Origin of the sequence: Streptomyces sp. NPDC088810 (assembly GCF_044750305.1) — a bacterium.
Lineage (GTDB): Bacteria > Actinomycetota > Actinomycetes > Streptomycetales > Streptomycetaceae > Streptomyces.
In genome coordinates this window covers 56591-111356 of the sequence record NZ_JBIVJQ010000007.1, presented here as the reverse complement: position 1 = coordinate 111356, position 54766 = coordinate 56591, and the positions used below count along the sequence as shown (strand labels likewise).

Here is a 54766-nt window from a genome sequence, read left to right as displayed (position 1 = left end):
GTCGTGCGCCCGGCCCAGGGTGATCGTCTGGCCCTGCAGCGCGACGGTGGTGCCGGTCAGTGTGCCCTCGGTCACGACCAGCTTGGAGGGGGTGTTGCGGCCCCGGCGGCCGCCGCCCTGCTGGCCGCGCTGCGGCGGCGGAGTGGCCTGCTGCCGGGTCTGCTGCCGGCCGGACTGCTGCGGCCGGGCCGCCTCCCTACGCGATCCGCGCTGGGTGACGCGCGTACCGAACAGGTCGCTCCGGATGACCTGCACGGCCACGATCACGAACAGCCACAGTACGGCCAGGAAACCCAGCCGCATGACCGTGAGGGTCAGCTCTGACATTGCCCCCGCTTCACCCTTCGGCTTGCCTATAGATAACGGTGGTGCTGCCCACGACGATCCGCGAGCCGTCGCGGAGCGTAGCGCGGGTGGTGTGCTGCCCGTCCACCACGATGCCGTTGGTGGAACCGAGATCCTGGATCGTCGAGGGCGTTCCGGTCCGGATCTCGCAGTGCCGGCGGGAGACGCCGGGGTCGTCGATCCGCACGTCGGCGTCGGTGCTGCGGCCCAGCACCAGCGTCGGGCGGGAGATCTGGTGGCGGGTGCCGTTGATCTCGATCCAGTAGCGGGTGCGCGCGCCGCTCATCGGTGCCGCGGCGGGCCGCTGGGTGGCGGGCTGCGGGTAGCCGTACCCGCCGGGGCGGGCGCCGGGCGGCGGCGCGGCCGGCATCGGGGGCACGCCCGCGGGGGCGGCCGGCGGGTAGCCGTAACCGCCCGGGGCGCTCTGCGCGGGGCGTCCGGCGGGCGGCTGCGGCGCCGCCTGCTGACTGCTGGAGGAGGCGAGGGTGCGCGAGCGCACCCGGTACAGGCCGGTGTCCAGGTCCTCGGCCTTCTCCAGGTTGACCTTGATCGGACCCATGAAGGTGTAGCGCTGCTGCTTGGCGTAGTCGCGCACCATGCCGGCCAGCTCGTCGCCGAGCTGCCCGGAGTAGGGGCTGAGGCGCTCGTAGTCCGGCGCGCTCAGCTCCACGATGAAGTCGTTGGGTACGACGGTCCGGTCACGGTTCCAGATGGTGGCGTTGTTGTCGCACTCCCGCTGGAGCGCTCCGGCGATCTCCACGGGCTGGACCTCGGACTTGAAGACCTTGGCGAAGGTGCCGTTCACCAGACCTTCGAGACGCTGCTCGAACTTCTTCAGGACTCCCATGGGGCACCTCCTCCGTCCCTGCCGTCGTCTTGCCTGCTCTGTGCCGCTGCCTTGCCGGGTACTGCCGGTACTGCTTACTGATCGTATCTACGCGCCCGCCAATCAGCCGGTTCCCCCAGCGGCTCCCCTTGGAACTCCTGGCGCGTGTCCTGCTGTCATGGATCGTAGAGGCGGGCCGCAACCAGTGTCCCGCACCCGGCTGTGGACCCGGTCCGCCTCCGGGGGAGATGACCGGGACCGGTACGAGGTTGATACGAGAAGCGCGTCTCCCTGATACGCACGCCCGTCCGAGCGCCGTCCCGCGCGCGCCCTGGTGGCGGGGAAGGTACGGGCGGGAAGCGATGTGAATCCACCCCGTACGGCGTGCTAATGTTCTGCGTGTCGGAAGGGGCCGGCCCGAAAGGGCAGGAGCCGGAAGACACACCCAATGCGCGGGTGGCGGAATAGGCAGACGCGCTGGATTCAGGTTCCAGTGCCCGCAAGGGCGTGGGGGTTCAACTCCCCCCTCGCGCACAGAGAAACCGATGAAACGGGTCTCTGCCGGTGACGGAAGTCACCGCAGGGGCCCGTTTCTCGTTGTGTTCCGAGGTGTGAGGGATGGCACAGCCGGGCGCTGTTGGTCTCGTTGGTGAGCTATCTCACGGGCTGGGTCGCGCTGTTGCCGCCGTGCCCGGGAGCGACATCCGGGTCAGAGCGTCATGTTCATGCTGTTAGCCTCCTCGCACGCGCGTGGGGGGAGCGGCCGGGGGGGCCGGAGGGGCGCAGCGTTGCCGTACCTCCGCCCATGCCTCCCCTGCTCTCTGGAGGAACGGTGGCCCGACTCGGCTCACACCGGCACAGACCCCGGCCCGGATCACGCCCGGTACGACGGACCGCGGCCGTCCTCGCGGCGGCGCTCGGCCTCGGCCTGCCCCTCGCGCCCACGCCCGCGGCGGCGGTGCCGGCCGCGCCCACGGTCTCCGCGGGGGAGCTGGTGCTGCCCGCCGCCGCGCGGGCCGTCCCCCGGTTCACCTGCATCCTCAACGCCGGGACCAGCGGCTTCCTGTGGGTGCAGGAGGGCGACGACCGGTACCTGTGGACGGACTACGCCACCGGCACCACCACCGCGCTGGAACAGCGCCTGCCGGTCCCGCTGCAGTACGACATCGACAACGGCACCTACCTCGGGGACGTCTCCTTCGCACCCGGCCACTACGGGGACGGGTCGGACACCGTCGCCCTCTACTCGGAGGAGGACGCCCAGGTCACCCTCGTCCGGGGCGCGGGAACCTCCGGTGGCACCACCGTGGTGCCGGTGCCCGAGGGCCACACGTACGAGGGCACCTTCGGGGACACCGTCCTCACCGGCACGAGCAACCCGGGCGCCTTTCAGCTCGTACGGGCCGACGACGGCGAGGTCCGCGGGACGCCGGTGACGGGGCTGCCCGGCGGCGCCCACGACATCCGCGTCGAGGACGGCGACGCACGGTCCGTCATCCTGCGCTACCAGACCGAGGACGGCAGCCACTGGAGCATCGTCGACCTCGCCACCGGCGCGGCGGAGGCGCTGCCCGACCGGCCCAGCCCGCAGGAGGGCTGGGAGGTGACCGGCTTCCGGCTGAGCCCCGGCTCGGTGCTGCGGCTGCGCACCGGACGCGGCAAGGCGGACCTGTTCGACCGGGCCGACCCGGCCGCGGCGCCCCGCACCCTGGAGACGAGTGCGCTGTCGTACCAGGCCGCCTACGGCGTCGTCGGCTCGGCACTGCTGGGCGTCGAGCCGATGTCGCCGGGCGACGACAAGTATCGGGGCCAGCCCCTGTTCGCCCTCGGCTCCGACGGCTCGGACACGGCCCTGACCAAGGTCATGGACCCGGCCGCCCGTCAGCTCGTCCAGGCTCCGGACGGCTCCGTCCTGGTGGCGGGCGCCGCGCAGTACGTCGACCGGGGCGACCTCGACTGGGGCGTGTACCGGGTCGCCCAGGGCGCCGACGGCTCGGTCACCCGCAGCCGGCTGACCGCCGTACAGCCGATGCCCGCGCAGGTCCACGGACTCTCCCTCGGCAGCGGCATCCTCACCACCGCCGACGACAGCACGCTCTACGAGCCGCACACGGTCATCGGTGCCTACCGCAGCACCTGGCTCACCACGAGCGGCACCCCGAGCCCTTCGCGGACCACCGTGGACGGGCTGGTCAGCGGCTGGGACGGGCCCTGCGACGAGACCACGCCCCGCTGCATCCGGATGTTCGCCGACGGCACCGGCCACCACGGCCGCCGTGACCCCACCGAGTCCGGCCTGACCATGCTCCGCTCCAACGGCGCCGCCGACTGGGGCCCGACCCTCGACACAGGCGACGACTCCCCGCAGCTCGCGGACCTCTCCGGGCGGTACGCCGTCGTGGACGGCGCCTCCTCCGGCAAGCAGTACATCGGTGAGTTCGCCACCGCCGGGTCCGGCAAGGTCCTGCTCAAGCGCGACCGGGCCGCCGCGGCCGTGTGGGGCTCCACCCTGTGGAGCGGCGCGGCGAGCGGCGGCAAGGTCACGGCCACCCGGCTGCCCGCGGGGACCGCCGTCGAGTCCTTCACCACGCGCAACGGCTGCACCCCGTCCGACCTCCAGGCCGTGGACCGCTTCGTGTACTGGTGTGCCGGGACACCTGGGGCGACGCACACGGCGCCGGCCTGTACGACCGTACGACCAAGCGCACTTCCACCGCCCCGGACGGCCGGGTCCTGCTCGGGGACGGATACCTGGTCGAGCGGGTTCCCGGCACCCAGTCGGACAGCGGGCTGAGGCTGCTCGACCTGCACAACGGGCTGCCGGCCGGCGGCAGTCACACCGACCTGCCGAGCCGCAAGCTCGCCGACTGGACCGACATCGGCCGGGAGAACACCGGCGCCGGGACCAGCTGGACCGTGGACCGGTTCGGCGGCGGCGTCGCCTACGCCGACCGCGACCAGCGCGTGCACGTCGTACCGGCCGGTGTTCCGGCGTCCCCCCTCACGGCCGTCGACGCCACGGTCACCGCGGGATCCGCGAACTGGTCCGGCACCTGGTGGCTGTCCAAGCCCGCCGCCGACTGGAAGGTGACCGTCCGTCGGAAGGCGTCCGGCACCACCGTCCGCACGCTCTCCGGCGCCACGGCCCGGGGGCAGCTGACGGCCGCCTGGGACGGCAGGGACAGCGCGGGCCGCCTGGTCACCAACGGCACCTACACCTGGACCCTCACCGCCCGGCCCGCCGACGGCCAGGGCGCCGCGCTCACCCTCTCCGGAGACGTCAAGGTGACCGCGGGAGCCGCCACACCGCGCGACTACGCCGGCAACGACGGGGTCGGTGACGTCCTCACCCTCAGCTCCTCCGGCACCCTCACCGTCCGGCGCGGCACCGGCACGGGCACGCTGGGCGGCACGGTCTCCGGCGCGGGCTGGCCGGCCACCGCCCAGGTGGTGCCGTTCGGCGACCTGGACGGCGACCGCTGCAACGACGTGCTGGTCCGCACCGGCGGCGCCCTGCGGGCCTACCGCCCGGCCTGCGGCAAGGCCCCGACGCCCGGCACGCCGTACACCTCGCTGGGCACCTCCGGCTGGAACGCGTACGACGTCCTCACCTCCCCCGGCGACGTCAACGGCGACGGCCGTCCCGACCTGGTCGGCCGCCAGTCCTCGACCGGAGACGTCTACCTCTTCAAGGGCACGGCCGGCGGCAAGCTCTCCGCCCGCACGAAGACCGCCTCGCACTGGACCGGCTACAAGAAGATCACCGGCGCCGGTGACCTCAACGGCGACGGCCGCGGTGACCTCCTCGTCCAGGACACGTCCAACGAGCTGTGGCGGTACGAGGCGAACACCACGAGCACGGGCGGTTTCAAGGCCCGGGTCAGGGTGTTCGCCGACTGGGGCGCGTCCTACAACGCGGTCGTCGGCGCCGGCGACTTCACCGGTGACGGCCGAGCGGACCTCGTGGCCCGCGACACCTCCGGCACCGTGTGGCGCTGCGACGGCAACGGCAAGGGCTCGTTTGGGGGCCGTGTGAAGATCGCGACGGGGTGGAAGGGGTACGGCACGGTCGTGTGACGGCAGCCCCTCCGCAGCCGCCGCGCCGGCGGACTTTTCCACAGGGTCTGACGCGTTTCGGTCACCGGTTGTACGGTCTCTCCGAGTTGATGTTCGTGCCGGCGCCCGTGCGTTCGGCTGGTTCGGGGGAGGCGGTCGGTGTGACCGGAAGCGGTGTGGGCGCGGCGGACGCGGCGGACGGGGGTGCGCGCCGGCTGCCCCGGGTGCGCGGGTTCGCCCCGTGGCCGCCGCAGGGCTCGCCGAAGGAGGAGGGCAAGGCGCTGCGGAGAAGCGTGCCGCGCTCCGCCCACGGCGCGCTCGACCTGGACGCCGCCCGGCCCGACGCGGTGAGCGCGGTGGCCGGGTCCAACGCCGGCCGCATCCCCGAGCTGACCCCGCTGCGCGTGGGCCGGATGGCGGCCACCCCCTTCGCCTTCCTGCGCGGCGCGGCCGGACTCATGGCGTACGACCTCGCCCGCACCCCCACGACCCGGATCGGCACCCAGATCTGCGGTGACGCGCACGCCGCCAACTTCGGCCTGTACGGCGACGCCCGCGGCGACCTCGTCATCGACCTCAACGACTTCGACGAGACCGTGCACGGCCCCTGGGAATGGGACCTCAAGCGGCTCGCCGCCTCGCTGGTGCTCGCCGGCCGGGAGGCGGGCGCCGACGAGGACACCTGCCGCGCCGCGGCCCGGGACGCGGCCGGCGCCTACCGCCGCACCCTGCGGCTGCTCGCCAAGCTGCCCGTGCTCGACGCCTGGAACGCCATCGCGGACGAGGAGCTCGTCTCCCACACCGACGCCCACGACCTGCTCGGCACGCTCCAGCGGGTCTCGGAGAAGGCCCGGGCCAACACCAGCGGCCGGTTCGCCGCGAAGTCGACCGAGGCGGCGCCCGACGGCGGACGCCGGTTCGTGCCCGCCCCGCCGGTGCTGCGCCGCGTCCCGGACGCCGAGGCCGCCGCGGTCGCCGCGTCCCTGGAGGCGTACGTCGACACCCTCGGCGAGGACCGCCACCCCCTGCTCGCCCGGTACGCCGTGCACGACGTCGCCTTCCGCGTGGTCGGCACCGGCAGCGTCGGCACCCGGTCCTACGTGGTCCTGCTCCTCGACCACCGCGACGAGCCCCTGGTCCTCCAGGTGAAGGAGGCCCGCCCCTCCGCGCTCGTCCCGCACCTGCTCACGGCGGGTTTCGAGGCGCCCGCGGTGCCGCACGAGGGCCGCCGGGTGGTCCTCGGGCAGAAGCGGATGCAGGTCGTCAGCGACACCCTGCTGGGCTGGACCACCGTGGAGGGGCGCCCCTACCAGGTGCGCCAGTTCCGCAACCGGAAGGGCAGCGTCGACCCGGCCGCCCTCGCCGCCGACCAGATCGACGACTACGGACGCATGACCGGCGCCCTGCTGGCCCGCGCCCACTCCCACAGCGCCGACCCCCGGCTGATCGCCGGGTACTGCGGCAAGAACGAGGAACTGGACGAGGCGATCGCCGCCTTCGCCGTCGCCTACGCCGACCGCACGGAGGCGGACCACGCCGACCTGATCGCGGGCATCCGGGCGGGGCGGATCGAGGCCGAGCCGGGGGTCTGAGGGGATTCCCGGGGTGTTGTGAGGGGTTTCCCGGGAGCGGGGAGCCGCACCCCGGTCCGAGCCGGGGGCAGCGGCTACGCTGGGCGGGTGACGACCCCGGAAGCCGACCCGTCCCAGGCCCCCCGCCCCGAGGAACGGCTGGAACAGGCCGTGCGGGCCGCCGAGCAGGCGTTGATCGAGTACGAGATCGCCGTGGAGACCTTCCGCGTCGAGGTCGAGAACTTCGCCCGCCTGCACGAACAGCGCCTCGGCCCGCTCTACGCCCGCATCGAGGAACTGGACGCCGAGATCGCCGAGGCGAAGGCCGCCCGCACCGGTGACCCCGAGGACATCCGCCGTGCGCAGGAGGCCCGTGCCCGGGTGCTGCCGATGCCCGGCGTGGAGGACCTGCTGCACGGCTGGATGGACGGCGACGGCCTGTTCCCGGAGGCCGTCGCCATGCTCACCGACCAGCCGGTACGGCCCCCGCAGCGGGTACGGCCCAGCGAGGAAGCCCGCAAGCTCTACCGCGAGCTGGCCCGCAAGGCCCACCCCGACCTGGCCCAGGAGGAAGCGGAGCAGAAGCGGCGGGAGGAGTTCCTCGGCCGGGTCAACGCCGCCTACGCCCGCGGTGACGAGACCCTGCTCAGGGAGCTGGCCGCGGAGTGGGCGGCCGGGCCGGTTCCGCCCGAGCGCCGTCCGAGTCCCGCCGAGGAGCTGTACGCCCGCCTCGAATGGCTCGCCCAGCGCAAGGAACTGCTCACCCTCGTCGCCCGGGAACTGGAGGAGGGTGCGATCGCCGGCATGCTGCGGCTCGCCCCGGACGATCCCGACGGGCTGCTGGACGAGATCGCCGGCCGGCTGCGCGGCGACATCGCCCAGCGGGAGGCGGAACTGGCCTCCCTGCTGGGACAGGACTGACCCGCCCCGGGCTTCGGGTAGCGTCGGAGCCATGAATTTCGGAGCTGGTGTGCCCACGGTCCAGATCACGGACCTCAAGGACGGCGACTTTCTGCTGGACGTCCGCGAAGACGACGAGTGGCAGGCGGGCCACGCCGAGGGAGCCCTGCACATTCCCGTCAGCGAGTTCGTGGCCCGCTACGGCGAGCTGACCGAGGCCGCCCCGCAGGACGGCCGTGTCCACGTCATCTGCCGCTCGGGCGGCCGTTCCGCCCAGGTCACGATGTACCTGGTCCAGCAGGGCATCGACGCGGTCAACGTCGACGGCGGCATGCAGCACTGGCAGACCACCGGCCGCCCGGTCGTCACCGACGAGGGCAAGCCGGGCTTCGTCCTGTAGGTCCGGCCCTGACGGCCCCTGTCGGTCGAGTGGGACGGGGGCCGGTCCGGTGTCAGGCGAGGGGATGCGCGGCCAGGAGGTCGCCGAGCCGTTCCTCGTACGCCGCCGCCGGGCCGAGCGCCAGCTCCAGGTGCTTGGCCCAGGCGTGGTAGCGGTGCAGCGGATAGTCGGTGTCGGCGCCGAACCCGCCGTGCAGATGCTGTGCCGTCTGCACCACCCGCCGTACCCCCTCCGCCGCCCAGATCTTCGCCACCGCCAGGTCCCCGGCGACGGGCAGCGCCCCCGGGGCACCCGAGGCGATCCGCCACGCGGCCTGCCACAGGGTGGCCTCCATGGCGCGCAGGTCGATGTACCGGTCCGCGGCCTGCACGGCCACCGCCTGGAACGTCGCGATCGGATACCCGAACTGCTCCCGCTTGCCGGTGTACTCGCCGGTCATCCGCAGCACCTGCTCGCCCAGCCCGAGCGCCAGCGCGCACGTGCCCGTCACCAGCAGCGCGTGCAGCCACTCCCAGGCGCCGTCGGCCTCGATCACCTCGCCGGGCTCCACCCGGACCGACCGCAGCCGCAGCTCGGCAAGCCGCTCACCGCTGGTGGAGACCTGCTCGGCGAGCACCAGCCCCGCCGCCTCGCGCGGCACCAGCGCGAGCACGGTCCGGTCGCCCGCCGCGCCCTCGACGTGCGCGGGCACGACGACCAGGTCCGCGTCGTACGCCCACGGCACCGCCGTCTGCACCCCGTCCAGCAGCCACGCCGGCCCCTCCCGCCGCGCGGCGACGGCCTGCTCGGCCGGGTCGTGGCCGGTACGGCCCTGTGCCGCGACGGTCAGCACCAGCTCGCCCCGGCCGGCCCGGGACAGCAGCCGGTCCGCCTGCTCGGGGCCGCCATAGGCCTGCACGGCCGCGGCGGCGGCGCTGTGTTCCAGCAGGGGCACCCGGGCGAGCACCCGGCCGGCCTCGCGCAGCACCAGGCACAGCGCGATCGCGTCCAGGCCCGCACCGCCGTGCTCCTCGGCCGGCAGCAGACTCAGCAGGTCCGCGTCGGCAAGCCGGGACCACAGCACCCGGTCGAAGCTCTCGGCCACGGCGCCGGTGGTGAGCGCCGGGCTGGGCACCGCGTCCGGCGCGACCCCGGCGAACACCCCCCGCGCCGCCTCGGCCGCCGCCCGCTGCTCCTCGGTGAAGGTGAAGTCCACGGCCTGTCCTCCTGGCGGGTCCGGTCATCCGGCAGCGCGTCCGGACGTCCGGACGCTGCTGCGTGGATCTGACGGGGCGTCAAGATAGAACAGGTTCTAGGAGAAGGGAACGGATGCGTCAGCGGTCGAAGTCCAGCTCCACCCTTTCCGTCAGCGGGTGCGACTGGCAGGCCAGCACATACCCGGCTTCCGTCTCCTCCGTCTCCAGCGCGAAGTTGCGGTCCATGCGCACCTCGCCCGCGACCAGGAAGGCCCGGCAGGTCCCGCACACCCCGCCCTTGCAGGCGTACGGCGCGTCCGGCCGGTTGCGCAGCACCGCCTCCAGCAGCGACTCGCCCTCCCGCACCGGCCAGCTGCCGCCGCGACCGTCGAGCCGCGCGGTGACGGTGCTGTGCGCGGGCGCCGGAACCATGGCCGCCGGAGCCGATCCCGCGTCCACGTGGAAGATCTCCTCGTGGATCCGGCCCCGCGCCACGCCCAGCTCGCGCAGCGCCTGCTCCGCGCCCTGCACCAGCCCGTACGGCCCGCACAGGAACCAGCCCGCCACCTGCTCCACCGGCAGCAGCGCGGGCAGCAGCCCCATGAGCCGCTCCCGGTCGAGCCGGCCGGACGGCAGCCCCGCCTGCTGCTCCTCCCGGGAGAGCACGGTCACCAGCTGCAGCCGCTCCGGATAGCGGTCCTTCAGGTCGGCGACCTCCTCCAGGAACATCGTCGAGGCCGCCGTACGGTCGCTGCGTACCAGACAGAACCGGGCTTCGGGTTCGCGCGCCAGCAGCGTGGCGACGATGGACAGCACCGGGGTGATGCCGCTGCCCCCGACGATCGCCGCGTACAGACCCGGCGCCGGTTCCAGCGTGAAGCGCCCCGCCGGGGTCATCACCTCCAGCTCGTCCCCGACGTTGATCTCCTTGAGCGCGTACGTCGAGAACGCCCCGCCATCGACCAGCCGCACCCCCACCCGCAGGCTGCTGGGGCCCTCGCCGGCCGGGTCGGGGGCGGGGGAGCAGATCGAGTAGGTGCGCCGGATCTCCCTGCCGTCGACCCGGCGGCGCAGTGCGAGGTGCTGGCCGGGCGCGTGCCGGTACTCCTCGCGCAGCTCGGGCGGGACGGTGAGGGTGAGGGCGACGGAGTCGTCGGTGAGCCGGTCGACCGCGGCCACCGGGAGCGGGTGGAAGCGGGCCATCACAACTCCTTGAAGTGGTCGAACGGTTCACGGCAGGCCAGGCAGCGGCGCAGCGCCTTGCACGCGGTGGAGGAGAACCGGCTCAGCAGCTCGGTGTCGGCCGAACCGCAGTGCGGGCAGCGGACCGGTTCGGTGGCGGTGTCCGTGTCGCGGGTGCGGGTCGGGCCGAGGGACAGCGGCACCGGGCCGCTGTCGTGGCGCACGCGCGGGGGAGCGATGCCGAACTCCCGGAGTTTCTCGCGCCCTTCGGGGGTGATGTCGTCCGTCGACCAGGCGGGGGAGAGCACCGTGCGGACGGTGACCTCGCGCAGGCCGTGGGCGCGCAGCACCCGCTCGATGTCGAGACTCATCGTCTCCAGGGCCGGGCAGCCGGTGTAGGTCGGGGTCAGGTCGACCTCCACCGCGTCGCTGCCCTGGAGGCGCACCGCGCGGAGCACGCCCAGCTCCCGCAGGGTGAGCACGGGCAGTTCGGGGTCGGGGACCGCGCCGGCCAGCTCCAACAGCTCCGCCTCCAGGGCGGTGGTGGCGGTCACCATGACGCCCCCGGGTGGCTGCGGTGCAGGTGCTGCATCTCGGCGAGCATCCGGCCGAACGGCTCGGTGTGCAGGCCCTGCCGGCCGGCGCCCGCCGACCAGGCGCCGGTGCGCGGGCCCTCGGGAACGGTGAGGCCGGCCCGGCCCAGCACGTCGGTGACGGACTCCAGCCAGCGCTTCTCCAAGCGGGTCCAGTCGGCGTCGAGGCCCTCCACCGGCTGGAACATCTCCCCGGTGAACCGCCACAGCGCGTCACAGGCCCGCCGCATCCGCTCGTGGCTGGTCTCCGTGCCGTCGCCGAGCCGCAGCGTCCACTGCTCGGCGTGGTCGCGGTGGTAGGCGACCTCCTTCACCGCCTTCGCGGCCAGCGGAGCGAACGGGCCGTCGCCCGCGGCGAGTTCGGCGTAGAGGAGCTGCTGGTACGTGGAGAAGTACAACTGACGGGCGATGGTGTGCGCGAAGTCGCCGTTCGGCTGCTCGACCAGCTGGAGGTTGCGGAAGGCGCGCTCCTCCCGAAGGTAGGCCAGCTCGTCCTCGTCGCCGGCCAGCGACAGCAGCACCCGGGCCTGGCCGAGCAGGTCCAGGGCGATGTTGGCGAGGGCGACCTCCTCCTCCAGGACGGGGGCGTGCCCGGCCCACTCCCCGAGACGGTGGGAGAGCACCAGGGCGTCGTCGCCGAGGGCGAGCGCGGCGGTCACCGGGACGGTGGCGGGGCCGGTGGCGGTCACAGGTGCTTCACCCCTTCCGGGATCTCGTAGAAGGTCGGGTGCCGGTAGGGCTTGTCGGCGGCCGGCTCGAAGAACGGGTCCTTCTCGTCCGGCGAGGACGCGGTGATCGCGGCGGCCGGGACGACCCAGATGGAGACGCCCTCGCCGCGCCGGGTGTACAGGTCGCGGGCGTTGCGCAGGGCCAGCTCGGCGTCGGGCGCGTGCAGGCTGCCGGCGTGGGTGTGGGAGAGGCCGCGCCGGGAGCGCACGAAGACCTCCCACAGGGGCCAGTCGGTGGTGCTCATGCTCGCGTCGCTCCCGTCTCACCGGTGTCGCCGGCGTGCTTGGCCGCGTAGGCCGCGGCTGCTTCCCGTACCCAGGCGCCCTCCTCGTGGGCGCGCCTGCGCTGGGTGATCCGCTGCTCGTTGCAGGGGCCGTTGCCCTTGAGGACCTCCCAGAACTCCGTCCAGTCGATCGGACCGAAGTCGTAGTGCCCCCGCTCCTCGTTCCACCGCAGCTCCGGGTCGGGCAGGGTGAGGCCCAGGGACTCGGCCTGCGGGACGCAGATGTCCACGAAGCGCTGGCGCAGCTCGTCGTTGGAGTGGCGCTTGATCTTCCACTCCATCGACTGCGCGGAGTGCTGGGACGCGTCGTCGGGCGGGCCGAACATCATGAGCGACGGCCACCACCAGCGGTCCACCGCGTCCTGGGCCATGGCGTGCTGTTCCGGGGTGCCCTTGCTGAGGGCCAGCAGCAGTTCGTACCCCTGGCGCTGGTGGAAGGACTCCTCCTTGCAGATCCGCACCATCGCCCGGGCGTACGGGCCGTAGGAGCAGCGGCACAGCGGAACCTGGTTGGTGATCGCGGCGCCGTCCACCAGCCAGCCGATCGCGCCGACGTCGGCCCAGGTCAGGGTGGGGTAGTTGAAGATCGAGGAGTACTTCTGGCGGCCGGCGTGCAGCTTGTCGAGCAGCTCGTCGCGGCCGGTGCCGAGTGTCTCGGCCGCGCTGTAGAGGTACAGGCCGTGGCCGGCCTCGTCCTGGACCTTGGCCATCAGGATCGCCTTGCGGCGCAGCGAGGGCGCACGGGTGATCCAGTTGGCCTCCGGCTGCATGCCGATGATCTCGGAGTGGGCGTGCTGGGCGATCTGCCGGACCAGGGTCGCGCGGTAGGCGTCGGGCATCCAGTCGCGCGGTTCGATGCGTTCGTCGGCGGCCACGGCCGCGTCGAAGGCCTGCTGGTAGGCCGCCGTGTCGACGGTGTCCGGTGCCGTGCGCTGCGCGGCTGCTGTGGCCATGCGGTCCCCCTGACCTCGGGCTCTGCGGTGAACTCTGTCCGAGCGAAGCGTCCCGACCGATCGTTCGGTCCGTGCGTAGTCCATGGTGTGCCGGGCCCCGGTGGGGTGTCAACCGCTGTGGAAAACTGCGCGCACCGCCTGTGGACAAGGCGCGCGGACAGCGGCCTGGGGTGCACCGGGGTGCTGGGGCGTCGCGCGGGGTTCCGGTGGGCGGTACGGCTCGGCGCGGAGGGCGTACCGCTCGTCGCACCACGGCGGCGTGGCGGCGGAAAGTGCACGACGGGCCTCGTGAGACGCCCCCGTACCCCCGGAACCGGCACCGCGTGGCGAGGGCCACCGTGGTTCGGCTCGTACCCGGGGCTGCGCCCGGTGCCCGGGGCTGAGTACCGTTCCGTGCGGGCGCCGAGACGTGGCGCTCGTGCCGCATGCGGCGCCTGTGACGGCGCCGCACCACCGGACCGACCGCTCAGCCGCACCGCCGAGCCGGACGGCCGGGCCGCACGACCGAGCAGTAGACCGAGCAGTAGACCGAGCACCACACCGAGCTGACCGCATGAGCGGAAACGGGGGACGGGACGGAATGGACGCGTACGACGAGGATCCGCGGGGCCCACAGGGCCCGGACGGGCCGGCCGGGACGCGTCTCCCGGAAGAACCGACGGAACCGCCCCAGCCCCCCGCACCCGCATCCGCGCCCCGCACCGGCGTCGCCGCGCTTTCCCCCCGCTACCAGGTCGGCGCCGCGCTGGCGCTCGCGGTGGTCGCCGTGGCCGCCTGTGTGCACCTGCTGATGGTCTTCCTCAGCCTCGCCCCGGCGAACACGGTGACGAAGCAGCACGGCAAGGCGATAGAGGAGTGGGTGTACCCGGAGTTCGAGCAGAACTGGAAGCTGTTCGCCCCCAACCCGCTGCAGCAGAACATCGCCGTACAGGTCCGCGCGGAGGTGCGGATGCGGGACGGCGCGCTGCGCACCACCGGGTGGACCGACCTGTCCGCGCAGGACGGCGCCGCCATCGACGGCAACCCGGTGCCCAGCCACACCCAGCAGAACGAGCTGCGCCGGGCCTGGGACTTCTTCGCCGCCACGCACGGCACCGACAACCGTCCCGTCGGCCTGCGCGGCTCCCTGTCCGAGCAGTACCTGCGGCGGATCGTGGTGATGCGCCTGTACCGGGACGATCCGACGAGCCGGGAGGGCGTGATCCAGCGCGTGCAGGTCCGTTCCAGTACCACCAATGTGCAGCCGCCGCCGTGGAGCCGTGAGCGGGTGTCGGACAAGCCCGCCTACCGCCTGCTGCCCTGGTGGTCCCTGACGTCCGACGAGGCCGCGGGAGGCGTGCGGTGAACCGTCTCTCCCTGATGCTGTCGCGTGGTGTCGCCCGGGTCACCGAGGCGGCCCTCGGGCCCTACCAGAGCGCCGTGGTCCGGATCGGCTTCGCCGGGACCTGGCTGCTGTTCCTGCTGCGCGAGTTCCCGCACCGCCAGGAGCTCTACGGCCCCTCCGGACCGTGGGGCTGGAACCTCGCCAAGCAGCTGACCGCCGACAACCACGCCTTCACGGCGCTGCTGTGGTCCGACGGGCAGCTCTGGTTCGAGTGCTGCTACACGCTGGCCATCCTGGCGAGCGCGGCCCTGCTGCTGGGCTGGCGCACCCGGACCGCGGCCCTGCTGTTCATGGTGGGCGTGCTGTCGCTGCAGAACCGCAGCGTGTTCGTCGGCGACGGCGGCGACAACGTGCTGCACCTGATGGCCTTCTACCTGGTGTTCACGCGCTGCGGGCAGGTGTGGTCCCTGGACGCGCGGCGCGCGGCCCAGGGCGAGGCGGCCCGCGCGCGCGGGGAGCGGGTGCCCGCCGACCGGGTGGGCCCGGTGCTGTGGGCGGTGCTGGGCGTGGCGCTCGGCACGGCGACGCTGACCGGCCGGTTCGACAACGGCTGGCTGGTCCCGGCGCTGCTCTGGACGGCCTGGGCCGGACTCGGCCTGTGGTGGGCCGTCGGCCGCCGGACCGCCTGGGAGCAGTCGCGGATCCTGCTGGACGTCGTCGCCAACGTCCTGCACAACGGCGCCCTGGTCGTGATCATGGCGGAGGCCTGCCTGATCTACGCCACGGCCGGCTGGTACAAGATCCAGGGCTCGCGCTGGCAGGACGGCACCGCCGTCTACTACCCGCTCCACCTGGACTACTTCTCGCCCTGGCCCGGCCTGGCCGACCTGATGTCGTCCAGCGGCACGATCATGATGATCGTGGCCTACGGGACGGTCATGGTGCAGATCGCCTTCCCGTTCACGCTGCTCAACCGGCGGGCCAAGAACGTCCTGCTGGTGCTGATGATGACCGAGCACGCGGTGATCGCGGTCGTTCTCGGCCTGCCGTTCTTCTCGCTGGCGATGATCACCGCGGACGCGGTCTTCCTGCCGACGTCCTTCCTGCGCCGGCTGGGCGACCTGGCCGCACGCGCGCGGGGGCGGCTCGTCCGGCGGGTCGGCCGTACGGTCCCGGGCCCGCGCTCCCCCGAGGAGAGTTCGGCGGACCGCGTAGGGTTCACCGCATGAGCGACCCGCTGAGCCGCTGGCGCGAGCACGCGGACACCGCCGTGCTGCTCGACGGCTTCCACGCGCTGAAGCACGCGCTGCGCTTCGGGGCCGAGGTGCCGGTCGCGGTCACCACCGACCGGCAGGCCGCGCTCGCCCTCGCCGAGGAACTGGCCGGGGACGTCCGCGACGCCCTGGAGGCCCTTCTGACGGAGGTGCCCGAGCCGGCGTACGCCTCGCTCGTCCCGCGCCCCCATCCGACCGGCGTGGCCGCCCTCGCGCTACGGCCGTCCCGCGAGGCCAACCTGCGCGCGCTCGCCCGTACGCCCCGCACCGCGCCCGTCGTGGTCCTGGACAACCCCCGCAACCTCGGCAACGCGGGCGCCGTGATCCGGCTGGCCGCCGGCTTCGGGGCGACCGGTGTGGTCACCACGGGCACCCTCGACCCCTGGCACCCCACGGTGCTGCGCGGCGGCGCGGGCCTGCACTTCGCGACCGCCGTCGAGCGGCTCGGCGTCGACGAGCTGCCCGCCGGCCCGCTGTTCGCCCTCGACCCGGAGGGCGAGGACATCCGCGGCACCAAGCTGCCCGACGACGCCGTGCTGGCCTTCGGCTCGGAACGCACCGGCCTGTCACCGGAACTCCGCGCCCGAGCCGACCACCTGCTGCGCCTCCCGATGCGCCCCCAGGTCTCCAGCTACAACCTCGCCACCAGCGTGGCGATGACGCTGTACCACTGGAGCGCGACCGGCGCCGGCGTCCCGGCCTAGGCCTCCCGGCGGACCTCGACCACCCGGAAGCGGTTCGCCACGAAGGCGCCGTCGCACAGGGCCGCGTTCGCCGCCGGGTTGCCGCCCGAGCCGTGGAAGTCGGAGAAGGCGGCCGTCTGGTTCACGTACACCCCGCCCGTCAGGTTGAGCGACAGCTGGGCGGCCTCCTCCAGGCACACCTCCTGGATCGCCTCCTCGGTCTCGGCGTCCGTGGTGTACGCGCCGACCGTCATCGCGCCCTTCTCCCGGACCGTGCGGCGCAGCAGCTCCACCGCGTCCGTCACCGAGTCGACCGCGACGGCGAAGGAGATGGGGCCGAAGCACTCGCTCATGTAGGCGGCCTCGTCGTCCGGCTTGGCACCGTCCAGCTTGACGATGACGGGCGTGCGGACCACTGCGCCCGGGAACTCCGGGTGGGCGATCTCACGGGAGGCGAGGGCGACCTCGCCCAGGCCGGCCGCGGCCTCCAGACGGGCCTTGACGTCCGGGTTGACGATGGCGCCGAGCAGGGCGTTCGCGCGCGCGTCGTCGCCGAGCAGGCCGTCGACCGCGCGGGCGAGGTCGGCGGTGACCTCGTCGAAGGTCCTGGGGCCCTGGTCGGTGGTGATGCCGTCGCGGGGGATGAGCAGGTTCTGCGGGGTGGTGCACATCTGGCCGCTGTACAGGGACAGCGAGAACGCCAGGTTGGACAGCATGCCCTTGTAGTCGTCCGTGGAGTGCACGATCACCGTGTTGACGCCGGCCTTCTCCGTGTAGACCTGCGCCTGCCGGGCGTTGGCCTCCAGCCAGTCGCCGAAGGACGTCGACCCGGTGTAGTCGATGATCCTGATCTCGGGGCGGGTGGCGAGGGTCTTGGCGATGCCTTCGCCGGGGCGCTCCACGGCCAGTGCGACCAGGTTCGGGTCGAAGCCCGCCCCGGCCAGCACGTCCCGGGCGACCTGGACGGTGAGCGCGAGCGGCAGCACCGCGCGCGGGTGCGGCTTGACCAGGACCGCGTTGCCGGTGGCCAGGGAGGCGAACAGGCCGGGGTAGCCGTTCCAGGTCGGGAAGGTGTTGCAGCCGATGACCAGGCCGGTCCCGCGCGGGACCGGCGTGAAGGCCTTGGTCAGCGCCAGCGGGTCGCGCTTGCCCTGCGGCTTGCTCCACTCGGCCGTCCCGGGGGTGCGGACCTGCTCCGCGTACGCGTACGCCACCGCCTCCAGGCCGCGGTCCTGGGCGTGCGGGCCGCCGGCCTGGAACGCCATCATGAACGCCTGGCCGCTGGTGTGCATGACGGCGTGCGCGAACTCGTGCGTCCGGTCGCTGATCCGCTTGAGGATCTCCAGGCAGACCACCGCGCGGACCTCCGGTCCGGCGTCCCGCCAGGCCCGCTGCCCGGCCCGCATGGCCGGCAGCAGCACGTCGACGTCCGCGTGCGGGTACGTCACGCCCAGCTCGATGCCGTACGGCGAGACCTCGTCGCCCACCCAGTCGTCCGTGCCGGGCTGGCCCAGGTCCAGGCGGGTGCCCAGCAGGGCGTCGAAGGCGGCCTTGCCCGCCGCCGCGTCCAGGCTGCCGTTCTCGCCGTACGCCTTGGGGTGCTCGGGGTGCGGGGACCAGTACGCGCGCGTGCGGATCGCTTCCAGGGCCTGGTCGAGCGTGGGCCGGTGCTTCTCGATCAGCTCGTGGGCGGTCAGTTCGGCGGCCATGCGGGACCAACTCCTCGTCTGGAGAACTCTTCGTCGAGTTCGGGACCTGGCAGAAAGAGCAGCGGGATGGGACGGTCAGAGCTAGAGTAACCGAACGATCGGTCGGTTCAAGGGGGTCCGCCGCATCTGTGGAAAACCCCGTGCGGGAGGATCGCGCACATGACAGCACTCGACCTCAGCAGCCCCGTGGCCGTGGTCGGCACCGGCACCATGGGCCAGGGAATCGCCCAGGTCGCGCTGGTCGCCGGCCACCCCGTACGGCTGTACGACGCCGCCCCCGGGCGGGCCCGGGACGCGGCCGAAGCGATCGGCGCCCGGCTCGACCGGCTGGTGGAGAAGGGCCGGCTCACCGACGCCGGCCGGGACGCGGCCCGCGCCCGCCTGAAGCCCGCGGACAGCCTCGCGGAGCTGGCCGACTGCGCCCTGGTCGTGGAGGCCGTCCTGGAGCGGCTGGACGTCAAGCAGCGGCTCTTCGGCGAGCTGGAGGAGATCGTCGCCGACGACTGCCTGCTCGCCACCAACACCTCCTCGCTGTCGGTGACGGCGATCGGCGGCGCGCTGCGCCACCCCGGCCGCTTCGTCGGCCTGCACTTCTTCAACCCGGCGCCGCTGCTGCCGCTGGTCGAGGTGGTCTCCGGGTTCGCCACCGACGTCACGTCGGCCACGCGCGCGTACGAGACCGCCCGCGCCTGGGGCAAGACCCCGGTGGCCTGCGCCGACACCCCCGGCTTCATCGTCAACCGCATCGCCCGGCCCTTCTACGCCGAGGCGTTCGCCGTCTACGAGGCCCAGGCGGCCGACCCCGCCACCATCGACGCGGTCCTGCGCGAGTCGGGCGGCTTCAAGATGGGCGCGTTCGAGCTGACCGACCTGATCGGCCAGGACGTCAACGAGTCCGTCACCCACTCGGTGTGGCAGTCCTTCTTCCAGGACGTGCGCTTCACCCCCTCCCTGCCCCAGCGCCGGCTGGTGGAGTCCGGCCGGCTCGGCCGCAAGACCGGGCGCGGCTGGTACGACTACCGGGACGGCGCGGAGCGGCCGGAACCGCACACCGCCGACGAGGAGCAGCCGCCCGCCTACGTCATCGCCGAGGGCGACCTGGGTCCGGCCGCCGAGCTGCTCACGATGATCCGCGAGGCGGGCATCACGGTGCGCAAGGACGACGAGGACGACGGCACCCGACTGGTGCTGCCCGGCGGCGGCCGGCTCGTCCTCGCCGACGGCCAGACCTCCGTGGAGTTCGGCGACGTCGTCCACTTCGACCTCGCACTGGACTACCGCAAGGCCACCCGCATCGCCCTGTCCGCCTCCCAGGACACCCCCGCCCGGACCGTCGCCGAGGCCGTCGGCCTCTTCCAGGCACTCGGCAAGAAGGTCAGCGTCATCGGGGACGTGCCCGGCATGATCGTCGCCCGCACGGTCGCCCGGATCATCGACCTCGCGTACGACGCCGTCGCCAAGGGCGTGGCCACCGAGGAGGACGTCGACACCGCGATGCGCCTCGGCGTCAACTACCCCCTCGGCCCCTTCGAATGGAACCGCAGGCTCGGCCGGCTCTGGGCGCACGAACTGCTGGAGGAGCTGAACCTGCGGGACCTTTCCGGGCGGTGCGCGCCCTCGCTCGCGCTGTACCGCCACGGGCACGCCGCCGGCAAGCAGGAGGGCACCTCATGACCACGGCCCGACGCGACACGTACACCCCCGAGACGCTGCTCTCCGTCGCCGTGCGGGTCTTCAACGAGCGCGGCTACGACGGCACCTCCATGGAGCACCTGTCCAAGGCGGCCGGCATCTCCAAGTCGTCGATCTACCACCACGTCAGCGGCAAGGAGGAGCTGCTGCGGCGGGCCGTCAGCCGCGCCCTGGACGGGCTCTTCGCCATCCTGGACGAGGAGCACGCGCGCGCGGGGCGGCCCGCCGACCGGCTGGAGCACGTCGTGCGCCGCATGGTCGAAGTACTCATAGCCGAGCTGCCCTACGTGACGCTGCTGCTGCGCGTACGGGGCAACACCGAGACCGAGCGGTGGGCGCTGGAGCGGCGCCGCGACTTCGACCACCGGGTCGCCGAGCTGCTGAAGGCGGCCGCGGCCGACGGGGACGTACGCGGGGACGTGGAGGTCCGGCTGGCCACCCGGCTGGTCTTCGGGATGATCAACTCGATCGTGGAGTGGTACCGGCCGGACGTGCGGGGCGCGAGCGACCGGGAGGTGGCCGAGGCCGTGGTCCGGCTGGTCTTCTCGGGGCTGCGCCACGGCTGACCTCGGCCGTCCGGCCCTCAGGTCTCCGGCTCCAGGTCCTCCTCCTCGAACACCAGCAGCGTACGGGTGCTGAGCACCTCGGGAATCGCCTGGAGCCGGGTCAGCACCAGCTCGCGCAGCGCCTTGTTGTCGGGTGTGTGCACCAGCAGCAGCACATCGAAGTCTCCGCCCACCAGAGCGATGTGGGAGGCGCCGGGCAGCTGCCTGAGCTGCTCGCGGACCGTGCGCCAGGTGTTCTGCACGATTTTCAGCGTGATGTACGCCGATGTGCCGTGACCGGCCCGTTCGTGGTCCACGCGCGCGCTGAAGCCCCGGATCACACCGTCCTCGACGAGCCGGTTGATGCGCGCGTAGGCGTTCGCGCGGGAGACGTGGACGCGTTCGGCGACCGACCGTATCGAGGCGCGGCCGTCCGCCTGAAGGATCCGCAGGATGTCCTGATCGATGGCGTCCAGCGGGCGCGGCGGCAGCGTGACGCCGTCCCGCGGCCCGTAGGCCATTTGTTCAGGTCCCATGTCCCCCCGCTTCCTCGCCGTGGACGTCCTGCGTTCATTCCAGGCTGTGGAGAACCGTTTGTCCACAGCCTTGAGGTGCCTGTAGCCAAAATGTGCCGGCGACCGAACAATCGGTTGGTGAGGCGGGTCACAGCCGACACGCCTCCCGTAGCCGCTCCCACGAGGAGGTGCCGTCATGACGGTTCTGGAGCAGCGGGGCGCGTACCGGCCATCGCCGCCGCCCGCCTGGCAGCCCCGTATGGACCCCGCGCCGCTGCTGCCCGACGCCGAGCCCTACCGCGTCCTCGGCACCGAGGCGGCCGGCAAGGCCGATCCCGGCCTGCTGCGCCGGCTGTACGCCCAGCTGGTGCGCGGCCGCCGCTACAACACGCAGGCCACCGCCCTGACCAAGCAGGGCCGGCTCGCCGTCTATCCGTCCAGCACCGGTCAGGAGGCCTGCGAGGTCGCCGCCGCCCTGGCCCTGGAGGAGCGCGACTGGCTCTTCCCCAGCTACCGCGACACGCTCGCCGTCGTCGCCCGGGGCGTGGACCCCGCCGAGGCGCTCACGCTGCTGCGCGGCGACTGGCACAGCGGCTACGACCCCTACGCCCACCGGGTGGCCCCGCTCAGCACCCCGCTCGCCACCCAGCTGCCGCACGCCGTCGGCCTCGCCCACGCCGCCCGCCTCAAGGGCGACGACGTGGTCGCGCTCGCCATGGTCGGTGACGGCGGCACCAGCGAGGGCGACTTCCACGAGGCACTGAACTTCGCCGCCGTCTGGCAGGCGCCGGTCGTCTTCCTGGTGCAGAACAACGGCTTCGCCATCTCCGTCCCGCTCGCCAAGCAGACGGCCGCGCCCTCCCTGGCCCACAAGGCCGTCGGGTACGGCATGCCGGGCCGGCTGGTCGACGGCAACGACGCCGTGGCCGTGCACGAGGTCCTGAGCGACGCCGTACGGCACGCCCGCGCGGGCGGCGGCCCGACCCTGGTGGAGGCGGTGACGTACCGCATCGAGGCCCACACCAACGCCGACGACGCCACCCGCTACCGCGAGGACGCCGAGGTCGCGGCCTGGCGCGCCCACGACCCGGTCCAGCTGCTGGAACGCGAACTGACCACGCGCGGACTGCTCGACGAGGCCGGTCTCGAGGCCGCCCGGCAGGACGCCGAGACGATGGCCGCCGAACTGCGGGACCGCATGAACCAGGACCCCGAACTCGACCCGATGGACCTCTTCGACCACGTCTACGCCGAGACCACGACGCAACTGCGCGAGCAGCGGGCCCTGTTGCGGGCCGAGCTGGAGGCCGAGCAGGAGCAGCACGGCGAGCAGGAAGGCGGCGCCCGATGACCACCGTCGCCGTCAAGCCAGCGACCATGGCGCAGGCCCTCACGCGCGCGATGCGCGACGCGATGGCCGCCGACCCCACCGTGCACGTCATGGGCGAGGACGTTGGCACCCTCGGCGGGGTCTTCCGCGTCACCGACGGCCTCGCCAAGGAGTTCGGCGAGGACCGCTGCACCGACACCCCGCTCGCCGAGGCCGGCATCCTCGGCACCGCCGTCGGCATGGCCATGTACGGCCTGCGGCCGGTGGTGGAGATGCAGTTCGACGCCTTCGCCTACCCGGCGTTCGAGCAGCTGATCAGCCATGTCTCCCGGATGCGCAACCGCACGCGCGGCCGGATGCCCCTGCCGATCACCGTCCGTGTCCCCTACGGCGGCGGCATCGGCGGTGTCGAGCACCACAGCGACTCCTCCGAGGCCTACTACATGGCGACGCCGGGTCTGCACGTCGTCACCCCGGCCACCGTCGCCGATGCCTACGGGTTGCTGCGCCAGGCCATCGCCTCGGACGACCCGGTCGTCTTCCTGGAGCCCAAGCGGCTGTACTGGTCGAAGGACACCTGGAACCCCGAGCACCCCACCGACGTCGAGCCCATCGGCCGCGCGGTGGTGCGCCGGCCCGGCCGCACCGCCACGCTCATCACCTACGGCCCCTCGCTGCCGGTCTGCCTGGAGGCCGCCGAGGCCGCCCGGGCCGAGGGCTGGGACCTGGAGGTCCTCGACCTGCGGTCCCTGGTGCCGTTCGACGACGAGACGGTCTGCGCGGCCGTCCGGCGCACCGGCCGCGCCGTCGTCGTCCACGAGTCCACCGGCTTCGGCGGACCGGGCGGCGAGATCGCGGCCCGCATCACCGAGCGCTGCTTCCACCACCTGGAGGCGCCGGTGCTGCGCGTGGCCGGCTTCGACATCCCGTACCCGCCGCCCATGCTGGAGCGGCACCACCTGCCCGGCGTCGACCGCATCCTGGACGCCGTGGCCCGGCTGCAGTGGGAGGCCGAGGGCTGATGGCTCAGGTGCTGGAGTTCAAGCTGCCCGACCTCGGCGAGGGGCTCACCGAGGCGGAGATCGTCCGCTGGCTGGTCAAGGTCGGCGACGTGGTCGCCGTCGACCAGCCGGTGGTCGAGGTGGAGACGGCCAAGGCCATGGTCGAGGTGCCCTGCCCCTACGGCGGCGTGGTCACCGCCCGCTTCGGTGAGGAGGGCACCGAACTGCCCGTCGGCGCCCCGCTGCTGACGGTCGCCGTCGGCGCACCGGCGGCGGAGCCCGAGGGCTCCGGCAACGTCCTGGTGGGCTACGGCACCCAGGCCCCGGCAGCCCGCCGGCGCCGGGTACGGGCAGGCACGGCCGGAGTCAACGGGCAGGCGCAGCGGCCCAAGGCCGCCTCGGCGGCACCCCGCGCGCGTGTGACCGCACCGGCGACGGCACCGGCGCCCGCGCCCGCCTCCACGTCCGTGCCCGTGTCCGCGCCCGCCTCCGCGACCGCCGAGGGGCCGGTCCCCGTGATCTCCCCCCTCGTGCGCAAGCTCGCCCGGGACAACGGCGTCGACCTGCGGCAGCTGTCCGGCTCCGGGCCGGACGGACTCATCCTGCGCGCGGACGTCGAGAACGCGCTGCGGGCCGGAACCGCGAAGACGGGCACGGCCGAGGCTCCGGTCGTACAGGCGGCCCCTGCGGCGGCCCCCCGGGCCGAGGCCGGCGTGCGGGTCCCGCTCAAGGGCGTACGCGGTGCGGTCGCCGACAAGCTCTCCCGCAGCCGCCGGGAGATCCCGGACGCGACCTGTTGGGTCGACGCCGACGCGACCGAACTCATGCGCGCGCGGACGGCGATGAACGCGGCCGGGGGCCCGAAGATCTCCCTGCTGGCGCTGCTCGCCCGCATCTGCACGGCGGCCCTGGCCCGGTTCCCCGAGCTGAACTCCTCCGTCGACACCGAGGCCCGCGAGATCGTCCGGCTCGACCACGTCCACCTCGGGTTCGCCGCCCAGACCGAACGCGGCCTGGTCGTGCCGGTCGTCCGGGACGCCCACGCGCGCGACGCCGAGTCCCTGACCGCCGAGTTCGCCCGGCTCACCGAGGCCGCACGCGCGGGCACGCTCACACCCGGGGAACTCACCGGCGGCACCTTCACGTTGAACAACTACGGCGTCTTCGGCGTCGACGGCTCCACCCCGATCATCAACCACCCCGAGGCGGCCATGCTCGGCGTCGGCCGCATCGTCCCCAAGCCGTGGGTGCACGAGGGCGAGCTGGCCGTCCGCCAGGTCGTCCAGCTCTCGCTCACCTTCGACCACCGGGTGTGCGACGGCGGCACGGCGGGCGGCTTCCTGCGGTACGTGGCGGACTGCGTGGAACAGCCGGCGGTGCTGCTGCGCACCCTGTGAAGCACCCTGTGATCAGCGGGCAGCCCGTGTGACCTACGCCGGGTCCGGAAGGAGGACCCGGCAGGACATACTCAGGGGGTGACCGACAACGCCCCCGCCGGGCCCGCCGCGCCGTACGACGCCGTCGTGCTGGCCGGCGGTGCCGCCCGCCGGCTCGGCGGGGCCGACAAGCCCGCCGTCCGGGTGGGGGGTCGCGCGCTGCTCGACCGGGTGCTCGCGGCCTGCGCGGACGCCCGGACAACCGTCGTCGTGGCCGCGCCCCGGCCCACCGTCCGTCCGGTGCGCTGGGTGCGCGAGGAGCCGCCCGGCGGCGGGCCGGTCGCCGCGCTGGAGGCCGGGCTGCGCCTCACCACCGCCGCGCACACCGTCGTCCTCTCCGCCGACCTGCCCTTCCTCGAACCGGCCACGCTCCGGGGCCTGCTGACCGCCCTTCAGGACACCGGCGCCGACGGCGCGCTGCTCACCGACGGCGACGGCCGCGACCAGCCGCTCGTGGCCGCCTATCGCACCGCCGCCCTGCGCCGCGAGCTGACCGCCCTCGCCGCCGCGCACGACGGTCTCACCGGGCTGCCTCTGCGCCGGCTGACCGGCGCCCTCCGCCTCACCCGCGTCCCGGACCCGCTCGCGTCCTTCGACTGCGACACCTGGGACGACATCGCCGACGCCAGGGCACGGATCAGGGAGCATGGGCACGTGTTGGATGAATGGATCTCCGCAGTCAAGGACGAGCTGGGCATCGACCTGGACGTCGACATCGGCGTCCTGCTCGACCTGGCCCGGGACGCCGCACACGGCGTGGCCCGCCCCGCGGCCCCGCTGACCACCTTCCTCGTCGGCTATGCCGCGGCCCAGGGCGAGGGCGGCCCCGAGGCTGTCGCCGAGGCCGCCCGCAGGGCCGCCGCGCTGGCGCTGCGCTGGGCGGAGGAGAGCGACGGGGCTCCGGACGGGAGCAGCGGGGGCCCGAGCGCCCCGGACGCCGGATGACCGCCCCCGGCGCCCGGGCCGAGGCGCCCGCCGAAGACACCGACGACCTCGATGTCGAGGAGGCGCTGGCGCTGGTGAGGGATGCCCACAGGGAGCCCCGGGACGACGGCCCGGACGACGGCACGGGCCGGACGCCCGACCCGGCCGCCCAGACGCCCGGCGAGCGGTCCGCCGAACGGCACCGGGCCACGCCCTGGCCCCGGGCCCGGGAGATCGCCGCCCGTGCCGCTCGCTCACGCGCCCGCCGCACCCCCGTCTCCGTGCCGCTCGGTGACGCCCTCGGGCTGGCCCTGGCCGCTCCGCTCGACGCGCTCACCGACCTGCCCTCCTTCGACACCTCCGCGATGGACGGCTGGGCGGTCGCCGGACCCGGTCCCTGGCAGGTGCGGGAGGAGGGTGTGCTCGCCGGGCACGCGCAGCCGGAGCCGCTCACCGACGGTGAGGCGGTCCGTATCGCCACCGGTGCCCGCATCCCCGCCGACACCACTGCCGTCCTGCGCACCGAGCACGGCCGGATCGACGCCCAGGGCCGGCTGCACACCACCCGCGAGATGTTCCACGGCCAGGACATCCGCCCCCGCGGCCAGGAGTGCCGCAGCGGCGACCAGCTGCTGCCCGTCGGCACCCTCGTCACCCCCGCCGTCCTGGGCCTGGCCGCGGCGGCCGGCTACGACACGGTCACCGTCGTGCCCCGGCCCCGCGCCGAAGTCCTCGTCCTCGGCGACGAGTTGCTGACCGAGGGGCTGCCGCACGACGGGCTGATCAGGGACGCCCTCGGCCCCATGCTGCCGCCGTGGCTGCGCGCGCTCGGCGCCGACGTCGTCGCCGTACGCCGGATCGGGGACGACGCCCGGGCGCTGCAGAAGGCCGTCACCCGCTCCGAGGCCGACCTGATCGTCACCACGGGCGGCACCGCCTCCGGACCGGTCGACCACGTCCACCCGGTCCTGGAACGCGTCGGCGCCGAACTCCTCGTCGACGGCGTCAAGGTGCGCCCCGGGCACCCCATGCTGCTGGCCCGCACCAAGGACCACCAGCATCTCGTCGGTCTGCCCGGCAACCCGCTCGCGGCCGTCTCCGGGCTGCTCACCCTCGCCGAGCCGCTGCTGCGGACACTCGCCGCCCACCCCGCGCCCGAGCCGTACACCCTGCCGCTCCGGGAGGCGGCGCAGGGGCACCCGCACGACACCCGGCTCATCCCCGTGGTGCTGCGCGGTGACCATGCCGTGCCGCTGCACTACAACGGCCCGGCCATGCTCCGGGGCATCGCCGCCGCCGACGCGCTGGCCGTCGTGCCGCCGGGCGGGGCCCGGCAGGGCGAGGAGACGGAACTGCTGGACCTGCCGTGGGCGACCGCCGGAATCGGGGTGTGTTTCACGTGAAACTTCCGGGCCATGACGCCATCGCCCGCCACGCGGGCGAACATCTGGTGACCCATCGGGTGCAGCTCCCGAGGAAAGTGGTGGAGCGCCCGATCCGCCAGGTCGTCAAGCGGGTGATCATGGCCCTGGTGGTGCTGGTCGCCACCGCGTTCGTCGTCTACGGCGACCGGGAGGGCTACCACGACAACTCCGACGGCGCGGTCGACCTGCTCGACGCGTTCTACTACGCGACCGTCACCCTCTCCACCACCGGATACGGCGACATCACCCCGGTCAGCGACGGCGCCCGGCTCGCCAACATCTTCGTCATCACGCCCCTGCGCGTGCTGTTCCTGATCATCCTGGTCGGCACCACGCTGGAGGTGCTCACCGAACGTACCCGTGAGGAATGGCGCCTGAACCGCTGGAGGTCCACCTTGCGCGACCACACCGTCGTCATCGGCTTCGGCACGAAGGGGCGGTCGGCCATCCAGACCGTCTGCGCGACCGGTCTGAAGAAGGAGCAGGTGGTCGTGGTCGACCCCAGCTCCAAGGTGATCGACGCGGCGAACGCCGAGGGCTACGTCGGCGTCATAGGTGACGCCACCCGCAGTGACGTGCTCAAACGGGCCGAGGTGCACAAGGCCCGGCAGATCATCGTCGCCCCGCAGCGCGACGACACCTCCGTCCTCGTCACCCTGACCGCCCGCCAGCTCAACCGCACCGCCAAGATCGTGGCCGCGGTGCGCGAGGAGGAGAACGCCCCGCTGCTGAAGCAGTCCGGCGCCGACGCCGTCATCACCAGTTCCGGCGCGGCCGGCCGGCTGCTCGGCCTGTCCGTGCTCAGCCCCGCCGCCGGCATGGTCATGGAGGACCTCATCCAGCAGGGCAGCGGGCTGGACATCGTCGAACGGCCGGTCGTCCGCGGCGAGGTGGGCAAGAAGCCGCGCGAGACGGACGACCTGGTGGTGAGCGTCGTCCGCGGCCACCGGGTGCTCGGCTACGACGACCCGGCCGTCGGCACCCTCCAGTTGACGGACCGGCTCATCACCATCGTCCGCGCCACCCCCGGCGCCCAGGTCACCCCCGACACCCGCCCCCTGCCCGGCGGGTGAGCGACCCTCCGGGAGTAGCGTCACGGGCATGCATGCGATCACGATTCCCGAACCTGGTGATCCCGAGGCGCTGGTGTGGGGCGAGGTCCCCGACCCGGTGCCCGGCGAGGGCGAGGTGCTGGTCGAGGTGGTGGCCAGCGCCGTCAACCGCGCCGACATCCTGCAGCGTCAGGGCTTCTACGACCCGCCGCCCGGCGCCTCCCCCTACCCCGGCCTGGAGTGCTCCGGCCGGATCGCCGCGCTCGGGCCCGGCGTCTCCGGCTGGGCCGTCGGCGACCCGGTGTGCGCGCTGCTGTCGGGCGGCGGCTACGCCGAGAAGGTCGCCGTACCGGCCGGGCAGCTGCTGCCCGTGCCCGAGGGCGTCGACCTGACCCGGGCGGCGGCGCTGCCCGAGGTCGTGTGCACCGTCTGGTCCAACGTGTTCATGGTCGCCCACCTGCGCCCGGGCGAGACGCTGCTGGTGCACGGCGGCTCCAGCGGCATCGGCACCATGGCGATCCAGCTGGCCAAGGCCGTCGGCGCCAAGGTCGCGGTGACCGCCGGCACGAAGGAGAAGCTGGACCGCTGCGCCGAGCTGGGCGCGGACGTGCTCATCAACTATCGCGAGCAGGACTTCGTCGCCGAGATCCGGGAGGCCACCGGCGGCGCGGGAGCCGACGTCATCCTCGACAACATGGGCGCCAAGTACCTGGACCGCAACGTCCAGGCCCTCGCCGTCAACGGGCGTCTTGCGATCATCGGCATGCAGGGCGGGGTGAAGGCCGAGCTGAACATCGGCACGCTGCTCGGCAAGCGGGCCGCGATCAGCGCGACCTCGCTGCGCGCCCGTCCGCTGGAGGAGAAGGCGGCCATCGTCGCCGCCGTGCGCGAGCATGTGTGGCCCCTGCTCGCCGCGGGGCACGTCCGTCCGGTCGTGGACCGCGAGGTGCCGATGCCGGAGGCGGCCGAGGCCCACCGGCTGGTGGAGGAGAGCGGCCACATCGGCAAGGTGCTGCTGGTCGCGCCGTAACGCGGGTCCTGTCAGCTCCGGCGCAGTCTCAGGCCCAGCAGGGCCAGGCCCAGGCCCAGGCCGATGAGGACCAGGCCGCTGCCCAGCGGGAGGAGCCGCAGGACCGGCTCCGTGGGGGCCTCGCCCTGCTGGGCCGCCTGCTGGGCGGGCCGCGCCGGGGCGGAGCCGGCCTCCTCCGGTGACGGGGAGGCGCTGGGTATCTGCGCGGTCTCCGCCTCCTCCGGCTCCTGCTGCTCGTCCGGCTGCGCGACGGGGGTGGCGAGCGGGGGGTCGTCGTCGCCCTCCACCTCGGTCGCGGGCCCGTCCGGCCGGCCCGGCCGCATCCGCCCCTCACCGGCCCGGCTGCCCGCCCGGGACGGCTCGACGGAGGCGAGCGGGCGATAGGGGCGGACCGACGCCGAGGCGGAGTCGGACGGCAGGGGGGCGGCGGGCGCGTCGTGGGGCGCGGAGGGGGCCGGAGTGGCCTGCACCCGGGCCGGGTCGTCGCGGCCCGGCGGCCCCTGCTCGGCGGAGGGGCGGGCGGAGTCCTGTTCCGCGGCGTGGACGGACGTACCGCCGTACGCGATGGCGGTGCCGTACGCCGGCAGTGCCGCCGCCGTGAGGACGACCAGCGGCCGGAGCCAGCGGAGCGTGAGTCGCAGGCGTGGAGTCACGTCGGTGACCTCCCGGAGCCCAGGTAGTCGTGACCGATGGAAAACCAACGGGAACAAGCCTCACATTCCATGGCGAATAGGGCATTCTGGATTGCTCCGTCGGGTCTAAACGGTGGATCAGCCCCACAAGGGGGCAGGACGGTGATGAGGTGTTGGCGTGCGAGAGAATGGCGGCATGGAGATGCCGAGGAACGAACGGTCGCCGGAGAATCCCCAGATCCTCGTCGTGGGCCAGGACGGGATGGCGCTCGGCGGCGGCAGGGACGATGACTCCCGTGAGACCCCGGTGACGGAGCAGGTGGAACAGCCGGCCAAGGTCATGCGGATCGGCAGCATGATCAAGCAACTGCTGGAGGAGGTGCGCGTTGCCCCCCTCGACGAGGCCAGCCGGGTGCGGCTGAAAGAGATCCACGCCAGCTCGGTGAAGGAGCTGGAGGACGGCCTGGCCCCCGAGCTGGTCGAGGAACTGGAGCGGCTCTCCCTGCCGTTCACCGACGACGCCACCCCGAGCGACGCGGAACTGCGGATCGCGCAGGCGCAGTTGGTGGGCTGGCTGGAGGGCCTCTTCCACGGGATCCAGACCACGCTGTTCGCCCAGCAGATGGCCGCACGGGCCCAGTTGGAGCAGATGCGCCGCGCGCTCCCGCCGGGTCTGACCGGCCACGAGAGCGGCGACGACCACCAGGCGGGCGGTCGCTCGGGCGGCCCGTACCTGTAAGCCACCGGCCGGCGACCCGGCCGACGACACACGAAGGGCCCGGCGGACGACCGCCGGGCCCGACTCGTCCCCGGACCACCGGCCCGGGACTACGGCCTCACGCGGGTCATTGCGGCGGGTTGCCCGTGGACACGCTCAGCTCGATGCTGTCCAGGTCGTCGGGGTCGACGTCGGCACCCTGGGCGGGGAACTGGTTCAGGACGGTCCCCTCGCCCCAGGTGTTGTCGTTCTGGTGCTTGATGTTCCACTTCCAGCCCGCGGCCTGCAGGCACTCCTTCACCGAACCGATGTCCTTGTAGCGGAAGTCGGGCAGCTCGATCTTGTCCGGGTCCTTCCAGGACTCCTGCGGATCGGTGCACTTGCTCTCGTCGATCCGCCGGGTGGTGTCCGGTCCGCGGTAGCCGGCCCGGTGGGACGCGGAGGCCGAGGCGCTCGCTCCGCCGGTGTTGGCCTTGATGTCCTCGTTGGCGTTCTTCACGGTCAGCGCGACGATCACGCCGACCACCACGATGGTCGCCACCGTGACCGAACCGACGAGCACCGGCCGCTTCTTCCGGCCGCCGGGCGTACCGGCCGGCCGCCCCGCGGCCTGCGGCGCGATCGTGTACGGCGGCGGGGTGGGCGCACCGGCCTGTGGGCCGTAGCCCCCCGGAGGCGTCTGGTAGCCGCCCTGCTGCGGGTAGCCGTAGGACGGGGCCGGGGGCGTCGGGTGGCTGTACGGGTTCGGAGCCGGAGTCGGGGTGGGAGCCGGCTGGTACGGCATCTGGACCTGCCCGTGCGGTGCCGGGGTCGTCCGGTCGACCGGCGGGAACACCGCGGAGCCGACGCCCGAGCCGCTCTGCGTCGGACCGGCGCCCGGCACGATGCTGGGCGGTGCCGCCTGGAAGGAGGCCGCGACCCGCAGACACTCGGCGCGCATGGACTCGGCGGTCGGGAAGCGCTCGTTCGGGTTCTTCTTCAGGGCGCGGGCGACCAGCGCGTCCACCGCGGGCGGCAGCGCGCGGTTGACCGAGGAGGGCGCCACCGGCTCCTCCTGCACGTGCGCGTACGCGATCGCCAGCGGCGAGTCCGCGTCGAACGGCAGGCGTCCGGTCACCAGCTGGAACAGCATGATGCCGACCGAGTACAGGTCGGAGCGGGCGTCCACCCCGCGGCCGAGGGCCTGCTCGGGCGAGAGGTACTGCGGGGTGCCGACGACCATGCCGGTCTGGGTCATGGAGGTGACGCCGGACTGCATGGCGCGGGCGATGCCGAAGTCCATCACCTTGACCACGCCACGCTTGGTCACCATCACGTTGCCCGGCTTGATGTCGCGGTGGACCAGCCCCATCTCGTGGCTGATCTCCAGGGCCGCGAGCACGTCGGCGGTGACCTTCAGCGCCTTGTCGGCGGGCATCGCGCCGAACTGCCGGATGTCCTCCTCAAGGACCGAGCCCAGCGGCCGGCCCTCGACGTACTCCATGACGATGTACGGCGTCGCCATGCCGTTCAGCGCGTCCTCGCCCGTGTCGAAGACGGAGACGATGTTGGTGTGCGTGAGCTTGGCCACGGCCTGCGCCTCACGGCGGAAGCGCTCGCGGAAGGCCTGTTCCCGGCCCAGTTCGGTGTGGAGCGTCTTGATGGCGACCTGGCGGTCCAGCACCGCGTCGTACGCCAGGTGGACCGAGGCCATACCGCCCTCGCCCAGCAAGTCGCGCAGCTGGTAGCGGCCCCCGGCCAGGGCCTGCCCCGCGTACCGGCCCTGTGCGCCGTCCTGGCTCATCTCTCCGCGTCCCCCACCGGCCGCCCCGCGCCGTCATCCGGCGAACAGGCCTTGATCGAATGTGTCATTCCCGGCCAAGTCTGCCCCAGGGCACTGACACGTCAAGCGCGGTGCCCGTTCCGTGACCGTACGCGCAAGAAGCGTCGCGCAAGCGTTACAGGGGCCGTACGACGGGCGCACAGAATTTGCACGACAGCGCGTGCTAGAGGTTTCATGACCGGTCTGTCTCGGGTCGGTTCCGGTTCCCGTTCCGAACCGGCGGCCCCCGCGGAGGCTGTAGCGTGGCCGACGGAGACCGTAACAACACCGCGCGCACCGCGGGCAGAAACGACGGCGAGGACTGATGGCACAGACGCAGCGCTCTCAGGGCCCGTCCGACCCCGAGGCGACTGGCGGCGGCATGTCAGACGCGCCGGAGATGTGGGGCAACGGAGGGCTCGTCGGCGACGGCCGGTACCGGCTCACGCACCGGCTGGGCCGGGGCGGCATGGCCGAGGTGTTCGCGGCCGAGGACGTCCGCCTGGGCCGTACGGTCGCGGTCAAGCTGCTGCGCGCGGACCTGGCCGAGGACCCCGTCTCCAAGGCCCGGTTCACCCGCGAGGCACAGTCGGTCGCCGGCCTCAACCACCACGCGATCGTCGCCGTGTACGACTCCGGCGAGGACGTCGTGGGCGGCCAGTCCGTGCCGTACATCGTCATGGAGCTGGTCGAGGGCCGCACCATCCGCGACCTGTTGATGAACGCCGAGGCGCCGGGCCCCGAGCAGGCCCTGATCATCGTCTCCGGTGTACTGGAGGCGCTCGCCTACTCGCATCAGCATGGCATCGTGCACCGTGACATCAAGCCGGCGAATGTCATCATCACCCACAGCGGCGCCGTCAAGGTGATGGACTTCGGCATCGCCCGCGCCCTGCACGGCGCGTCCACGACGATGACGCAGACCGGCATGGTCATGGGCACCCCGCAGTACCTCTCCCCGGAGCAGGCGCTCGGCAAGGCCGTCGACCACCGCTCCGACCTGTACGCGACCGGCTGCCTGCTGTACGAACTCCTCTCCCTGCGGCCCCCCTTCACCGGCGAGACCCCGCTGTCGGTGGTCTACCAGCACGTCCAGGACATCCCGACCCCGCCGTCGGAGGTCTCCGAGGGCTGCCCGCCGGAGCTGGACGGCCTGGTCATGCGCTCCCTCGCCAAGGACCCCGACGACCGGTTCCAGACCGCCGAGGAGATGCGCGGCCTCGTCCAGTACGGCCTGCAGATGCTGTACGACCAGGGCGGCCACACCGGCACCTGGAACACCGGTCCGGTGGAGACGCACGACGGCCGGCACACCCCGGCGGGCGGTTTCGCCGGGACGACCGTCATGCCGCACCCCGGGGACGGCGGCGGCACCGCGCAGATCCCGCAGCCGATCCTGCCCACGGGCTACGGCAGCGGCGACGACGGCGGCTTCGAGGGGCACGGCAACAAGGGCAGTGGCCGCGGCAAGCTGTGGATCCTCGCCGTCCTCGCGGTCGTGGCGATCGCGGCGGGCGTCGCGCTGGCGATGAAGGGCGCGAACGGTGGCGGCGGCAACGGCCACGACACCAAGCCGACGGCGACGCACTCCAAGGACACGAAGAAGAAGTCGCCCTCCCCGACTCCGTCCGACGACGACACCGACGAGCCCTCGAACCCCTCCACGGAGAACGGCTCGGGCTCGGGTTCGGGTTCGGGCTCCGGCTGGCCGCCGGCGTCCACGCCGTCGTACTCTCCGCCGCAGTCGGCCAGTTCGACGCCCAGCAGCGAGCCGTCGGACCCGCAGACCACGCCGTCGCAGCCCACGGACCCGGCGAACGGCGGTACGGACGCGGGCACCGCCGACGGCGGCACGGACGCCGGTACCAGTGATGGCGGCACGGACGCGGGCACCGGCGACGCCGGCACCACCGAGGGCACCACGACCGACGGCAGCACCGGCGAGACCACCGGTTGAAGCTCGCCTACGGCGACCGGACCGGCGTCACCCTGAGGTGACGCCGGCCGCTCACCGCACGAACGCGTCGCACACCGCGTCGTACTCGCGCGTCCACCACACGGCGAGCGCCGACGCGGCCGGGAACTGGCAGTCCGCGCGCGTGTCGCCGCGCTCGTAGTGCCAGCGCAGCATCCAGAAGTCGTTCAGCCGCTCCCACCACACCCGGTGCACGGCCGCCGCCAGCTCCGAGGGCGTGGCGCCGGCCGCGCGCCGGTACGCGCGCGCGTAGGCACGCACCTTCGGCAGGTCCAGGGTCCCGCCCGGCCGCACGAAGAAGATCACGGCGGCGCGTACCGCCTCCTCCGCGCGCGGCTGCACGCCGAGCCGGTCCCAGTCCACGATGGCCGCGGGCGCGTCGTCGTCCTTGTAGAGCAGGTTGAACGGGTGGAAGTCGCCGTGCACCCACCCCACCGAGCCGCCGCGCGGCGGGCGCCGGTCCGCGTGCTGTTCCAGGAGCGCGCGGCGCTCCAGCAGCCGGTGCCGGGCCAGTTCGTCGAAGGCGTCGGCGGGCCGGTGCCGGCGCACATGGGCGAGCAGGTCGTCGATGAGGGCGAAGGTGTCGGCCGGGTCGGCGCTCTCCACGGGGTGCGGGCCGGCCGCCGGCCGGGTGCGCCCCTTGGGAGGCATCACTCGCTCCAGGCAGGCGTGTACGGCGCCCAGGAGCGCCCCCAGGCGTGCGCTCTCCCCGCGCGTGAGCTGACCGCCGTGGCGGTGCCTGCCGTCGATCCAGGGGTGCAGGGCGTAGGCGTGGCCGCCGATGACGGCGACCGTGCGGCCCTCGCGGTGCGCGAGCGGCGGGGCGACCGGGACGCCCAGGTCGGCCAGGCGCTGGGTGGCCCGGTGCCGGCGTTCGATGGCGGCCGGGTCGGCGGTGTCCGGATCGAAGTGGTGCTTGAGGAAGTAGCGGCCGCGGGTGGTGCACAGCCGGTAGCCGCGGTTGAGGAGGCCCTGGTCGACCGGCTCACAGGTGAGGGCGGTTCCCGCGGCGTACAAGCGGAGCAGGGCGCCCAGAGGGGGCGCATGCGATACGGGGGGTGGTACACATGAGCGCGGCACGCGCCAGATGTTAGGGCACGCGCAGCCCCTGTGAGCTGGGGGTTGTCACAGGCAGTCGCCGACGGTCGCTTTCGGTCACGTCAGGGCTTTTCCGTCTGTGCGCGGGCGGCGCCCGGCGACTCCGAGGGCGCGGATCAGGAATAACCTGACTTTTCCCTCTTCGCCTACGAGGCCGGTCTCACATGAAACCCTTCCCGTGAGCTGGGTGCGCGGGATAACGTGCGGGTGCTTCGGACGGGCGCAAGGCTGTGACCAGCGCGCTTTCACACCACCTCGATTTACTTGGAAATCCAAGCAAAATCGCAGGTCAAACGGTGTTTCACAGAAATGTGAGGCACTGGGTAACGTGATGGTTGCAGGGCGCTCGCCGGGGCACCTGTCACGCCTGTTCCCGGCCGAGTGGCACCCACCCCGTGCCCGGTGGTCGAAACAGGTGAGCCGCACTGGCCTACCGGCAACCCCGGGGGCCGGAACGACGGAGGAGCACACGTGACCGTGGAGAGCAGTGCCGCGCGCAAGCCGCGACGCAGCGCCGCAGGCAAGGCCGGCACCACCGGCAGCAAGACCGGCGCGACCGCCGGCACGGCCGGAGCCACCGGCACCAAGCGCACCACCCGCAGCACCGCCAAGAAGAGCACCGACCCGGAACTCGTGCAGCTCCTGACGCCGGAGGGCAAGCGGGTCGAGAACGCCGTGTACGACTCCTACGTCGCCGGCATCACCCCCGAAGACCTCCGCGGCCTGTACCGCGACATGGTGCTCACCCGCCGCTTCGACGCCGAGGCCACCGCCCTGCAGCGCCAGGGCGAGCTGGGCCTGTGGGCCTCCCTGCTGGGCCAGGAGGCCGCCCAGATCGGCTCCGGCCGGGCCACCCGCGAGGACGACTACGTCTTCCCGACCTACCGCGAGCACGGCGTCGCCTGGTGCCGCGGGGTCGACCCGACCAACCTGCTCGGCATGTTCCGCGGCGTGAACAACGGCGGCTGGGACCCGAACAGCAACAACTTCCACCTCTACACGATCGTCATCGGCTCCCAGACGCTGCACGCCACCGGCTACGCGATGGGCGTGGCCAAGGACGGCGCGGACTCGGCGGTCGTCGCCTACTTCGGCGACGGCGCCTCCAGCCAGGGCGACGTCGCCGAATCGTTCACCTTCGCCGCGGTCTACAACGCCCCGGTGGTGTTCTTCTGCCAGAACAACCAGTGGGCGATCTCCGAGCCGACCGAGCGCCAGACCCGCGTCCCGCTCTACCAGCGCGCGCAGGGCTACGGCTTCCCGGGCGTCCGCGTCGACGGCAACGACGTGCTGGCCTGCCTCGCCGTCACCAAGTGGGCGCTGGAGCGCGCCCGCAACGGCGAGGGCCCCACCCTGGTGGAGGCGTTCACCTACCGCATGGGCGCTCACACCACCTCCGACGACCCCACCCGCTACCGGGGCGACGAGGAGCGGCTGGCCTGGGAGGCGAAGGACCCGATCCTGCGCCTTCGCAGGTACCTGGAGGCCTCGAACCACGCGGACGAGGGATTCTTCGCGGAACTCGAGAGCGAGTCCGAGGCGTTGGGCAAGCGAGTGCGCGAAGCGGTCCGCGCCATGCCCGACCCGGACCACTTCGCCATCTTCGAGAACGCGTACGCGGACGGGCACGCGCTCGTCGACGAGGAGCGCGCCCAGTTCGCCGCCTACCAGGCGTCGTTCGCCGATGAAGGGGGTCACTGAGATGGCCGAGAAGATGGCGATGGCCAAGGCCATCAACGAGTCGCTGCGCCGTGCCCTGGACGCCGACCCCAAGGTGCTGGTCATGGGCGAGGACGTCGGAAAGCTCGGCGGCGTGTTCCGGGTGACCGACGGTCTGCAGAAGGACTTCGGCGAGAGCCGGGTCATCGACACCCCGCTCGCCGAGTCCGGCATCGTGGGCACCGCGATCGGCCTGGCCCTGCGCGGCTACCGCCCGGTGGTGGAGATCCAGTTCGACGGCTTCGTCTTCCCGGCCTACGACCAGATCGTCACCCAGCTCGCCAAGATGCACGCCCGCTCGCTGGGCAAGGTCAAGCTGCCGGTCGTCGTCCGCATCCCCTACGGCGGCGGCATCGGCGCGGTCGAGCACCACTCGGAGTCGCCGGAAGCGCTGTTCGCCCACGTGGCGGGCCTGAAGGTCGTCTCGCCGTCGAACTCCTCCGACGCCTACTGGATGATGCAGCAGGCCATCCAGAGCGACGACCCGGTGATCTACTTCGAGCCGAAGCGGCGCTACTGGGACAAGGCCGAGGTCGACCCCGAGGCGATTCCCGCGCCGCTGCACAAGGCGCGCGTGGTCCGCGAGGGCACGGACCTCACCCTGGCGGCCTACGGCCCGATGGTGAAGCTGTGCCAGGAGGCCGCGGCCGCGGCGGCCGAGGAGGGCAAGTCCCTGGAGGTCCTGGACCTGCGCTCGGTCAGCCCCCTCGACTTCGACTCCGTCCAGGCCTCGGTGGAGAAGACCCGCCGCCTGGTCGTGGTGCACGAGGCCCCGGTGTTCTTCGGCTCCGGCGCGGAGATCGCCGCCCGGATCACCGAACGCTGCTTCTACCACCTGGAGGCACCGGTCCTCAGGGTCGGCGGCTACCACGCCCCGTACCCGCCGGCGCGCCTGGAAGAGGAGTACCTGCCGGACCTGGACCGTGTGCTCGACGCCGTCGACCGCTCGCTGGCGTACTGAGGAGAGGGTCGTGACGACGATGACGGAAGCGTCCGTACGCGAGTTCAAGATGCCCGACGTGGGCGAGGGACTCACCGAGGCCGAGATCCTCAAGTGGTACGTCCAGCCGGGCGACACGGTGACGGACGGCCAGGTGGTCTGCGAGGTGGAGACGGCGAAGGCGGCCGTCGAACTGCCCATCCCCTACGACGGCGTGGTCCACGAACTGCACTTCCCCGAGGGCACCACGGTGGACGTGGGCACGTCCATCATCGCGGTGGCGGTGGCCGGGGCCGGCGGTGCCGCGCCCGAGGCCCCCGCCGAGCAGCCCGAGGCGGCACCCGCCCCGGCGAAGGAGGAGCCGAAGCCGGAGGGCCGCCAGCCGGTCCTCGTCGGCTACGGCGTGGCGACCTCCTCCACCAGGCGCCGCCCCCGCAAGGGCCCCGAGGTCAGCGTGCCGGCGCAGGCGATCCAGGCGGAGCTGAACGGCCACGGCGGCGCGGTCGCCGAGAAGCCGCGCCCGCTGGCCAAGCCCCCGGTGCGCAAGCTGGCCAAGGACCTGGGTGTCGACCTGGCCGCGATCATCCCGTCCGGCCCGGACGGCATCATCACCCGCGAGGACGTCCACGCGGCGGCCACGCCCCGGACGGCCGAGCCGGCAGCCCCGGTCACGGCGGCCCCCACGGCCCCGGCCACCGCCGCGGCCCCCGCGCCCGTGGCGTCGTACGACACCGCGCGCGAGACCCGCATCCCGGTCAAGGGGGTCCGCAAGGCCACCGCGCAGGCGATGGTCGGCTCGGCGTTCACCGCGCCGCACGTCACCGAGTTCGTGACGGTGGACGTGACCCGCACGCTGAAGCTGGTCGAGGAGCTGAAGCAGGACAAGGAGATGCAGGGCCTGCGGATCAACCCGCTCCTGCTGATCGCCAAGGCCCTGCTGGTCGCCATCAAGCGCAACCCGGACATCAACGCCTCCTGGGACGAGGCCAACCAGGAGATCGTGGTCAAGCACTACGTCAACCTGGGCATCGCGGCGGCCACCCCGCGCGGCCTGATCGTCCCCAACATCAAGGACGCCCACGCCAAGACGCTCCCGCAGCTGGCGGAGGCGCTGGGCGAGCTGGTGACGACGGCCCGGGAGGGCAAGACCTCCCCGGCGGCGATGCAGGGCGGCACGGTGACCATCACCAACGTCGGCGTCTTCGGTGTCGACACGGGCACGCCGATCCTCAACCCGGGCGAGTCGGCGATCCTGGCGGTCGGCGCGATCAAGCTCCAGCCGTGGGTGCACAAGGGCACGGTGAAGCCGCGTCAGGTCACCACGCTGGCGCTGAGCTTCGATCACCGCCTGGTCGACGGCGAGCTGGGTTCCAAGGTGCTGGCGGACGTCGCGGCGATCCTGGAACAGCCGAAGAGGCTGATCACCTGGGCATGAAGGCCCGTCTCGACGGGTAACGTCCGAGACCGAAGGGGGCGGCCGCAACGTCGTGTTGCGACCGCCCTCTCCTTGTCAGCTCACCCTTCTGGACGAGGATCGGGGCGGAGCCGATCGGAATCAGACGGAACCTTTGGTGCCGGGGGTGACTCCTGGCCCGGTGACGCGGGCCCGTTGGGGGGCCGCGACCGCTCAGGGGGTAAGAGATGGACGGACGTGCGCTGCCGGAGGACCGCCAGGCTGTTCACCGGTACATCGCCGTACGCGGCACCCGGCTGCACCTCGCCGAGTACGGCGGCACCGGTGCCCCGCTGCTGATGCTGCACGGCTTTCCGCAGCACTGGTACGCCTGGCACAAGGTCGCCGGGCTGCTGGACGGTGACTACCGGCTGCTCTGCCCGGATCTGCGGGGTTTCGGGTGGTCGGAGGCCACCCGGCGCGGATACGACATGGACGGCCTGGCGGACGACGCCCTCGCGCTGCTCGACGCGCTCGGGATCGGGGAGCCGGTCGGGCTCGTCGGGCACGACTGGGGGGCGCACCTGGGCTTCCGGCTGTGTCTGCGGGCGCCGGAGCGGTTCACCGGGTATCTGGCGCTGAACATGTCCCACCCCTGGCCGCGGCACCGGGCGGTCCTGCCCAACCTGTGGCGGCTGTGGTACACCGCGTTCCTGGAGTACCCGGTGCTCGGTCGCGCCGTGCTGCGCCACTGGCCCGGCTTCACCCGCTTCCTGCTGCGGCACCAGGTGGCCGACCGGTCCGTGTGGACGGAGGCCGAGCTGACCGAGTACGCCACCGCGACCTCGGCCGGCGCCGCCGCGGCGCAGTCGCTGTTCTGGCAGTACGTGCTGCACGACATCCCCGCCCTCGTCCGCGGCACCTGGCGGCGGCACCGGCTCACCGTGCCGACGCTGTTGCTCGGCGGGGAACGGGACACCGTCGTCGTACCGTCGCTGCTGGCGGGCGCGGAGCCGTACGCCGACGATCTGAGCGTGCGGCTGGTGCCCGGGGCCGGTCACTATCTGCCGCAGGAACGGCCGGGGGAGGTGGCGGAGGCCATCCGCGGACACTTCCCGCGCTGAAGCCGCCTACCGGAGCGCCGCCCGCTGCGCCACCCGCCGTACGAACGCCCGCCCGCGCCGCCGGCCGAGGAGGCGGCCGTAGAGCCACTGGGCGGGGCGGAGGGCGGCCGGCCGGGTGGCGCCCAGGACGGCGAAGCGGGTGCCGCCGGCTTCCGGTACGGCCGCCATGCCGCCCACGACCAGACGGGACTGCATGAGGCACCAGCCGGGGGCGAGCCGTACCTCGAAGGCCTCCGTCAGGCCGGAGCGGCCGACCGCCAGCGCCTCCTTGCGGTCCGCGTCGCCCGACGGCACCCGGAACTCCCGCAGGAACGGGACGAGGTGCGGCAGTTCGGTCCGCAGGTCGGCGGCGACCTGCCACACCCGGTCGTACGGCAGGGGGAGGTGCTCCTCGGCGTACATTCCGGCGTGCAGGCCCGCGGCCAGGACCCGAAGCCGCCGTACCGGATCGGAACTCATCGTGACCACGCTTTCCGGAAGGAGGAACGGGCCCGGTGCAACCGGGACTTGACGGTGCCCTGCGGCACGCCGAGGAGGTCGGCGACGGCGGACTCGTCCAGGCCCTCCAGCTCGCGCAGCACCAGGACCGCACGGTGCCGGACGGGCAGCCGGGCGAGGACGTCGCGGACGTCGGCCGGCAGTTCGCCGTCGGTGTCCGCCCGCAGTCCGCCGAGGCGGGCGAGGTCGGCGGGGTCGGCCGGTTCCTCGGCGCGGGTGCGGCGGGCGACGCGCACCGCCTCTCGCACGGTGGCGGTGCGCACCCAGCCGTAGAAGGCCCGCGGGTCGCGCAGTCCGCGCAGGCCCTTGAAGACGGCCAGCAGGGATTCCTGGACGGCGTCGGCGATGTCGTTCGGGACGATCGGGCGGCACAGCCGGGTGACGTACGGCGTCACCAGCGCCAGCAGTTCGTCCATGGCCAGGGCGTCCCCGCCCTGCGCGGCCCGGACCAGCGCGGCGGCTGTGTCCCACGGCTCCGCGCGGCTCTCGTCCTCCCCCTGGGCGCGCATCGGGCTCAGCCTAGTCGTGCGCGGGGCAGCACAAAGGGCCCGCCGCTGTGCGCGACGGGCCCTGGTGACCGCGGCGGTCGTCAGCCGAGCCGGGCGAAGCCGTAGTTGAGGAGCTTCTTCGCGTCCGCCTCGCGCTGGGCGATGGAGGAGGAGGCGAGGACGGTGCCGATAACCGTCTTCCCGTTCCGGGTGGCGGCGAAGACCAGGCAGTACTTGGCCTCCGGTCCGGAGCCGGTCTTCACACCGATGGTGCCGCTGTAGCTGCTGAGCAGTCCGTTGGTGTTCTTCCACGTTTTCATCGTGCGGGTGCTGCCCGTCTTGGTGATCGTCTTCGCGGTGTACGACTTCGTCTTGACGACCGTGCGGAACGTGGAGTTCTTCATCGCGCTGCTGGCGAGCTTCGTGAGGTCGCGCGGCGTGGAGTAGTTCGCGCCATGGCCGATGCCGTCGAACGAGTCGAAGTGCGTGTTCGTCAGGCCCAGGTTCTTCGCCGTGGTGTTCATCTTGCCGATGAACGACTTCACGCGCGCCGCCCGTGTCGAGCCCGAGCCGAACTTGTCGGCGAGTGCGTACGCCGCGTCACAGCCGGAGGGCAGCATCAGCCCGTACAGCAGCTGGCGGACGGTGACCTTGTCGCCGACGATCAACCCGGCGTTCGACGCGTAGTTGTTGTCGACGATGTAGTCGCTGTACGCCTTCTGGATCGTGACCTTGGCGTCGAGGTTGAGGTTCGGCTGAGCGAGCACGACCTTCGCGGTCATGATCTTGGTGGTCGAGCCGGTGGAGCGCTTGTAGTCCGCCGCCTTGTTGTACAGCGTCGAGCCGTTCGCGTTGTTCATCACGTAGCCGCCCTTGGCCACGATGGAGGGCGCGGTGACGGCCTGCGCGGGCGCAGCGGTGAGGGCACCGGTGGCGAGCAGCGCGCCGGAGGTGACGGCGACGGCGGCGGCTCGGCGGAGGCGGATGCCCTGGATGCCGGTAATCAAAGTGATATACCTCGAATGTCGTGAATGCCCCTGGAATGCGGCCTGGTTGAGCTGGCAACGGAAGGGGGCCGCATGGGTGTGACACGTAAGTAGCACAGAAGGTTGTGCGGCCGCTCCGGGGGGGCTTCGTCACGTCCGCATCATGGACGGTCCCGTCCCTTGCGTACGTGTTGTATCTATGCTGTGGGCATGAACACGGCCGTCGAGCAGCCCGCCCCGCAGTCCCTCAAGCCGCCCCCCGCCGCCGACCGCGTGTACGCCCACGTCAAGCAGGGTGTACTCGACCGCCGCTACGAGGGCGGCTCGCTGCTCACCGAGGGCGAGCTGGCCGAGGCCGTCGGGGTCTCGCGCACACCCGTCCGGGAGGCGCTGCTGCGGCTGGAGGCCGAGGGCCTCATCCGGCTCTACCCGAAGAAGGGCGCCCTGGTCCTGCCGGTCTCCGCGCAGGAGATCGCGGACGTGGTGGAGACCCGGCTGCTGGTCGAGGAGCACGCGGCCCGCAAGGCCGTACCCGCGCCGCCGGGCCTGCTGGAGCGGCTGACCGAGCTGCTGGAGCAGCAGAAGGCGCAGGCCGCCGCCGGCGATCTGGCCGCCGCCGCGGTCACCGACCGCTGCTTCCACGCCGAGATCGTGCGCAGCGGGGGCAACGAGATCCTCTCCCGGCTCTACGACCAGTTGCGCGACCGCCAGCTGCGGATGGGCGTCGCCGTCATGCACTCCCACCCCGACCGGATCGCCAAGACGCTCGCCGAGCACGAGGAGATCCTGGACGCGCTGCGCGCCGGGGACGCGGAAGCGGCCGTCGGTGTGGTGCACCGGCACGTGGGCTGGTTCTCCCACCTCGCGCGGGGGGAGGTCCGGTGAGCGCTCCGGTGCGCAACGCCACCCTTCCGGGGGACCCGCCGGGCGGACGCCCGGCCGTCGCCATGTGGTCCATAGGTGTGGCCGTCTACTTCGTCGCCGTCATCTTCCGCACGTCCCTGGGGGTCGCGGGCCTCGACGCGGCCGACCGCTTCCACGTCAACGCATCGGCCCTGTCCACGTTCTCCATCCTCCAGCTGCTGGTCTACGCGGGCATGCAGATACCCGTCGGCCTGCTGGTCGACCGCCTCGGCACCAAGAAGGTGCTGAGCATCGGGGCGGTCCTCTTCACCGCCGGGCAGCTGGGCTTCGCCTTCTCGCCCTCGTACGGCACCGCGCTCGCCTCCCGCGCGCTGCTGGGCTGCGGCGACGCGATGACCTTCATCAGCGTGCTGCGGCTCGGCACCCGCTGGTTCCCGGCCCGGCGCGGGCCGATGGTCGCGCAGCTCGCGGGCCTGGTCGGCATGGCGGGCAACCTGGTCTCCACGCTGGTCCTGGCCCGGCTGCTGCACGGCATCGGCTGGACGCCGGCGTTCGCGGGCAGCGCGCTGGCGGGCGCGGTCGTCCTGGTCCTGACCCTGCTGTTCCTGAAGGACCACCCCGAGGGCCAGGAGCCGGAGCCGTCCGCGCACCAGGGTGCGGCCTACGTCCGCCGGCAGATCGCCGCGGCCTGGCGGGAGCCGGGCACCCGCCTGGGCCTGTGGGTGCACTTCACCACCCAGTTCCCGGCGATGGTGTTCCTGCTGCTGTGGGGCCTGCCGTTCCTCGTCGAGGCGCAGGGCCTCAGCCGCGCCACGGCCGGTGAGCTGCTCACCCTCGTCGTCCTGTCCAACATGGTGATCGGCCTGGTCTACGGCCAGATCGTCGCCCGGCACCACGCGGCCCGGCTGCCGCTGGCGCTGGGCACGGTCGGCGCCACCGCGCTGCTGTGGGCGGTGACGCTGGCCTACCCCGGTGACCACGCGCCGGTGTGGCTGCTGCTGGTGCTGTGCACGGTGCTCGGCGCGTGCGGGCCGGCGTCGATGATCGGCTTCGACTTCGCCCGGCCGGCCAACCCGCCCGAGCGACAGGGCACGGCGTCCGGCATCACCAACATGGGCGGCTTCATCGCCTCCATGACGACCCTGTTCGCGATCGGCGTGCTGCTGGACGCGACCGGTGACGACTACACCGTGGCGTTCAGCGCCGTGTTCCTGCTCCAGGCGCTCGGGATCAGCCAGATCCTGCGGCTGCGGGGGCGGGCGGCCCGGCGCGAGCGGGAGCGGCTGGTGGCCAGCCGGGTGGAGACGGTGCACGTCCCTGCCTAGGCGCCCTGTGCCGCGGCCGCGGCCCGGTCCTACGGGGTCACCGCGAAGTGGCGCAGGATCGCCGCCGCCAGGTCCTGGTCGCCCTCCGTCTTCACCCGGTCCGCCACCGCCTCCGGGCTGACCCGGCCGCAGGCCAGGCGGACGTAGGTCTCCCAGTCGAGGGTGAGCGCGGCGGCGGGGCCGAGGGCGGGGGCGGTCTCCACGGTGCCGCGGCCGTGGATGTCGACGCGGACCGTGCGCAGGAACTCCACGGGACCGTGCACGTCGAACACGATCGCCGAGCTGCGCGGGGCGTTCGCGTCGTGCGCGACGACCTTGGGCAGCGCCTCCAGCAGCACGTCCCGGGTGACGTACGCGCCCGGCGAGTCCAGGTTTCCGGGGCGGCCGAGGGCGGCGCGCAGGTCCTGCTCGTGCACCCACACGTCGAACGCCCGGATGCGGTAGGCCCGTTCCAGGGTGATCTCGGTGCCCAGCGGCCCGCGCACCAGGGTGCCGGGGTCCCGGGACTCGTTGCGCAGCTGGCGGTTGCGGCGGATGACCGTGTACTCCAGCTCGGCCGTCATCTCCGGCGCCGTGTGATGGCGGCGGACGTCGACCTGCATCTCCATGTAGCGCTGGTGCTCGGTGGTGACGTGGAACAGGTCGCGCGGCAGGGCGTGGATGGGGCGCGGGTCGCCGAGCATCTCGCAGTCCAGGCCGATGACGTGGGACACGATGTCCCGCACGGACCAGCCGGGGCAGGGTGTCCGCCGGTTCCACTCGCCCTCGACGAGCGACTGCACCATCTCGGATATCGCTTCGATGGAGTGCGTCCAGGCGTCGGCGTAGGGCTGGAGGGTGGGATGCAGACTCACGGAACGGGACCCCTCGGCGGTCGGTACACGGGCAGGTTGTGGCGGCATTGCCAGCGGGCGGCGGCTGCACTTCGGCGGGTGTCTTGGGAGGCTAAGTTACGCTGCTGGAAGGCACCCCGGCAGTGCTTTCGTGTGACGATCGTAGGCCTGTGTGGACGACTCGAATGCCAGGACGGTGGTAGTGTGCGCGCCTCGCTGATCCAGATCGCCGTGGACGAGGACGAATCGGTCGACTCCCGGCGGCGGCGCGCGGCCGCGCTGGTGCGGGAGCAGAGCGGGGCCGACCTCGTCGTTCTGCCCGAACTGTGGACCACCGGAGCCTTCGCCTACGAGGAGTTCGGCCGGGAGGCCGAGCCGCTCGAAGGGCCGACGTACGAGACGATGGCCAAGGCGGCGAGCGACGCGGGTGTGTGGCTGCACGCCGGCTCCATCCCGGAACGCGCTGCGTCCGGCAGCGGCTCCGCCGCGGGCGACGGCCCCCTCTACAACACGTCTCTCGTCTTCTCCCCCTCCGGTGAACTGGCCGCGGCCTACCGCAAGATCCACCGCTTCGGCTTCGACAAGGGCGAGGCGGTGCTGATGAGCGCGGGCCGGGACCTGGTGACGGTCCGGCTGCCCGGGACCACGCTCGGCGTGGCCACCTGCTACGACCTCCGTTTCCCCGAACTGTTCCGCGGACTCGTCGACGCCGGCGCCGAGACGCTGGTGATCCCGGCGGGCTGGCCCGAGCGGCGACGCGCGCACTGGACGCTGCTGGCTCAGGCGCGGGCGGTGGAGAACCAGGCGTTCGTGCTCGCGTGTGGAACGGCCGGGACCCACGCCGGAGTTCCGCAGGCGGGTCACTCGATCGTGGTGGATCCGTGGGGCGAGGTGCTCGCCGAGGCCGGTTCCGGGGAAGAGGTCCTGACGGTGGACCTCGACCCGGCGAAGGTGGCCGCGACCCGCGAACAGTTCCCGGCGCTCAAGGACCGGGTGCTGGGCCTGGAACCACCCCGGCGCCGGAGCTAGTCCCCGTCAGTCCTCCTCGCCCTCCTTCTCGGCCAGGTGGATCACGCACACCGCCACCGCGATGAGCAGCGCCGGGTCGGCGTCGTCCCGTACGACGTCCACGCCGTAGGTGTCGCGGATGCTCAGCCAGCGGCGGGAGATCACCGCGAGGAGTTCACCGTCGTACTCCACGGCGAACTCGCGGTCCAGGATCTTCCCGCTGACGTCCAGTTCGGTGCCGTCCGCCAGCGAGACCCGGTAGTGGTCGCGCAACAGGGACAGCCGCTTGCGCCTGATCCGGGCCAGGGGCTCGCCGTCCCGTTCGATCACCATGGTGTCGCGCAGGGCGAGCATCTTCTGGTGGATGTCGATCAGGACCCGCCCCTGGGTGTCCTTCAGCTCGAAGGTGTCCCGCAGCCGCATCGCCTTGCCGTCGACGAGGTACACCTTCCGGCCGTGTTCGTCCTCGATCCACCAGTCGTCACCGATGCCGAGGATCCGGTCGCGTACGAGGAATCTCATACGGGTCATGCTTCCCCGGCACCGGCCGATCGTCCCGGAATCGTCACATTCCGTCCCGATCGGGGCTGCTGCTCCCGGCAGCCGTCGTCTGTGCAGGGCCCGCCCCGAACCGCTTGCGGTACGCCGACGGGCTCAGCCCCGTCTCCCGCCGCAGCCGGGCCCGCAGATTGGCCGCCGTGCCCAGGCCGCTGCGCGCCGCCACGACGTCCAGCCGCTCCTCGCCCCGCTCGATCAGCCGGCACGCCAGGGCCACGCGCTCCCCGGTGAGCCAGGCCAGCGGAGTCGTGCCCAGCTGGTTGCGGAAGCGGCGGTGCAGGGTGGCGGGGGAGACGGCCGCGCGGGCGGCGAGGCCGGCGACGGTCAGCGGCTCGCCCAGCCGCTCCTGCGCCCAGGCCAGCAGCGGGCCGAGCGACTCGTCGGGCACTGCGGGCACCGGCCGCTCCACGAACTGCCGTTGCCCGCCGTCCCGGTGCGCGGCGAAGACGAGCCGCCGGGAGACGTGGTTGGCGATCTCCACGCCGTGGTCCCGGCGCACCAGGTGCAGGCCCAGGTCGAGCGCGGAGGCGCTGCCGGAGGCGGTGAGGATGTCACCGTCGTCCACGAAGAGCACGTCCGCCTCCAGGCGCACCCGTGGGAAGCGGGCCCGGAAGGCGTCCGCCCACATCCAGTGGCAGGCCGCCCGGCGCCCGTCCAGCAGCCCGGCCTCCGCGAGGGTGAACGCGCCCGAGCAGAAGCCGACGAGCCGGGCGCCCCGCGCGTGGGCCCGCCGGATCACGTCCAGGACGCGCTGCGAGCGGGGGACGTGGGCGTCGGGCCGGTTCGGCACGATCAGCGTGTCGGCGGTCTCGGCGGCCTCCAGACCGGCGACCCCGGTGAGCGTGAAGAAACCGTCCCGCATCCGGGTCTCCGGCTCGGCCGCGCACAGCCGGAAGTCGTACAGCTCCCGCCCCAGTTCGGGCCGCGCGAGCCCGAAGATCTCGATGGCACAGCTCATCTCGAAGGGGTTGGAGTTGTCGTCGACCACCAGCACGACACGGTGAGAGGATCGTTGCGGCATGTGCGATTTCTAGCACTCGTCGGCCGCCGGGGCACCCCCGACGATGAACCCATGGAACCGATCTCCCTGGACGCGGCCCTCGCCTCCTTCACCGAGCAGTGGAGCCCCCGTATCGTCACCGCCGTCAACGACTACGACGTCCGCGTGGCCAAGGTGGAGGGCGAACATCTCTGGCACGCGCACGCGCACACCGACGAGTTCTTCCTGGTCCTCGCCGGCGAACTGCACATCGGCCTGCGCGAGCCGGCCGGCGAGCGCACCGTGGTGCTGCCCAAGGGCTCGGTGTTCACCGTCCCGCGCGGAGTCGAGCACAAGCCGTACGCGCCCGTGCCCACCGAGATCCTCGTCTTCGAGCCCACCGGGACGCTGAGCGTCGGCGACCGGCACGAGGACGTCCCCGACCACGTGGACGCCACCACGGGCCACGCGCTCGGCTGACCGGTTGCCGCTGGTGCCGGCCGGGATGGACGGCACCGCCCCCGGAGAAGGCTGAGAGTCGTCAGTCCTGGGCGAGTTCCAGGGCTCCGTCCGGCTCCGGGGCGCCGTCCTCCGGCGCATGGTCCCCCACGGTCCTGCGCCGGAGGTTCTCCACGTCCGTCAGGATGCCGACCAGGAGGTCGTGCAACTCGTCAAGCTGTTCCACAGGGACGATCGGGGTATGCCCCCCGACCTCGGGCTCCAGGGTGTGCAGGTGGTCCAGGGCGTCCCGTGCTCCCTGCACCCCGAGGTGGAGGGCCTTGCGATGCGCGGCGGCACGCTGGCTGGGCGGGACCGAGGCGGCCTGGTCGCGGGGTCCGGGTACGGCGCCGTACTGGAACAGGGCGGTCACCGGATCCAGACCGGGGGCCGGGGCCCCGGGCGCGGCACTGGTGGATTCGGCCCCCTCAGCCGGCTCCCCCTCAGCCGGCTCCCCGTGCGCCTGTCCCGGCTCGCCGCCCACCGCGGTCGGCGTCGTGACGTGGACCGGCGCCGGGATGACGGCCGGGGGCGGTACCACCAGCTGCGTCGCCCGGTCCGGGTCCGAGGCCGCCACGACATCCCACTCGTACAGCGGCACGGGCACGCCCGCGGCGTCCCGGGCGATGTGGTCCTCGGCCGCGAGGTCCACCTTGAAGTAGACGTAGGGCGGCTCGTCGGACGTGGCCGTCTCCTTGCCCGTGAGGCTCTGCTTGGGCACGGAGTTCTGCGGCAGGTCGTCGTCGCGGAAGGTGTTGGCGGCCAGCGCGAGCGTCCACAGTCCGAGTTCATTGGTCTGGCGGGACAGTCCCTCGATGACCTTGTTGACGTCGGACCGGAAGGGCACCCCGCCCTTCTCCCGCCTGACGCCGAGGGAGGAGCCGACGTTCCTGGTCAGGAGCTTGTCGGCGATCAGTGCCACACCGCCGGCCACGGCCAGGGTGCGGCGGGCGTCGTAGTCGCCCTTCATCGCATTGTGAAGTCCATAACTCAGCAGATTACTGAGTTAGTAAGCAAGTTGTGGGTGAAACGGCTGAACCCACCATGAGGAGCAGGCGGGTTCAGCCGTCAGACGCCGTAGCCGTCGCTGTAGCCGTCGACGCGGTGGTGGCGCGTTTCGTCCTCCACCACCGGTGTCGTCGGCGGTACGACCACGCGGCGGCGGCGCGCGATGCCGCTGAACGTCGCCACCCCGATCAGGCCTACGGCCATCAGGATCAGGCCGACGACAGTGAGGTTGACGCCCTGCATGTGCCAGTCGGTCGCGAACGTCAGAATGGCCCCTACGGCGATGAGGATGATGCATCCGCCGAGACCCATGAGACCTCGCCTCCCCTTCCGGTTCCGGAATCTCCGGTGCCGTGCGGGTACCCGGCGAGGTCCCGACTAGCCCTCCAAGAAGGCCGTCAAGGCATTCGCGAGCAGGAACGGGTCGTCGGCGCCGCACAGTTCGCGCACACTGTGCATGGAGAGGATCGCCACACCGATGTCCACCGTGCGGATGCCGTGCCGGGCCGCGGTGATCGGGCCGATGGTGGTGCCGCACGGCATGGAGTTGTTCGAGACGAAGCTCTGGAAGGGGACGTTCGCCTTCTCGCAGGCCGCGGCGAACACCGCGCGGCCCGAACCGTCCGTGGCATAGCGGTTGTTGACGTTCACCTTGAGGATCGGCCCGCCGTTGACCCGCGGATGGTGCGTCGGGTCGTGCCGCTCGGCGTAGTTGGGGTGCACGGCGTGACCCGTGTCGGAGGAGAGGCAGACCGAGCCGGCGAAGGCACGCGCCCGGTCCTCGAACGACCCGCCCCGCGCCAGCACCGAGCGCTCCAGCACCGAGCCGAGCAGCGGGCCGTCCGCGCCGGTGTCCGACTGGGAGCCGTTCTCCTCGTGGTCGAAGGCGGCCAGCACCGGGATGCGGCCGAGCGGGGCACCGGAGGTCGCGACGGCGGTGAGGGCGGCGGCACCGGCGTGCACGGACAGCAGGTTGTCCATGCGCGGGCCGGCGACCAGCTCCCGGTCCCGGCCGAGGTAGGCCGGCGGCTCCACCGGATGCGTCATCAGGTCCCAGCCGGCCACCGAGCCCGCCGTCAGCCCGGCCTCCTGCTCCAGGAAGGCGATGAGGTCGCCGTCCAGCACATCGTCGCCGAGGCCCCACACCGGCTGCAGATGCCGCTGCTTGTCCAGCTTGAGTCCCTCGGCGCTGACCGAACGGTCCAGGTGGATGGCGAGCTGCGGCACCCGCAGCAGCGGCCGGTCCACGTTGACCAGGACCGAGGAGCCGTCGCGCAGCGACAGCCGGCCGGCCAGGCCCAGGTCCCGGTCCAGCCAGGAGTTGAGCAGCGGGCCGCCGTAGATCTCCACGGCGATCTGGCGCCAGCCCTGCGCACCGCTGTCCGGGCGCGGCTTGACCCGCAGGCTCGGGGAGTCGGTGTGCGCGCCGATGATGTGGAAGGGGGTGTGCGGCTCGGCACCCTCGGGCACGTACCAGGCCACGATCGCGCCGCCGCGCAGCACGTACCGGCCGCCGTGCCCCGATGCCACGGCGTCCCAGGCGTCCGTCTCCGCGACCTGCCGGAAGCCTGCCTTCTCCAGCCGCTCGGCGGTGTTCGCCACGGCGTGGTACGGCGACGGGCTCGCCGCCAGGAAGGACATCAGGTCGTCGGTGTGGCCGCGATCGAAGCGGGGGGGTGCGCTCATGGGATTCACCTTAACGACGTGCACGGGCCCGCTCCCGGAAAGAGAGCGGGCCCGTGCGAGGAATCGGCGGGGACGTCCGGAACGTCTGGACCGTTTAGAACGCGGCCTCGTCCAGCTCCATGAGGTCCAGCTCGACGTTGGCGGCGACCTTGCGGGCGAGCGTGACGCCCGGCAGGACGTTCGCCGCGAAGAACTTCGCCGCGGCGATCTTGCCGGTGTAGAACGCCTTGTCCTTCGCCGAGGCGGTGGGCAGCTTCTCGGCGGCGATCGCGGCGCCCTTGAGGAGCAGGTAGCCGACGACGACGTCACCGGAGGCCATGAGCAGGCGGGTGGTGTTCAGGCCGACCTTGTAGATGTTCTTGGTGTCCTGCTCGGTGGCGGCGAGGTCGGTCAGCATCAGGCCGACGATCGCCTCCAGCTCCACGGCCGCCTTGGCCAGGTGCTCGCGGGCGCCGGCCAGCTCCTCGCCGCCGGTGCCGAGCGCCAGGAACTTCTTGATGTCCTCGGCGAGGGAGTTCAGCGCGGCACCCTGGTTGCGGACGATCTTCCGGAAGAAGAAGTCCTGGCCCTGGATCGCCGTGGTGCCCTCGTAGAGGGTGTCGATCTTGGAGTCCCGGATGTACTGCTCGATCGGGTACTCCTGCAGGAAGCCGGAGCCGCCGAAGGTCTGCAGCGACTGGGCGAGCTGCTCGTAGCCCTTCTCGGAGCCGTAGCCCTTGACGATGGGCAGGAGCAGGTCGTTCAGCGCCTCCTCGGCGGAGGCGTCCTCGCCGTTCGCCTCCTTGAGCTGGATGGCGTCCTGGATGGAGGCGGTGTACAGCACGAGGGCGCGCATGCCCTCCGCGTACGCCTTCTGCGTGATCAGCGAGCGGCGCACGTCGGGGTGGTGGGTGATGGTGACCTTGGGCGCGGTCTTGTCCATGAAGTTGGCCAGGTCCGGGCCCTGCACGCGCTCCTTGGCGTACTCCAGCGCGTTCAGGTAGCCGGTGGAGAGCGTGGAGATCGCCTTCGTGCCGACCATCATGCGGGCGAACTCGATGATGCGGAACATCTGGCGGATGCCGTCGTGCTTGTCGCCGATGAGCCAGCCCTTGGCGGGGTGCTTGTCGCCGAAGGTCATCTCGCACGTGTTGGAGGCCTTCAGGCCCATCTTGTGCTCGACGTTGGTGGCGTAGACGCCGTTGCGCTCGCCCAGCTCGCCGGTCTCGAAGTCGAAGAGGTACTTCGGGACGAGGAAGAGGGACAGGCCCTTGGTACCGGGGCCGGCGCCCTCGGGACGCGCGAGCACGTAGTGGAGGATGTTCTCCGACATGTCGTGCTCACCCGAGGTGATGAAGCGCTTCACGCCCTCGATGTGCCAGGAGCCGTCCTCCTGCTGGACCGCCTTGGTGCGGCCGGCGCCCACGTCCGAGCCGGCGTCCGGCTCGGTGAGCACCATGGTGGAGCCCCACTGCTTCTCGGTGGCGATCTTGGCGATGTGCTTCTGGACCTCGTTGCCCTCCTCGAAGAGGATGCCGGCGAAGGCCGGGCCCGAGGAGTACATCCACACGGCGGGGTTGGCGCCCAGGATCAGCTCGGCGTAGGCCCAGATGAGAGAGCGCGGCGAGGTGGTGCCGCCGATCTCCTCGGGCAGGCCGAGCCGCCAGTACTCGGAGTCCATGAAGGCCTGGTAGCTCTTCTTGAAGGACGCCGGGATGGGCGCGGTGTTGGTCTCGGGGTCGAAGACCGGCGGGTTGCGGTCGGCGTCGGCGAAGGACTCGGCCAGCTCGTTCTCGGAGAGGCGGGTCAGCTCCTCCAGGACGCTCTTGGCGGTCTCGACGTCCATCTCCTCGAACGGGCCGGTGCCGTACACCTTGTCGCGCCCCAGTACTTCGAAGAGGTTGAACTCGATGTCGCGGAGATTGGACTTGTAGTGCCCCATGGCGACGGCTCCGTTGAGGGATCGGCGAGGCACTTGCTCCTCGCACCTAGTTCACGTACCAACAAGTAGCTCCGATGATGCTACCCGTCGGTAATAAGAAGCAACCCCGATCCGGGGATCTGTGACCCACCCCTCGCCCGGTTCTCAGTACGCTTACGCGCATGTACGGATACGGCCAGCCCATGGACGGGGGTGCTGCCCAGCAGCAGTACGCCTCGTCGCAGCAGCAGATGCCGGGTGGTGTCGGCGGATACGGGCAGCAGCCGCCGCTGTACCCCGAGCCGTCCCCGCCCTCACTCGCGGACGCGGTGCGCGCCTTCACCACCGGCCAGATGTCCGCCGAGGACTTCCAGCAGATCTTCGCGACGTCGAAGGTGTACTGCCCGCGCGGCGACACCCCCGGCTTCCTCGCCCTGCACAACACCCAGCAGCCGGTGATCCCGATGTTCACCTCGCTGAAGGAGCTGCGCCGGTACGCGGGCAAGGAGTCCAAGTACTTCGTCATCACCGGCGCCGAGGTGATCGACCTGCTGCCGACCGGCTACGGCTTCGTCCTGGACATGGAGGGCGAGCACCGGATGGTGTTCGACGCGAAGGCGGTCGAGCAGATGGTCGACTTCGCGATGCGCCGCATGTACGGCTAGCCGCCCCGCGCACCGGAAAGCCCGGAGGGAATGCCCTCCGGGCTTTTTCCGTTCCGGGTGACAGGAAGTTCAACGCTCAACTAAAGTGGGCGTACCAAGGAGGTACCCACCATGCCTGCAGTGACCGTCGAGAACCCGTTGACGCTGCCCCGTGTGACCGCTCCCGCCGACGCCGTGGCACGTCCCGTGCTCACCGTCACGACCGCTCCGAGCGGTTTCGAGGGCGAGGGCTTCCCGGTGCGCCGGGCGTTCGCGGGGATCGACTACCGCCACCTCGACCCGTTCATCATGATGGACCAGATGGGCGAGGTGGAGTACGCGCCGGGCGAGCCCAAGGGCACCCCCTGGCACCCGCACCGCGGCTTCGAGACCGTCACCTACATCATCGACGGCGTCTTCGACCACCAGGACTCCAACGGTGGTGGCGGCACCATCACCAACGGCGACACCCAGTGGATGACGGCCGGCTCCGGCCTGCTCCACATCGAGGCGCCGCCGGAGTCCCTCGTCATGTCCGGCGGCCTCTTCCACGGGCTCCAGCTGTGGGTGAACCTCCCCGCCAAGGACAAGATGATGGCCCCGCGTTACCAGGACATCCGCGGCGGCAACGTCCAGCTGCTCACCTCCCCCGACGGCGGCGCGCTGCTGCGGGTCATCGCCGGCGAGCTGGACGGCCACCAGGGTCCCGGCATCACGCACACGCCGATCACGATGATCCACGCGACCCTCGCCCCGGGCGCGGAGATCACCCTGCCGTGGCGGGAGGACTTCAACGGGCTCGGGTACGTCCTCGCCGGCCGCGGCAGCGTCGGTACGCAGCGCCGCCCGGTCCGCACGGGCCAGACCGCCGTCTTCGGCGCCGGCTCCTCGCTGACCGTCCGCGCGGACGAGAAGCAGGACGGGCACACCCCGGACCTGGAGGTCGTCCTCCTCGGCGGCCGGCCCATCCGGGAGCCGATGGCCCACTACGGCCCGTTCGTCATGAACACCAAGGACGAACTGATGCAGGCCTTCGAGGACTTCCAGAAGGGCCGGCTCGGCACGGTCCCGGCGGTGCACGGGATGTCCGAGGGCGGGATGTAGGGCTCGCCATCAGCCGTACGCGGTCGAGTCCGGTC

Annotated in this window: 52 protein-coding genes and 1 tRNA gene (1 of these 53 only partly in view); 30 read left to right on the top strand and 23 right to left on the bottom strand. The window is 72.4% G+C overall.

Annotated elements, in window-relative coordinates; genetic code table 11:
* Together ACIP4Y_RS22810 and ACIP4Y_RS22805 are read right to left on the bottom strand one after the other, a co-directional pair.
* Window positions 1–327: the 5' portion of an FHA domain-containing protein gene (locus tag ACIP4Y_RS22810; protein ID WP_358635844.1), read on the bottom strand. Its footprint begins 201 nt before the window's first position; 327 of the gene's 528 nt are visible here — the first part of the coding sequence; its start codon is at window positions 325–327; its stop codon lies beyond the left edge, outside the window.
* Window positions 328–337: 10 nt separating this feature from the next.
* The gene (locus ACIP4Y_RS22805) at window positions 338–1192 is read right to left on the bottom strand and encodes an FhaA domain-containing protein (protein WP_401396403.1); all 855 of its coding nucleotides are present in this window, start codon (window positions 1190–1192) and stop codon (window positions 338–340) included.
* A 429-nt stretch (window positions 1193–1621) separates the two neighbouring features.
* On the opposite strand from ACIP4Y_RS22805, the gene ACIP4Y_RS22800 reads away from it, so the two are divergent.
* From ACIP4Y_RS22800 to ACIP4Y_RS22775, 6 genes are all read left to right on the top strand, one after another.
* Window positions 1622–1705 (top strand) — tRNA-Leu (locus ACIP4Y_RS22800).
* A gap of 298 nt (window positions 1706–2003) precedes the next feature.
* Complete coding sequence (locus ACIP4Y_RS22795; protein ID WP_401396400.1) at window positions 2004–3965, top strand: ATP/GTP-binding protein; 1962 nt, start codon at window positions 2004–2006, stop codon at window positions 3963–3965.
* 122 nt (window positions 3966–4087) lie between these two features.
* Entirely contained in the window at window positions 4088–5248 is a 1161-nt protein-coding gene (locus tag ACIP4Y_RS22790) for an FG-GAP-like repeat-containing protein (protein WP_401397041.1), read from the top strand.
* A gap of 89 nt (window positions 5249–5337) precedes the next feature.
* A complete protein-coding gene (locus tag ACIP4Y_RS22785; protein ID WP_401397038.1) occupies window positions 5338–6819 on the top strand; it encodes a DUF2252 domain-containing protein in 1482 nt (493 codons plus the stop codon).
* An 87-nt stretch (window positions 6820–6906) separates the two neighbouring features.
* Window positions 6907–7719, top strand: coding sequence for a hypothetical protein (locus ACIP4Y_RS22780; RefSeq protein ID WP_401396397.1), 813 nt, complete (start codon window positions 6907–6909; stop codon window positions 7717–7719).
* A 49-nt stretch (window positions 7720–7768) separates the two neighbouring features.
* A complete protein-coding gene (locus ACIP4Y_RS22775; RefSeq protein ID WP_358636054.1) occupies window positions 7769–8098 on the top strand; it encodes a rhodanese-like domain-containing protein in 330 nt (109 codons plus the stop codon).
* 52 nt (window positions 8099–8150) lie between these two features.
* Here the strand turns inward: ACIP4Y_RS22775 and ACIP4Y_RS22770 are convergent, their stop codons facing one another.
* From ACIP4Y_RS22770 to paaA, 6 genes are all read right to left on the bottom strand, one after another.
* Complete coding sequence (locus ACIP4Y_RS22770; RefSeq protein WP_401396394.1) at window positions 8151–9293, bottom strand: acyl-CoA dehydrogenase family protein; 1143 nt, start codon at window positions 9291–9293, stop codon at window positions 8151–8153.
* A gap of 118 nt (window positions 9294–9411) precedes the next feature.
* Window positions 9412–10476 (bottom strand): 2Fe-2S iron-sulfur cluster-binding protein, encoded by a 1065-nt coding sequence (locus tag ACIP4Y_RS22765; protein WP_401396391.1) that lies wholly within the window; start codon window positions 10474–10476, stop codon window positions 9412–9414.
* Window positions 10476–11012 (bottom strand): 1,2-phenylacetyl-CoA epoxidase subunit PaaD, encoded by a 537-nt coding sequence (gene paaD / locus ACIP4Y_RS22760; RefSeq protein ID WP_401396388.1) that lies wholly within the window; start codon window positions 11010–11012, stop codon window positions 10476–10478. The genes ACIP4Y_RS22765 and paaD overlap by 1 nt, the downstream gene beginning before the upstream one ends.
* Entirely contained in the window at window positions 11006–11707 is a 702-nt protein-coding gene (gene paaC / locus ACIP4Y_RS22755; protein WP_401397035.1) for a 1,2-phenylacetyl-CoA epoxidase subunit PaaC, read from the bottom strand. The genes paaD and paaC overlap by 7 nt, the downstream gene beginning before the upstream one ends.
* Before the next feature lie 26 nt (window positions 11708–11733).
* A complete protein-coding gene (paaB, locus tag ACIP4Y_RS22750) occupies window positions 11734–12021 on the bottom strand; it encodes a 1,2-phenylacetyl-CoA epoxidase subunit PaaB (protein WP_014673816.1) in 288 nt (95 codons plus the stop codon).
* Window positions 12018–13013 (bottom strand): 1,2-phenylacetyl-CoA epoxidase subunit PaaA, encoded by a 996-nt coding sequence (gene paaA, locus ACIP4Y_RS22745; protein WP_401396384.1) that lies wholly within the window; start codon window positions 13011–13013, stop codon window positions 12018–12020. Before paaA ends, paaB begins: the two co-directional genes overlap by 4 nt.
* A 580-nt stretch (window positions 13014–13593) precedes the next feature.
* Here paaA and ACIP4Y_RS22740 point away from each other — a divergent pair.
* The 3 genes from ACIP4Y_RS22740 to ACIP4Y_RS22730 are packed head-to-tail and all read left to right on the top strand — an operon-like array spanning window position 13594 to window position 16315.
* Window positions 13594–14358, top strand: a complete 765-nt coding sequence (locus ACIP4Y_RS22740) for a DUF5819 family protein (protein ID WP_401397032.1) — start codon at window positions 13594–13596, stop codon at window positions 14356–14358.
* A complete protein-coding gene (locus ACIP4Y_RS22735) occupies window positions 14355–15566 on the top strand; it encodes an HTTM domain-containing protein (RefSeq protein ID WP_401396381.1) in 1212 nt (403 codons plus the stop codon). Before ACIP4Y_RS22740 ends, ACIP4Y_RS22735 begins: the two co-directional genes overlap by 4 nt.
* A complete protein-coding gene (locus tag ACIP4Y_RS22730; RefSeq protein ID WP_401396378.1) occupies window positions 15563–16315 on the top strand; it encodes a TrmH family RNA methyltransferase in 753 nt (250 codons plus the stop codon). The genes ACIP4Y_RS22735 and ACIP4Y_RS22730 overlap by 4 nt, the downstream gene beginning before the upstream one ends.
* Here ACIP4Y_RS22730 and paaN read toward each other — a convergent pair.
* A complete protein-coding gene (paaN, locus tag ACIP4Y_RS22725) occupies window positions 16312–18003 on the bottom strand; it encodes a phenylacetic acid degradation protein PaaN (protein ID WP_401396375.1) in 1692 nt (563 codons plus the stop codon). The genes ACIP4Y_RS22730 and paaN overlap by 4 nt on opposite strands.
* Window positions 18004–18162: 159 nt before the next feature.
* Between paaN and ACIP4Y_RS22720 the strand changes: the two genes are divergently transcribed.
* Entirely contained in the window at window positions 18163–19677 is a 1515-nt protein-coding gene (locus ACIP4Y_RS22720) for a 3-hydroxyacyl-CoA dehydrogenase (protein WP_401396372.1), read from the top strand.
* Window positions 19674–20261, top strand: a complete 588-nt coding sequence (locus ACIP4Y_RS22715) for a TetR/AcrR family transcriptional regulator (RefSeq protein WP_358635874.1) — start codon at window positions 19674–19676, stop codon at window positions 20259–20261. The genes ACIP4Y_RS22720 and ACIP4Y_RS22715 overlap by 4 nt, the downstream gene beginning before the upstream one ends.
* Window positions 20262–20278: 17 nt before the next feature.
* Here the strand turns inward: ACIP4Y_RS22715 and ACIP4Y_RS22710 are convergent, their stop codons facing one another.
* Window positions 20279–20776, bottom strand: a complete 498-nt coding sequence (locus ACIP4Y_RS22710; RefSeq protein WP_401396369.1) for an Lrp/AsnC family transcriptional regulator — start codon at window positions 20774–20776, stop codon at window positions 20279–20281.
* Window positions 20777–20951: 175 nt separating this feature from the next.
* Between ACIP4Y_RS22710 and pdhA (ACIP4Y_RS22705) the strand changes: the two genes are divergently transcribed.
* The 7 genes from pdhA (ACIP4Y_RS22705) to ACIP4Y_RS22675 all read left to right on the top strand — a co-directional run bounded on the left by pdhA (ACIP4Y_RS22705) (window position 20952) and on the right by ACIP4Y_RS22675 (window position 28952).
* Window positions 20952–22106 carry a pyruvate dehydrogenase (acetyl-transferring) E1 component subunit alpha gene (gene pdhA / locus ACIP4Y_RS22705; protein WP_401396366.1) on the top strand — a complete coding sequence of 385 codons (1155 nt, stop codon included), beginning with the start codon at window positions 20952–20954 and terminating at the stop codon, window positions 22104–22106.
* The gene (locus ACIP4Y_RS22700) at window positions 22103–23107 is read left to right on the top strand and encodes an alpha-ketoacid dehydrogenase subunit beta (protein ID WP_358635878.1); all 1005 of its coding nucleotides are present in this window, start codon (window positions 22103–22105) and stop codon (window positions 23105–23107) included. Before pdhA (ACIP4Y_RS22705) ends, ACIP4Y_RS22700 begins: the two co-directional genes overlap by 4 nt.
* Entirely contained in the window at window positions 23107–24483 is a 1377-nt protein-coding gene (locus tag ACIP4Y_RS22695) for a dihydrolipoamide acetyltransferase family protein (RefSeq protein ID WP_401396362.1), read from the top strand. The genes ACIP4Y_RS22700 and ACIP4Y_RS22695 overlap by 1 nt, the downstream gene beginning before the upstream one ends.
* Before the next feature lie 78 nt (window positions 24484–24561).
* A complete protein-coding gene (locus tag ACIP4Y_RS22690) occupies window positions 24562–25467 on the top strand; it encodes an NTP transferase domain-containing protein (protein WP_401396359.1) in 906 nt (301 codons plus the stop codon).
* Window positions 25464–26849: a molybdopterin molybdotransferase MoeA gene (locus tag ACIP4Y_RS22685; RefSeq protein WP_401396356.1), complete on the top strand. Its 1386-nt coding sequence runs from the start codon at window positions 25464–25466 to the stop codon at window positions 26847–26849. The genes ACIP4Y_RS22690 and ACIP4Y_RS22685 overlap by 4 nt, the downstream gene beginning before the upstream one ends.
* The gene (locus ACIP4Y_RS22680) at window positions 26846–27943 is read left to right on the top strand and encodes a potassium channel family protein (protein ID WP_401396353.1); all 1098 of its coding nucleotides are present in this window, start codon (window positions 26846–26848) and stop codon (window positions 27941–27943) included. The genes ACIP4Y_RS22685 and ACIP4Y_RS22680 overlap by 4 nt, the downstream gene beginning before the upstream one ends.
* 28 nt (window positions 27944–27971) lie before the next feature.
* A complete protein-coding gene (locus ACIP4Y_RS22675) occupies window positions 27972–28952 on the top strand; it encodes an NAD(P)H-quinone oxidoreductase (protein WP_401396350.1) in 981 nt (326 codons plus the stop codon).
* 11 nt (window positions 28953–28963) lie between these two features.
* Here the strand turns inward: ACIP4Y_RS22675 and ACIP4Y_RS22670 are convergent, their stop codons facing one another.
* The gene (locus ACIP4Y_RS22670; protein WP_401396347.1) at window positions 28964–29605 is read right to left on the bottom strand and encodes a hypothetical protein; all 642 of its coding nucleotides are present in this window, start codon (window positions 29603–29605) and stop codon (window positions 28964–28966) included.
* Between the two features lie 175 nt (window positions 29606–29780).
* Here ACIP4Y_RS22670 and ACIP4Y_RS22665 point away from each other — a divergent pair, with 175 nt between their 5' ends.
* Window positions 29781–30323: a bacterial proteasome activator family protein gene (locus ACIP4Y_RS22665; protein WP_358635893.1), complete on the top strand. Its 543-nt coding sequence runs from the start codon at window positions 29781–29783 to the stop codon at window positions 30321–30323.
* A gap of 106 nt (window positions 30324–30429) precedes the next feature.
* Here the strand turns inward: ACIP4Y_RS22665 and ACIP4Y_RS22660 are convergent, their stop codons facing one another.
* Window positions 30430–32085 (bottom strand): protein kinase, encoded by a 1656-nt coding sequence (locus tag ACIP4Y_RS22660; protein WP_401396343.1) that lies wholly within the window; start codon window positions 32083–32085, stop codon window positions 30430–30432.
* A gap of 343 nt (window positions 32086–32428) precedes the next feature.
* On the opposite strand from ACIP4Y_RS22660, the gene ACIP4Y_RS22655 reads away from it, so the two are divergent.
* Window positions 32429–34060 carry a protein kinase gene (locus ACIP4Y_RS22655; RefSeq protein ID WP_401396340.1) on the top strand — a complete coding sequence of 544 codons (1632 nt, stop codon included), beginning with the start codon at window positions 32429–32431 and terminating at the stop codon, window positions 34058–34060.
* A 51-nt stretch (window positions 34061–34111) separates the two neighbouring features.
* Here ACIP4Y_RS22655 and ACIP4Y_RS22650 read toward each other — a convergent pair whose 3' ends face one another.
* Window positions 34112–35113, bottom strand: a complete 1002-nt coding sequence (locus ACIP4Y_RS22650) for a phosphotransferase (protein ID WP_401397029.1) — start codon at window positions 35111–35113, stop codon at window positions 34112–34114.
* Window positions 35114–35647: 534 nt separating this feature from the next.
* Between ACIP4Y_RS22650 and pdhA (ACIP4Y_RS22645) the strand changes: the two genes are divergently transcribed.
* The 4 genes from pdhA (ACIP4Y_RS22645) (at window position 35648) to ACIP4Y_RS22630 (ending at window position 40352) form a co-directional block, all read left to right on the top strand.
* Entirely contained in the window at window positions 35648–36877 is a 1230-nt protein-coding gene (gene pdhA, locus ACIP4Y_RS22645; RefSeq protein ID WP_401396337.1) for a pyruvate dehydrogenase (acetyl-transferring) E1 component subunit alpha, read from the top strand.
* Window position 36878: 1 nt separating this feature from the next.
* Window positions 36879–37856, top strand: coding sequence for an alpha-ketoacid dehydrogenase subunit beta (locus ACIP4Y_RS22640; protein ID WP_358635906.1), 978 nt, complete (start codon window positions 36879–36881; stop codon window positions 37854–37856).
* 10 nt (window positions 37857–37866) lie between these two features.
* Entirely contained in the window at window positions 37867–39270 is a 1404-nt protein-coding gene (locus ACIP4Y_RS22635; protein WP_401396333.1) for a dihydrolipoamide acetyltransferase family protein, read from the top strand.
* Window positions 39271–39476: 206 nt separating this feature from the next.
* Window positions 39477–40352 (top strand): alpha/beta fold hydrolase, encoded by an 876-nt coding sequence (locus ACIP4Y_RS22630; protein WP_401396331.1) that lies wholly within the window; start codon window positions 39477–39479, stop codon window positions 40350–40352.
* A 6-nt stretch (window positions 40353–40358) separates the two neighbouring features.
* Here ACIP4Y_RS22630 and ACIP4Y_RS22625 read toward each other — a convergent pair whose 3' ends face one another.
* The 3 genes from ACIP4Y_RS22625 to ACIP4Y_RS22615 form a co-directional block, all read right to left on the bottom strand.
* Entirely contained in the window at window positions 40359–40811 is a 453-nt protein-coding gene (locus ACIP4Y_RS22625) for a hypothetical protein (RefSeq protein WP_358635912.1), read from the bottom strand.
* A complete protein-coding gene (locus tag ACIP4Y_RS22620; RefSeq protein ID WP_401396327.1) occupies window positions 40808–41359 on the bottom strand; it encodes an RNA polymerase sigma factor in 552 nt (183 codons plus the stop codon). Before ACIP4Y_RS22620 ends, ACIP4Y_RS22625 begins: the two co-directional genes overlap by 4 nt.
* Window positions 41360–41439: 80 nt before the next feature.
* Complete coding sequence (locus ACIP4Y_RS22615; protein ID WP_358635916.1) at window positions 41440–42345, bottom strand: D-alanyl-D-alanine carboxypeptidase; 906 nt, start codon at window positions 42343–42345, stop codon at window positions 41440–41442.
* 189 nt (window positions 42346–42534) lie between these two features.
* Here ACIP4Y_RS22615 and ACIP4Y_RS22610 point away from each other — a divergent pair, with 189 nt between their 5' ends.
* Window positions 42535–43209 carry a GntR family transcriptional regulator gene (locus ACIP4Y_RS22610; RefSeq protein WP_358635919.1) on the top strand — a complete coding sequence of 225 codons (675 nt, stop codon included), beginning with the start codon at window positions 42535–42537 and terminating at the stop codon, window positions 43207–43209.
* 62 nt (window positions 43210–43271) lie between these two features.
* Window positions 43272–44513: a nitrate/nitrite transporter gene (locus ACIP4Y_RS22605; protein WP_401397026.1), complete on the top strand. Its 1242-nt coding sequence runs from the start codon at window positions 43272–43274 to the stop codon at window positions 44511–44513.
* 29 nt (window positions 44514–44542) lie between these two features.
* Here ACIP4Y_RS22605 and ACIP4Y_RS22600 read toward each other — a convergent pair whose 3' ends face one another.
* On the bottom strand, window positions 44543–45367 hold the full coding sequence (locus ACIP4Y_RS22600) for a maleylpyruvate isomerase family mycothiol-dependent enzyme (RefSeq protein WP_401396322.1): 825 nt from the start codon (window positions 45365–45367) through the stop codon (window positions 44543–44545).
* A gap of 183 nt (window positions 45368–45550) precedes the next feature.
* Here ACIP4Y_RS22600 and ACIP4Y_RS22595 point away from each other — a divergent pair, with 183 nt between their 5' ends.
* A complete protein-coding gene (locus ACIP4Y_RS22595) occupies window positions 45551–46375 on the top strand; it encodes a carbon-nitrogen family hydrolase (protein WP_401396319.1) in 825 nt (274 codons plus the stop codon).
* A 6-nt stretch (window positions 46376–46381) separates the two neighbouring features.
* Here the strand turns inward: ACIP4Y_RS22595 and ACIP4Y_RS22590 are convergent, their stop codons facing one another.
* Both ACIP4Y_RS22590 and ACIP4Y_RS22585 read right to left on the bottom strand, forming a co-directional pair.
* The gene (locus ACIP4Y_RS22590) at window positions 46382–46876 is read right to left on the bottom strand and encodes an LURP-one-related/scramblase family protein (RefSeq protein ID WP_401396316.1); all 495 of its coding nucleotides are present in this window, start codon (window positions 46874–46876) and stop codon (window positions 46382–46384) included.
* A gap of 43 nt (window positions 46877–46919) precedes the next feature.
* Window positions 46920–47933 (bottom strand): GlxA family transcriptional regulator, encoded by a 1014-nt coding sequence (locus ACIP4Y_RS22585; protein ID WP_401396313.1) that lies wholly within the window; start codon window positions 47931–47933, stop codon window positions 46920–46922.
* A gap of 51 nt (window positions 47934–47984) precedes the next feature.
* Here ACIP4Y_RS22585 and ACIP4Y_RS22580 point away from each other — a divergent pair, with 51 nt between their 5' ends.
* A complete protein-coding gene (locus ACIP4Y_RS22580; RefSeq protein WP_358635928.1) occupies window positions 47985–48371 on the top strand; it encodes a cupin domain-containing protein in 387 nt (128 codons plus the stop codon).
* A 61-nt stretch (window positions 48372–48432) separates the two neighbouring features.
* Here the strand turns inward: ACIP4Y_RS22580 and ACIP4Y_RS22575 are convergent, their stop codons facing one another.
* From ACIP4Y_RS22575 to ACIP4Y_RS22560, 4 genes are all read right to left on the bottom strand, one after another.
* Entirely contained in the window at window positions 48433–49359 is a 927-nt protein-coding gene (locus ACIP4Y_RS22575) for a hypothetical protein (protein WP_401396310.1), read from the bottom strand.
* A 98-nt stretch (window positions 49360–49457) separates the two neighbouring features.
* Window positions 49458–49709, bottom strand: a complete 252-nt coding sequence (locus ACIP4Y_RS22570) for a DUF6458 family protein (RefSeq protein ID WP_358635936.1) — start codon at window positions 49707–49709, stop codon at window positions 49458–49460.
* A gap of 66 nt (window positions 49710–49775) precedes the next feature.
* Entirely contained in the window at window positions 49776–51083 is a 1308-nt protein-coding gene (locus ACIP4Y_RS22565) for a M18 family aminopeptidase (RefSeq protein WP_401396305.1), read from the bottom strand.
* Window positions 51084–51177: 94 nt separating this feature from the next.
* Window positions 51178–53004 (bottom strand): acyl-CoA dehydrogenase, encoded by a 1827-nt coding sequence (locus tag ACIP4Y_RS22560; RefSeq protein WP_401397023.1) that lies wholly within the window; start codon window positions 53002–53004, stop codon window positions 51178–51180.
* Window positions 53005–53165: 161 nt separating this feature from the next.
* On the opposite strand from ACIP4Y_RS22560, the gene ACIP4Y_RS22555 reads away from it, so the two are divergent.
* Window positions 53166–53648, top strand: a complete 483-nt coding sequence (locus ACIP4Y_RS22555) for an SseB family protein (protein ID WP_103813517.1) — start codon at window positions 53166–53168, stop codon at window positions 53646–53648.
* 111 nt (window positions 53649–53759) lie between these two features.
* Window positions 53760–54731 carry a pirin family protein gene (locus ACIP4Y_RS22550; protein WP_401396301.1) on the top strand — a complete coding sequence of 324 codons (972 nt, stop codon included), beginning with the start codon at window positions 53760–53762 and terminating at the stop codon, window positions 54729–54731.
* Window positions 54732–54766 lie beyond the last annotated feature (35 nt).

What these genes read in the sequence shown, in the direction of transcription:
- ACIP4Y_RS22805 (WP_401396403.1), bottom strand. Translation starts at nt 1,192, where the DNA reads ATGGGAGTCCTGAAGAAGTTCGAGCAGCGTCTCGAAGGTCTGGTGAAC.
- ACIP4Y_RS22785 (WP_401397038.1), top strand. Translation starts at nt 5,338, where the DNA reads ATGTTCGTGCCGGCGCCCGTGCGTTCGGCTGGTTCGGGGGAGGCGGTC.
- ACIP4Y_RS22765 (WP_401396391.1), bottom strand. Translation starts at nt 10,476, where the DNA reads ATGGCCCGCTTCCACCCGCTCCCGGTGGCCGCGGTCGACCGGCTCACC.
- paaD (WP_401396388.1), bottom strand. Translation starts at nt 11,012, where the DNA reads ATGGTGACCGCCACCACCGCCCTGGAGGCGGAGCTGTTGGAGCTGGCC.
- paaB (WP_014673816.1), bottom strand. Translation starts at nt 12,021, where the DNA reads ATGAGCACCACCGACTGGCCCCTGTGGGAGGTCTTCGTGCGCTCCCGG.
- paaA (WP_401396384.1), bottom strand. Translation starts at nt 13,013, where the DNA reads ATGGCCACAGCAGCCGCGCAGCGCACGGCACCGGACACCGTCGACACG.
- ACIP4Y_RS22740 (WP_401397032.1), top strand. Translation starts at nt 13,594, where the DNA reads ATGGACGCGTACGACGAGGATCCGCGGGGCCCACAGGGCCCGGACGGG.
- ACIP4Y_RS22730 (WP_401396378.1), top strand. Translation starts at nt 15,563, where the DNA reads ATGAGCGACCCGCTGAGCCGCTGGCGCGAGCACGCGGACACCGCCGTG.
- paaN (WP_401396375.1), bottom strand. Translation starts at nt 18,003, where the DNA reads ATGGCCGCCGAACTGACCGCCCACGAGCTGATCGAGAAGCACCGGCCC.
- ACIP4Y_RS22720 (WP_401396372.1), top strand. Translation starts at nt 18,163, where the DNA reads ATGACAGCACTCGACCTCAGCAGCCCCGTGGCCGTGGTCGGCACCGGC.
- ACIP4Y_RS22715 (WP_358635874.1), top strand. Translation starts at nt 19,674, where the DNA reads ATGACCACGGCCCGACGCGACACGTACACCCCCGAGACGCTGCTCTCC.
- ACIP4Y_RS22710 (WP_401396369.1), bottom strand. Translation starts at nt 20,776, where the DNA reads ATGGGACCTGAACAAATGGCCTACGGGCCGCGGGACGGCGTCACGCTG.
- pdhA (WP_401396366.1), top strand. Translation starts at nt 20,952, where the DNA reads ATGACGGTTCTGGAGCAGCGGGGCGCGTACCGGCCATCGCCGCCGCCC.
- ACIP4Y_RS22700 (WP_358635878.1), top strand. Translation starts at nt 22,103, where the DNA reads ATGACCACCGTCGCCGTCAAGCCAGCGACCATGGCGCAGGCCCTCACG.
- ACIP4Y_RS22695 (WP_401396362.1), top strand. Translation starts at nt 23,107, where the DNA reads ATGGCTCAGGTGCTGGAGTTCAAGCTGCCCGACCTCGGCGAGGGGCTC.
- ACIP4Y_RS22685 (WP_401396356.1), top strand. Translation starts at nt 25,464, where the DNA reads ATGACCGCCCCCGGCGCCCGGGCCGAGGCGCCCGCCGAAGACACCGAC.
- ACIP4Y_RS22675 (WP_401396350.1), top strand. Translation starts at nt 27,972, where the DNA reads ATGCATGCGATCACGATTCCCGAACCTGGTGATCCCGAGGCGCTGGTG.
- ACIP4Y_RS22665 (WP_358635893.1), top strand. Translation starts at nt 29,781, where the DNA reads ATGGAGATGCCGAGGAACGAACGGTCGCCGGAGAATCCCCAGATCCTC.
- ACIP4Y_RS22660 (WP_401396343.1), bottom strand. Translation starts at nt 32,085, where the DNA reads ATGAGCCAGGACGGCGCACAGGGCCGGTACGCGGGGCAGGCCCTGGCC.
- ACIP4Y_RS22655 (WP_401396340.1), top strand. Translation starts at nt 32,429, where the DNA reads ATGGCACAGACGCAGCGCTCTCAGGGCCCGTCCGACCCCGAGGCGACT.
- ACIP4Y_RS22640 (WP_358635906.1), top strand. Translation starts at nt 36,879, where the DNA reads ATGGCCGAGAAGATGGCGATGGCCAAGGCCATCAACGAGTCGCTGCGC.
- ACIP4Y_RS22630 (WP_401396331.1), top strand. Translation starts at nt 39,477, where the DNA reads ATGGACGGACGTGCGCTGCCGGAGGACCGCCAGGCTGTTCACCGGTAC.
- ACIP4Y_RS22625 (WP_358635912.1), bottom strand. Translation starts at nt 40,811, where the DNA reads ATGAGTTCCGATCCGGTACGGCGGCTTCGGGTCCTGGCCGCGGGCCTG.
- ACIP4Y_RS22620 (WP_401396327.1), bottom strand. Translation starts at nt 41,359, where the DNA reads ATGCGCGCCCAGGGGGAGGACGAGAGCCGCGCGGAGCCGTGGGACACA.
- ACIP4Y_RS22610 (WP_358635919.1), top strand. Translation starts at nt 42,535, where the DNA reads ATGAACACGGCCGTCGAGCAGCCCGCCCCGCAGTCCCTCAAGCCGCCC.
- ACIP4Y_RS22605 (WP_401397026.1), top strand. Translation starts at nt 43,272, where the DNA reads ATGTGGTCCATAGGTGTGGCCGTCTACTTCGTCGCCGTCATCTTCCGC.
- ACIP4Y_RS22590 (WP_401396316.1), bottom strand. Translation starts at nt 46,876, where the DNA reads ATGAGATTCCTCGTACGCGACCGGATCCTCGGCATCGGTGACGACTGG.
- ACIP4Y_RS22585 (WP_401396313.1), bottom strand. Translation starts at nt 47,933, where the DNA reads ATGCCGCAACGATCCTCTCACCGTGTCGTGCTGGTGGTCGACGACAAC.
- ACIP4Y_RS22580 (WP_358635928.1), top strand. Translation starts at nt 47,985, where the DNA reads ATGGAACCGATCTCCCTGGACGCGGCCCTCGCCTCCTTCACCGAGCAG.
- ACIP4Y_RS22575 (WP_401396310.1), bottom strand. Translation starts at nt 49,359, where the DNA reads ATGAAGGGCGACTACGACGCCCGCCGCACCCTGGCCGTGGCCGGCGGT.
- ACIP4Y_RS22570 (WP_358635936.1), bottom strand. Translation starts at nt 49,709, where the DNA reads ATGGGTCTCGGCGGATGCATCATCCTCATCGCCGTAGGGGCCATTCTG.
- ACIP4Y_RS22565 (WP_401396305.1), bottom strand. Translation starts at nt 51,083, where the DNA reads ATGAGCGCACCCCCCCGCTTCGATCGCGGCCACACCGACGACCTGATG.
- ACIP4Y_RS22560 (WP_401397023.1), bottom strand. Translation starts at nt 53,004, where the DNA reads ATGGGGCACTACAAGTCCAATCTCCGCGACATCGAGTTCAACCTCTTC.
- ACIP4Y_RS22555 (WP_103813517.1), top strand. Translation starts at nt 53,166, where the DNA reads ATGTACGGATACGGCCAGCCCATGGACGGGGGTGCTGCCCAGCAGCAG.
- ACIP4Y_RS22550 (WP_401396301.1), top strand. Translation starts at nt 53,760, where the DNA reads ATGCCTGCAGTGACCGTCGAGAACCCGTTGACGCTGCCCCGTGTGACC.